The organism is Undibacterium sp. TJN25 (assembly GCF_049339885.1).
In the GTDB taxonomy this organism is placed as follows: domain Bacteria; phylum Pseudomonadota; class Gammaproteobacteria; order Burkholderiales; family Burkholderiaceae_D; genus Undibacterium.
Genome location: NZ_JBMPPM010000020.1, coordinates 1 through 52,870, shown reverse-complemented (window position 1 = coordinate 52,870; position 52,870 = coordinate 1). Strand labels below are relative to the sequence as shown.

General features: G+C 58.0%; 55 protein-coding genes, 3 tRNA genes and 1 riboswitch. Of the genes, 29 read left to right on the top strand and 29 right to left on the bottom strand.

Going from position 1 to position 52,870, the window contains the following annotated elements:
- The first annotated feature begins 289 nt into the window (after positions 1 to 289).
- From ACO0LO_RS28340 to ACO0LO_RS28330, 3 genes are all read left to right on the top strand, one after another.
- Entirely contained in the window at positions 290 to 493 is a 204-nt protein-coding gene (locus tag ACO0LO_RS28340; protein ID WP_422969785.1) for a hypothetical protein, read from the top strand.
- A gap of 3 nt (positions 494 to 496) precedes the next feature.
- Positions 497 to 799 (top strand): 3-hydroxyacyl-CoA dehydrogenase NAD-binding domain-containing protein, encoded by a 303-nt coding sequence (locus ACO0LO_RS28335; protein ID WP_422969784.1) that lies wholly within the window; start codon positions 497 to 499, stop codon positions 797 to 799.
- Between the two features lie 156 nt (positions 800 to 955).
- Positions 956 to 1,711, top strand: a complete 756-nt coding sequence (locus tag ACO0LO_RS28330) for an alpha/beta hydrolase (protein WP_422969782.1) — start codon at positions 956 to 958, stop codon at positions 1,709 to 1,711.
- A 276-nt stretch (positions 1,712 to 1,987) separates the two neighbouring features.
- Here ACO0LO_RS28330 and glmS read toward each other — a convergent pair whose 3' ends face one another.
- The gene (gene glmS, locus ACO0LO_RS28325) at positions 1,988 to 3,805 is read right to left on the bottom strand and encodes a glutamine--fructose-6-phosphate transaminase (isomerizing) (protein ID WP_422969780.1); all 1,818 of its coding nucleotides are present in this window, start codon (positions 3,803 to 3,805) and stop codon (positions 1,988 to 1,990) included.
- Positions 3,806 to 4,001: 196 nt separating this feature from the next.
- On the opposite strand from glmS, the gene ACO0LO_RS28320 reads away from it, so the two are divergent.
- On the top strand, positions 4,002 to 4,484 hold the full coding sequence (locus ACO0LO_RS28320) for an Lrp/AsnC family transcriptional regulator (RefSeq protein WP_422969778.1): 483 nt from the start codon (positions 4,002 to 4,004) through the stop codon (positions 4,482 to 4,484).
- Between the two features lie 15 nt (positions 4,485 to 4,499).
- Here the strand turns inward: ACO0LO_RS28320 and ACO0LO_RS28315 are convergent, their stop codons facing one another.
- Positions 4,500 to 5,195, bottom strand: a complete 696-nt coding sequence (locus tag ACO0LO_RS28315; RefSeq protein ID WP_422969776.1) for a Crp/Fnr family transcriptional regulator — start codon at positions 5,193 to 5,195, stop codon at positions 4,500 to 4,502.
- Positions 5,196 to 5,360: 165 nt separating this feature from the next.
- Between ACO0LO_RS28315 and ACO0LO_RS28310 the strand changes: the two genes are divergently transcribed.
- The 4 genes from ACO0LO_RS28310 to ACO0LO_RS28295 all read left to right on the top strand — a co-directional run bounded on the left by ACO0LO_RS28310 (position 5,361) and on the right by ACO0LO_RS28295 (position 8,642).
- Positions 5,361 to 5,939: an HD domain-containing protein gene (locus tag ACO0LO_RS28310; RefSeq protein WP_422969774.1), complete on the top strand. Its 579-nt coding sequence runs from the start codon at positions 5,361 to 5,363 to the stop codon at positions 5,937 to 5,939.
- 140 nt (positions 5,940 to 6,079) lie between these two features.
- Positions 6,080 to 6,835: a class II aldolase/adducin family protein gene (locus ACO0LO_RS28305; protein ID WP_422969773.1), complete on the top strand. Its 756-nt coding sequence runs from the start codon at positions 6,080 to 6,082 to the stop codon at positions 6,833 to 6,835.
- A gap of 100 nt (positions 6,836 to 6,935) precedes the next feature.
- A complete protein-coding gene (locus tag ACO0LO_RS28300) occupies positions 6,936 to 7,787 on the top strand; it encodes an SDR family NAD(P)-dependent oxidoreductase (RefSeq protein ID WP_422969771.1) in 852 nt (283 codons plus the stop codon).
- Between the two features lie 48 nt (positions 7,788 to 7,835).
- On the top strand, positions 7,836 to 8,642 hold the full coding sequence (locus ACO0LO_RS28295) for an SDR family oxidoreductase (protein WP_422969769.1): 807 nt from the start codon (positions 7,836 to 7,838) through the stop codon (positions 8,640 to 8,642).
- 85 nt (positions 8,643 to 8,727) lie between these two features.
- Here the strand turns inward: ACO0LO_RS28295 and ACO0LO_RS28290 are convergent, their stop codons facing one another.
- From ACO0LO_RS28290 to ACO0LO_RS28265, 6 genes are all read right to left on the bottom strand, one after another.
- Positions 8,728 to 9,021: a GYD domain-containing protein gene (locus tag ACO0LO_RS28290; RefSeq protein WP_422969767.1), complete on the bottom strand. Its 294-nt coding sequence runs from the start codon at positions 9,019 to 9,021 to the stop codon at positions 8,728 to 8,730.
- Between the two features lie 332 nt (positions 9,022 to 9,353).
- Entirely contained in the window at positions 9,354 to 9,677 is a 324-nt protein-coding gene (locus ACO0LO_RS28285) for an AzlD domain-containing protein (protein ID WP_422969765.1), read from the bottom strand.
- The gene (locus tag ACO0LO_RS28280; protein WP_422969763.1) at positions 9,674 to 10,417 is read right to left on the bottom strand and encodes an AzlC family ABC transporter permease; all 744 of its coding nucleotides are present in this window, start codon (positions 10,415 to 10,417) and stop codon (positions 9,674 to 9,676) included. The genes ACO0LO_RS28285 and ACO0LO_RS28280 overlap by 4 nt, the downstream gene beginning before the upstream one ends.
- Positions 10,418 to 10,555: 138 nt before the next feature.
- Positions 10,556 to 11,935, bottom strand: coding sequence for a bifunctional UDP-N-acetylglucosamine diphosphorylase/glucosamine-1-phosphate N-acetyltransferase GlmU (glmU, locus tag ACO0LO_RS28275; RefSeq protein WP_422969761.1), 1,380 nt, complete (start codon positions 11,933 to 11,935; stop codon positions 10,556 to 10,558).
- A 188-nt stretch (positions 11,936 to 12,123) separates the two neighbouring features.
- Positions 12,124 to 12,855, bottom strand: coding sequence for an anti-sigma factor (locus ACO0LO_RS28270; RefSeq protein ID WP_422969759.1), 732 nt, complete (start codon positions 12,853 to 12,855; stop codon positions 12,124 to 12,126).
- Positions 12,852 to 13,439: an RNA polymerase sigma factor gene (locus tag ACO0LO_RS28265; RefSeq protein WP_422969757.1), complete on the bottom strand. Its 588-nt coding sequence runs from the start codon at positions 13,437 to 13,439 to the stop codon at positions 12,852 to 12,854. Before ACO0LO_RS28265 ends, ACO0LO_RS28270 begins: the two co-directional genes overlap by 4 nt.
- Before the next feature lie 379 nt (positions 13,440 to 13,818).
- Here ACO0LO_RS28265 and ACO0LO_RS28260 point away from each other — a divergent pair, with 379 nt between their 5' ends.
- Positions 13,819 to 14,151: a DUF4148 domain-containing protein gene (locus ACO0LO_RS28260; RefSeq protein WP_422969755.1), complete on the top strand. Its 333-nt coding sequence runs from the start codon at positions 13,819 to 13,821 to the stop codon at positions 14,149 to 14,151.
- Positions 14,152 to 14,287: 136 nt separating this feature from the next.
- Here the strand turns inward: ACO0LO_RS28260 and ACO0LO_RS28255 are convergent, their stop codons facing one another.
- Entirely contained in the window at positions 14,288 to 16,447 is a 2,160-nt protein-coding gene (locus ACO0LO_RS28255; RefSeq protein ID WP_422969753.1) for a metallophosphoesterase, read from the bottom strand.
- 330 nt (positions 16,448 to 16,777) lie between these two features.
- Between ACO0LO_RS28255 and ACO0LO_RS28250 the strand changes: the two genes are divergently transcribed.
- The 9 genes from ACO0LO_RS28250 to ACO0LO_RS28210 all read left to right on the top strand — a co-directional run bounded on the left by ACO0LO_RS28250 (position 16,778) and on the right by ACO0LO_RS28210 (position 27,699).
- Positions 16,778 to 17,845, top strand: a complete 1,068-nt coding sequence (locus ACO0LO_RS28250) for a patatin-like phospholipase family protein (RefSeq protein WP_422969751.1) — start codon at positions 16,778 to 16,780, stop codon at positions 17,843 to 17,845.
- Positions 17,846 to 17,947: 102 nt separating this feature from the next.
- On the top strand, positions 17,948 to 19,198 hold the full coding sequence (locus tag ACO0LO_RS28245) for a 3-methyl-2-oxobutanoate dehydrogenase (2-methylpropanoyl-transferring) subunit alpha (RefSeq protein ID WP_422969749.1): 1,251 nt from the start codon (positions 17,948 to 17,950) through the stop codon (positions 19,196 to 19,198).
- 92 nt (positions 19,199 to 19,290) lie between these two features.
- Complete coding sequence (locus tag ACO0LO_RS28240; RefSeq protein ID WP_422969748.1) at positions 19,291 to 20,307, top strand: alpha-ketoacid dehydrogenase subunit beta; 1,017 nt, start codon at positions 19,291 to 19,293, stop codon at positions 20,305 to 20,307.
- On the top strand, positions 20,308 to 21,564 hold the full coding sequence (locus ACO0LO_RS28235) for a dihydrolipoamide acetyltransferase family protein (protein WP_422969746.1): 1,257 nt from the start codon (positions 20,308 to 20,310) through the stop codon (positions 21,562 to 21,564).
- A gap of 125 nt (positions 21,565 to 21,689) precedes the next feature.
- Complete coding sequence (locus tag ACO0LO_RS28230; RefSeq protein ID WP_422969744.1) at positions 21,690 to 22,508, top strand: nucleotidyltransferase domain-containing protein; 819 nt, start codon at positions 21,690 to 21,692, stop codon at positions 22,506 to 22,508.
- Positions 22,509 to 23,217: 709 nt separating this feature from the next.
- Positions 23,218 to 23,454: a hypothetical protein gene (locus ACO0LO_RS28225; RefSeq protein ID WP_422969742.1), complete on the top strand. Its 237-nt coding sequence runs from the start codon at positions 23,218 to 23,220 to the stop codon at positions 23,452 to 23,454.
- Between the two features lie 100 nt (positions 23,455 to 23,554).
- Positions 23,555 to 25,285, top strand: coding sequence for an outer membrane beta-barrel protein (locus ACO0LO_RS28220; RefSeq protein WP_422969740.1), 1,731 nt, complete (start codon positions 23,555 to 23,557; stop codon positions 25,283 to 25,285).
- Positions 25,286 to 25,361: 76 nt separating this feature from the next.
- Positions 25,362 to 25,715, top strand: a complete 354-nt coding sequence (locus ACO0LO_RS28215; protein WP_422969738.1) for a hypothetical protein — start codon at positions 25,362 to 25,364, stop codon at positions 25,713 to 25,715.
- Positions 25,716 to 25,899: 184 nt separating this feature from the next.
- Positions 25,900 to 27,699: a zinc ribbon domain-containing protein gene (locus ACO0LO_RS28210; protein WP_422969736.1), complete on the top strand. Its 1,800-nt coding sequence runs from the start codon at positions 25,900 to 25,902 to the stop codon at positions 27,697 to 27,699.
- Here ACO0LO_RS28210 and ACO0LO_RS28205 read toward each other — a convergent pair.
- From ACO0LO_RS28205 to ACO0LO_RS28180, 6 genes are all read right to left on the bottom strand, one after another.
- Complete coding sequence (locus tag ACO0LO_RS28205; RefSeq protein ID WP_422969734.1) at positions 27,680 to 28,381, bottom strand: haloacid dehalogenase type II; 702 nt, start codon at positions 28,379 to 28,381, stop codon at positions 27,680 to 27,682. The two genes, ACO0LO_RS28210 and ACO0LO_RS28205, sit on opposite strands and share 20 nt — an antisense overlap.
- A gap of 50 nt (positions 28,382 to 28,431) precedes the next feature.
- Positions 28,432 to 29,172 (bottom strand): aldolase, encoded by a 741-nt coding sequence (locus ACO0LO_RS28200; protein WP_422969732.1) that lies wholly within the window; start codon positions 29,170 to 29,172, stop codon positions 28,432 to 28,434.
- 246 nt (positions 29,173 to 29,418) lie between these two features.
- A complete protein-coding gene (locus tag ACO0LO_RS28195) occupies positions 29,419 to 30,126 on the bottom strand; it encodes a GntR family transcriptional regulator (protein ID WP_422969730.1) in 708 nt (235 codons plus the stop codon).
- Positions 30,127 to 30,191: 65 nt separating this feature from the next.
- Entirely contained in the window at positions 30,192 to 31,145 is a 954-nt protein-coding gene (gene ttcA, locus ACO0LO_RS28190; protein ID WP_422969787.1) for a tRNA 2-thiocytidine(32) synthetase TtcA, read from the bottom strand.
- Between the two features lie 7 nt (positions 31,146 to 31,152).
- Positions 31,153 to 31,551, bottom strand: a complete 399-nt coding sequence (locus ACO0LO_RS28185) for a dihydroneopterin aldolase (protein WP_422969728.1) — start codon at positions 31,549 to 31,551, stop codon at positions 31,153 to 31,155.
- A gap of 39 nt (positions 31,552 to 31,590) precedes the next feature.
- Positions 31,591 to 32,439, bottom strand: coding sequence for an SDR family oxidoreductase (locus tag ACO0LO_RS28180; RefSeq protein ID WP_422969726.1), 849 nt, complete (start codon positions 32,437 to 32,439; stop codon positions 31,591 to 31,593).
- Between the two features lie 86 nt (positions 32,440 to 32,525).
- On the opposite strand from ACO0LO_RS28180, the gene ACO0LO_RS28175 reads away from it, so the two are divergent.
- The 4 genes from ACO0LO_RS28175 (at position 32,526) to ACO0LO_RS28160 (ending at position 37,389) form a co-directional block, all read left to right on the top strand.
- Positions 32,526 to 33,713 carry a class I SAM-dependent methyltransferase gene (locus ACO0LO_RS28175; RefSeq protein ID WP_422969724.1) on the top strand — a complete coding sequence of 396 codons (1,188 nt, stop codon included), beginning with the start codon at positions 32,526 to 32,528 and terminating at the stop codon, positions 33,711 to 33,713.
- 117 nt (positions 33,714 to 33,830) lie between these two features.
- Positions 33,831 to 34,028, top strand: a complete 198-nt coding sequence (locus ACO0LO_RS28170; protein WP_422969722.1) for a DUF2905 domain-containing protein — start codon at positions 33,831 to 33,833, stop codon at positions 34,026 to 34,028.
- A gap of 97 nt (positions 34,029 to 34,125) precedes the next feature.
- Entirely contained in the window at positions 34,126 to 35,760 is a 1,635-nt protein-coding gene (locus tag ACO0LO_RS28165) for a tetratricopeptide repeat protein (protein WP_422969720.1), read from the top strand.
- Positions 35,761 to 35,829: 69 nt separating this feature from the next.
- Complete coding sequence (locus ACO0LO_RS28160; protein WP_422969718.1) at positions 35,830 to 37,389, top strand: HDOD domain-containing protein; 1,560 nt, start codon at positions 35,830 to 35,832, stop codon at positions 37,387 to 37,389.
- Positions 37,390 to 37,554: 165 nt separating this feature from the next.
- Here ACO0LO_RS28160 and ACO0LO_RS28155 read toward each other — a convergent pair whose 3' ends face one another.
- The 6 genes from ACO0LO_RS28155 to ACO0LO_RS28130 all read right to left on the bottom strand — a co-directional run bounded on the left by ACO0LO_RS28155 (position 37,555) and on the right by ACO0LO_RS28130 (position 43,135).
- Positions 37,555 to 38,376 (bottom strand): hypothetical protein, encoded by an 822-nt coding sequence (locus ACO0LO_RS28155; protein ID WP_422969716.1) that lies wholly within the window; start codon positions 38,374 to 38,376, stop codon positions 37,555 to 37,557.
- Complete coding sequence (gene arsC / locus ACO0LO_RS28150) at positions 38,373 to 38,780, bottom strand: arsenate reductase (glutaredoxin) (RefSeq protein WP_422969714.1); 408 nt, start codon at positions 38,778 to 38,780, stop codon at positions 38,373 to 38,375. The genes ACO0LO_RS28155 and arsC overlap by 4 nt, the downstream gene beginning before the upstream one ends.
- 52 nt (positions 38,781 to 38,832) lie before the next feature.
- On the bottom strand, positions 38,833 to 39,408 hold the full coding sequence (locus ACO0LO_RS28145) for a TMEM165/GDT1 family protein (RefSeq protein ID WP_422969712.1): 576 nt from the start codon (positions 39,406 to 39,408) through the stop codon (positions 38,833 to 38,835).
- Between the two features lie 92 nt (positions 39,409 to 39,500).
- A riboswitch (yybP-ykoY riboswitch) is annotated at positions 39,501 to 39,617 on the bottom strand.
- 72 nt (positions 39,618 to 39,689) lie between these two features.
- Positions 39,690 to 41,498, bottom strand: a complete 1,809-nt coding sequence (kefC, locus tag ACO0LO_RS28140) for a glutathione-regulated potassium-efflux system protein KefC (protein ID WP_422969709.1) — start codon at positions 41,496 to 41,498, stop codon at positions 39,690 to 39,692.
- Entirely contained in the window at positions 41,498 to 42,073 is a 576-nt protein-coding gene (locus ACO0LO_RS28135) for an NAD(P)H-dependent oxidoreductase (protein ID WP_422969707.1), read from the bottom strand. The genes kefC and ACO0LO_RS28135 overlap by 1 nt, the downstream gene beginning before the upstream one ends.
- 144 nt (positions 42,074 to 42,217) lie before the next feature.
- Positions 42,218 to 43,135 (bottom strand): LysR family transcriptional regulator, encoded by a 918-nt coding sequence (locus ACO0LO_RS28130; protein ID WP_422969705.1) that lies wholly within the window; start codon positions 43,133 to 43,135, stop codon positions 42,218 to 42,220.
- Between the two features lie 120 nt (positions 43,136 to 43,255).
- On the opposite strand from ACO0LO_RS28130, the gene ACO0LO_RS28125 reads away from it, so the two are divergent.
- The 3 genes from ACO0LO_RS28125 (at position 43,256) to ACO0LO_RS28115 (ending at position 45,745) form a co-directional block, all read left to right on the top strand.
- Positions 43,256 to 43,858 (top strand): short chain dehydrogenase, encoded by a 603-nt coding sequence (locus ACO0LO_RS28125; protein ID WP_422969703.1) that lies wholly within the window; start codon positions 43,256 to 43,258, stop codon positions 43,856 to 43,858.
- A gap of 228 nt (positions 43,859 to 44,086) precedes the next feature.
- On the top strand, positions 44,087 to 44,779 hold the full coding sequence (locus tag ACO0LO_RS28120; RefSeq protein WP_422969701.1) for a hypothetical protein: 693 nt from the start codon (positions 44,087 to 44,089) through the stop codon (positions 44,777 to 44,779).
- A 222-nt stretch (positions 44,780 to 45,001) separates the two neighbouring features.
- Entirely contained in the window at positions 45,002 to 45,745 is a 744-nt protein-coding gene (locus ACO0LO_RS28115) for an MgtC/SapB family protein (protein ID WP_422969699.1), read from the top strand.
- 3 nt (positions 45,746 to 45,748) lie between these two features.
- On the opposite strand, the gene ACO0LO_RS28110 is transcribed toward ACO0LO_RS28115, so the two are convergent.
- The 8 genes from ACO0LO_RS28110 to paaA all read right to left on the bottom strand — a co-directional run bounded on the left by ACO0LO_RS28110 (position 45,749) and on the right by paaA (position 52,054).
- Entirely contained in the window at positions 45,749 to 46,576 is an 828-nt protein-coding gene (locus tag ACO0LO_RS28110) for a c-type cytochrome (RefSeq protein ID WP_422969697.1), read from the bottom strand.
- Positions 46,577 to 46,588: 12 nt separating this feature from the next.
- On the bottom strand, positions 46,589 to 47,560 hold the full coding sequence (locus ACO0LO_RS28105) for an MBL fold metallo-hydrolase (RefSeq protein ID WP_422969695.1): 972 nt from the start codon (positions 47,558 to 47,560) through the stop codon (positions 46,589 to 46,591).
- 10 nt (positions 47,561 to 47,570) lie between these two features.
- Complete coding sequence (locus ACO0LO_RS28100; RefSeq protein ID WP_422969693.1) at positions 47,571 to 48,185, bottom strand: TetR/AcrR family transcriptional regulator; 615 nt, start codon at positions 48,183 to 48,185, stop codon at positions 47,571 to 47,573.
- A gap of 80 nt (positions 48,186 to 48,265) precedes the next feature.
- Entirely contained in the window at positions 48,266 to 49,357 is a 1,092-nt protein-coding gene (gene paaE / locus ACO0LO_RS28095) for a 1,2-phenylacetyl-CoA epoxidase subunit PaaE (protein ID WP_422969691.1), read from the bottom strand.
- An 11-nt stretch (positions 49,358 to 49,368) separates the two neighbouring features.
- Positions 49,369 to 49,893 (bottom strand): 1,2-phenylacetyl-CoA epoxidase subunit PaaD, encoded by a 525-nt coding sequence (gene paaD, locus ACO0LO_RS28090; protein WP_422969689.1) that lies wholly within the window; start codon positions 49,891 to 49,893, stop codon positions 49,369 to 49,371.
- A 17-nt stretch (positions 49,894 to 49,910) separates the two neighbouring features.
- Positions 49,911 to 50,723: a 1,2-phenylacetyl-CoA epoxidase subunit PaaC gene (gene paaC, locus ACO0LO_RS28085; RefSeq protein ID WP_422969687.1), complete on the bottom strand. Its 813-nt coding sequence runs from the start codon at positions 50,721 to 50,723 to the stop codon at positions 49,911 to 49,913.
- A 15-nt stretch (positions 50,724 to 50,738) separates the two neighbouring features.
- The gene (gene paaB, locus ACO0LO_RS28080; protein WP_422969685.1) at positions 50,739 to 51,026 is read right to left on the bottom strand and encodes a 1,2-phenylacetyl-CoA epoxidase subunit PaaB; all 288 of its coding nucleotides are present in this window, start codon (positions 51,024 to 51,026) and stop codon (positions 50,739 to 50,741) included.
- Entirely contained in the window at positions 51,023 to 52,054 is a 1,032-nt protein-coding gene (gene paaA / locus ACO0LO_RS28075; RefSeq protein WP_422969683.1) for a 1,2-phenylacetyl-CoA epoxidase subunit PaaA, read from the bottom strand. Before paaA ends, paaB begins: the two co-directional genes overlap by 4 nt.
- A 269-nt stretch (positions 52,055 to 52,323) precedes the next feature.
- Here paaA and ACO0LO_RS28070 point away from each other — a divergent pair.
- The 4 genes from ACO0LO_RS28070 to ACO0LO_RS28055 all read left to right on the top strand — a co-directional run.
- Positions 52,324 to 52,408 (top strand) — tRNA-Tyr (locus tag ACO0LO_RS28070).
- A 37-nt stretch (positions 52,409 to 52,445) separates the two neighbouring features.
- Positions 52,446 to 52,519, top strand: a tRNA-Gly gene (locus ACO0LO_RS28065).
- 57 nt (positions 52,520 to 52,576) lie between these two features.
- Positions 52,577 to 52,651: transfer RNA gene (locus ACO0LO_RS28060), tRNA-Thr, on the top strand.
- A 96-nt stretch (positions 52,652 to 52,747) separates the two neighbouring features.
- A partial coding sequence (locus ACO0LO_RS28055; RefSeq protein WP_017454492.1) for a GTP-binding protein occupies positions 52,748 to 52,870 on the top strand: 123 nt, incomplete at its 3' end.

Genomic DNA, 52,870 nt, shown 5'->3' with positions numbered 1-52,870 from the left:
TTATAACGAACGGCGAATGCATTCGGCGCTAGGCTATCAATCACCCAATAAATTCGAAGCACAACTCGCTCGGCAAGCGGCTTAAATCTGGAAACCCGATTGGTCCAGCCCAAGGGGTTCAGTCCACTAGTAAGTCTCTTTATTTCGTCTAGACTTTGGGTAGTCATAACTTTTGCACGTCTCGTCATCAATATGGGTAATTTAGTGGCGTGAGCCAAAATTTGTTGCATTGGAAAAAATTTCTTCGCTAGTGATGCCAACTTTTATTTGTCCGTCAAGGCAATATTTATTGGGAGTACTTTGGAATGAAGAAAATCGCAATTGTCGGCGCTGGAGTGATTGGTGCAAGCTGGACCGCGTACTACGTGGCAAAGGTATGGACGTAATCGTCACCGACCCCGGAGACGGTGCCGAAGAGGCACTGCGCAAGTACGTGGCGGATGCCTGGCCATTAATCACGCGCATGGGCATTACTGAGGAAGCCGTGCCTTGACGCTTGAAGTTCCCGTTCAGCTTGAGGGAAGCGGTTTCGGACGCGGACTTCGTGCAAGAAAATGACCCAGAGCGGCCGGATTTCAAGGCAGACCTGTTCCACGACATCGACAGTTTCACTCCTCCGAATGCTATCTCGGCGTCAAATTCATCTGGCTTGACGATGGGCGTCATTCAGGCCAAGTTCCAGCGCCCAGAGCGCTGCGTCATACTGACAGACCAGGTGAAGCTATCTAAGACGAATGGCAAATTCCAGACCGTGCTGGTGCCAAGAGGTTCGAGCAGGCCCGAGTGGCTCTCGAACTGAATCACGGGACGAACTGTTTGATTTGGAAGGCGCTGCTCTCGCCAAGGTTATCAAATACGTGAGTCAAGAAGCTGAAGAGCGCCGGGTTTGGTTCTAGTCAACTGGGTGCGATTCTAAGGAAGTTGTGTACGAAATCTACTCAGGAGAACTATTGTCATGAACATCATCAACAAAACTCTTGCCATATTCTTGCTGGCGCTGGCCGGCACTGGCGTTTCCACAGTAGCAAATGCGGAACCAATCAAGAACATCGTATTGGTTCACGGCGCCTGGGCTGATGGCTCCGGCTGGAAGGGTATCTACGACATCCTGAAGCGCGACGGTTACAACGTCAGCGTGGTCGCCAATCCTGATACTGGCCTGGCCGATGACATCGCTGCGACACAGCGCACTTTGGACCGCCAAAATGGCCCTGTCGTGTTGGTCGGCCATTCGTATGGCGGTGTCATTATCAGTCATGCTGGCGTGGACCCGAAGGTCAAGGCGCTGGTGTATATTGCTGCTTTCGCTCCTGATATCGGCGAGTCGGCTGCCCAGTTCCTGCCGAAAGGTCCCTTACCGGGAACGCCGACGAAAGATGGCATCCTGTTCATGGACCGACCCACTTACTTGGCTGCCTTCGCTCCGGACGTCCCCCAGGATGTAAAGGAATTCATGGCAGACTCTCAGGTCCCCATCCAACTTAGCGGCGTCACCGCGAAGGCCACGACTGCTGCCTGGAAGGATAAGCCCACCTGGTACCTGGTCTCCCAGAACGATTTGATTATCCCGCCTGACAACGAACGCATGTTCGCGAAGCGTATGAAGGCGACGACTGAGGAAGTTGCCGGGAGCCATGTCCAGTTTGTAGCTCACCCCCAAGAAGCTGCAAAGTTGATTGAAGCAGCTGCCTATGGCGCTGGCTCCAAGTAATACCTGAAACCCTGCGAAGACCTTTACCTTGCGACGCGCGGTGAGGCAATTTTCCGCTCGCCCAAGGCGAAGGTGTACGTCAATGACTGGGTTTTCCCTCGCAGACCTGGAGCTGATTCTGTGGCTTCCCGTGAGCCGATTTCCAAGAGCACGATATCTATCCAGACTACGCCGAGCAAATGCCGGTAGCCGCGACGAACGGAAGTCAAGTTTCATCGAGCCGACGAGCCAGCACATCTATTTCGTCATAACACAACATGCATGGCAAAAAATGGTTTACTCCACCGTCACCGACTTGGCCAAATTCCTCGGCTTATCCACATCCGTCCCCCTCGCCAGTGCGGTGTGATATGCCAGCAACTGTAAAGGCACGGTATGCAGAATCGGCGACAGCTGGCCGTAGTGTTCCGGCAGCCGTATCACATGCATGCCTTCGCTGGGCGTGATGCGGGAATCGGCGTCGGCGAAGACATACAGTTCGCCGCCGCGGGCGCGGACTTCCTGCATGTTGGATTTCAGCTTTTCTATCAGTGCGTCTTTTGGCGCCACTGTCACTACCGGCATTTCCTTGGTCACCAGCGCCAGCGGGCCGTGCTTCAGTTCGCCGGCGGGGTAGGCTTCGGCGTGAATGTAGGAAATTTCCTTGAGCTTCAGTGCGCCTTCCAGCGCGATGGGGTAGTGCAGGCCGCGGCCAAGGAAGAGGGCGTTTTCCTTGCGGGCGAACTCCTCTGCCCAGGCGATGATCTGCGGTTCCAGTGCCAGCACGGCGCTGATGGCGACGGGCAGGTGGCGCAGCGCTTTCATGTGCTCCGCTTCCTGCTCATCGCTGAGACGGCCTTTGGTTTGCGCGAGAGACAGCGCCAGCAGGAATAGCGCTGTCAGCTGGGTGGTGAAGGCCTTGGTGGAAGCGACACCCACTTCGACGCCGGCGCGGGTGATGTAGGCCAGTTCGCATTCGCGCACCATGGCGCTGGTGGAGACGTTGCAGATGGTCAGCGTGTGCGGCATTCCTTGCGCGCGCGCATGTTTCAGTGCGGCCAGCGTATCGGCGGTTTCGCCGCTTTGCGAGATGGTGACGACCAGGCTATTGGGGTTAGGTACGCTGTCGCGGTAGCGGTATTCGCTGGCGATCTCGACGTTGACGGCGATCTTGGCGATGGATTCTATCCAGTATTTTGCAGTCAGCCCGGCGTAGTAGCTGGTGCCGCAGGCCAGGATCAGCACGGAATCGACCTGCTTGAAAATGTTGTAGGCCTTGTCGCCGAACAGTTCCGGCATGATGCCGGTAACGCCTTCCAGCGTGTCGCCGATGGCGCGCGGCTGTTCGAAGATTTCTTTCTGCATGTAGTGGCGATAAGGACCGAGTTCGGCGGCGCCGGTGTGGGCGTGCACGGTGCGCACTTCGCGCTGTACTGATTTGCCGTTGACATCCACGATCCAGCAGCGTTGCAGCTGCAGGTCAACCACGTCGCCTTCTTCCAGGTAGATGATCTGGTCGGTGGTGCCGGCCAGCGCCATCGCGTCAGAGGCGAGGAAATTTTCTCCATTACCGGTGCCGACGATCAGCGGCGAGCCCTGGCGCGCGCCGACCACGCGGTGCGGTTCGTCGCGGCAGAATACGGCAATCGCATAGGCGCCGGTCAGGCGCTTGACGGCTTGCTGCACGGTTTCAAACAGGTCGCCGCTATACATGTGGTCCACCAGGTGGGCGATGACCTCGGTGTCGGTCTGGCTCTCAAACACATAACCGGCGGCTTGCAGTTCCGCGCGCAGTTCTTCATGGTTTTCAATAATGCCGTTATGGACCAGCGCAATGCGCTCGCGTGAGAAATGCGGGTGGGCGTTTGATGAAGAAGGTGCGCCATGCGTGGCCCAGCGGGTGTGTGCGATACCGGTAAAGCCGGCCAGCCCGGTTTGCTGGATCTGTGCTTCCAGCTCTGCCACGCGCGAGGTGCTGCGCGAGCGCTGCAGCTTGCCGTCTACGTGCAGCGCCACGCCGCAAGAATCATAACCGCGATATTCCAGCCGCTTCAGGCCCTCTACCAGGATGGGAGTGATATTGCGTTGTGCGACTGCGCCGACGATTCCACACATGAGAGAGCCCCTTGATTGTTGTACTGATTGCCGTATTGGTTGTTGTATTAGTTTGTTCGTGATGTCCAAACTGTTGCATCATGCTAATGGGTTTGCTATGAAATTATCTTGCAATATTTTTATAATTTTGAATTTTAATTACTTGAATGGATTTATATGTTTAAATATTCCAAATTAACTTAATATTTGAAATTAAATGCCATTAAAAGATGTTCCCACAGTCCTGGACGAGCTTGATAAGCGCATTTTGCAGCAGTTGCAGCAGGATGCGTCGCTCACTAACCACGAACTTGCCGCGCGCGTGCACGCCTCGCCGCCCACCTGCCTGCGCCGCGTGAAGCGCTTGGTGGAAGAGCAGGTTATCGCCAAACAGGTGGCCATCCTCACGCCCGAGAAGGTCGGAGTCAGCCTGACGGCCATCGTGGAGATTACGCTGGATCATCAGGCGACGGAAAAACAGCTGGAGTTTGAAGCGCTGGTGGCGAATGAAAGCGCGGTGCAGCAGTGCTACCGTGTGTCGCCAGGGCCGGATTTTGTGCTGGTGATCCTGGTGGCGGACATGCCGGCCTACCATGCGCTGGCGCATCGGTTGTTTGCGACGCAGGCCAATGTGCGCAATGTGCGCAGCTTCTTTTCCATCCTGCGCAGCAAGTTTGAAACCAGGGTACCGGTGGAGTAGGGCGCTGCTCCTATTTTACCTTGCGGATTCGCTGAAGGCTTTCAGCTTGCTTTCCGATACCACCTCTATGTACGCGTAGCCAAGGTGGATCGCATCCTGTTCCACCAGCAGCTTTAATTCTCTCGACAATGTCTGGCGGGTGATGCCCAGCATCATCGCCAGCGATTCCTGCGACACCGGCAGGCGCGGCCGCACCTGTGTGGACATCGTTGCATCTCCCCTTGCCAACAGCAGCAGGCGGCGTGCAATACGGGCGCGGGTGGAGCGCAGCGTGGCGTCTTCGACGATACCGTACAGCATACGTATGCGCGCCGCCAGCATGGAAGACACCGCCAGCGCAAACACATTGCTGCCCATCAGCGTATCGAACACCGGACGCGGCAAGGTCAGTATTTCCACGTCGCCCATGGCGGTGGCGTCATGCGTGCGGGGTTTGTTGTCGATCAGCGAAATCTCGCCGAACCAGGTGCCGGGTTCCAGCACCACCAGGATCGCTTCCTTGCCGTCTTTGCTCAAGGTGGACATCTTCATCACGCCGGACACCAGCGCATGCAGGTTGCCGGGAGCATCCCCCTGGCGGAACAGCATCTCGCCGGGGCGCAGGCGCAGCAGTTCGGATTCGGCCAGCATGATCTTGCGCTCGCGCAAGGGCAGTGAGCCGAACCAAGGGTTGGCGGAGAGTTGGGGCAGCAGATCCAGGTTGGAAGACACGTGCTTGGCCTTATTCGATCAATTGTAAAAAATTTGACAGTTAAGAGTGTAGCCTAGTTGTAAGGTAGGCACACAAACCGGGTAGTAAAAGCTTATTGCCCCTTATTACCCCTATAAGAGCCACAAGCCGTGAGCCCAACCATTCACCAGCAAGGAGAGAGACAAATGAATGCACGCGCCAATTTCACCCGCATGCAGGACAGCACCCAGCAAGACTGGCAATTGATAGGCGGCGAGTTCCGCGAGTTTTCCAAGGGTTTGCCGGACCGCGTCATCAAGCATCTGCAAATCCTGGACGGCGACTACGGTGGGTTTCCCATCGACCGCTACACCCATTCGTTGCAGACCGCCACCCGCGCGCTGCGCGACGGCAAGGATGAGGAATACGTCGTCTGCGCGCTGCTGCACGACATCGGCGACACGCTGGGTTCCTTCAACCACCCCGATATCGCCGCCGCTATACTGAAGCCGTTCGTCGCCGATGAAAACCTGTGGATGGTGCAGAACCATGGCATCTTCCAGGGTTACTACTTCTTCGATCACATAGGTCTGAACAAGAATATGCGCGACCAGTTCGCCGGCCATCCGTTTTTTGAACGCACGGCCGAGTTCTGCGAGCTGTATGACAATCCGGCCTTCGACGCCAAGGCAGAAACCCTGCCGATGAGCGAGTTCGAACCCATGGTGCGCCGCGTACTTTCCCGTCCGCGCAACACCATCTACAAGGCGGCGATGAGCGAATAGCGGGCAGCGGCAGGTTTGCTGCAGACTTGCCGCCCATGCACTACCATGTAACTACCCTATATTGCATGCCGTATCTTTGGATGCCGGCGCATTGCATAGAGTTTGGCATTTAATTCAAGAAAATTTTCAGGAGACAAAACATGAATATCCCTTCACTGAAGGAAGTCGTCAGCGCAGAAGAATGGCAAGTGCGCGTGGACCTGGCGGCCTGCTACCGCCTCGTAGCCGCTTACGGCTGGAGCGATCTGGTGTTTACCCATATCAGCGCGCGCGTTCCCGGCCCCGAACACCATTTCCTGATCAACCCTTACGGCCTGATGTTTGACGAGATCACCGCGTCTTCGCTGGTCAAGGTAGACCAGCAGTGCAACAAGGTCATTGATTCTCCTTTCCCGGTCAACCCTGCCGGCTTCGTCATTCACAGTGCCGTGCATGAAGCGCGCCCGGATGTGCAATGCGTATTGCACACGCATACCCGCGCCGGCGTTGCCGTCAGCGCGCAAAAGGCCGGCATCTTGCCGATTTCGCAGCAGTCCACCTTCGTGCTGGCGTCGCTGGCCTACCATGAATATGAAGGCGTTGCTTTCCGCGATGAAGAAAAACCGCGCCTGCAAGCCGACATGGGCCGCGCCAATTTCCTGATGCTGCGCAACCATGGCTTGCTGACTGCAGGCAAGTCCATCGCCGACGCTTTCCTGTCGATGTACACATTTGAATCCACCTGCCAGATTCAGCTGGGCGCACAGGCCGGCGGCGAGCTGACGCACGTCAATCCGGAAATCGTCAAGGGCGTGTCGGAAGCAATGCGCGTGCAGACCGGCGGCCTGGGCGGCGCTTTCGTATGGCCTTCGCTGATCCGCAAGCTGGAACGCATGGACCAGAGCTATAAAACCTGAGTTTCCTGCAACAAATACTGAAAGCCCCAGGAGTATCTCCCGGGGCTTTTTCCATCATGCCGGCCTGGGCCGGACCACATAATTGATCAAAGGAATAAACATGTCTTTCGAAGGCAAGGTTGTCTGGGTGACCGGTGCATCATCAGGAATTGGCGAAGCGCTGGCCAATGCATTTTTCAAGCAGGGCGCATATCTGATTTTGTCGGGCCGCAGGGTCGCGGAGCTGGAACGCGTTGCGGCTGCCGCGCCGGAGCGTGCGCTGGTATTGCCGTTTGAAACCACGGATTACGATGCGTTGCCCCAATATGTAGAACAAGCCTGGGGCTGGCGCGGCAAGATCGACGTGCTGATCAACAATGCCGGCGTCAGCCAGCGCAGCCTGGCGCTGGATACAAAGCTGGACGTGTATCGCCAGCTGATTGAGGTCGATTACCTGGCGCCGCTGGCGCTGACGCAGCTGGTGTTGCCGCGTATGGTGGAGCAGCGCTCCGGCCACGTTGCCGTCATCAGCTCGGTGGCCGGCAAGGTCGGCACGCCTTTGCGCACGGGTTATTGCGGCGCCAAGCATGCGGTAATCGGCTATTTCGACGGTCTGCGCGCCGAAGTGGAAGCGGCTTACGGCATCAAGGTCAGTGTGATATTACCGGGTTCAGTGCAGACTTCGGTTGCCGTCAATGCGCTGGTCGGCGACGGCTCTTCACGCGGCCGCTCGGATGCCAACATCGACAACGGGATGCCGGTAGAAACCGCGGCGCAGATCATCGTGTCCGGCATGGCCGAGGGCAAGCGCGAGATTCCCGTGGCCGAAGGCAAGGAGCTGGCAGCGTTGAATTTCCGCACGCAAGACCCGGAACGCCTGTTCGACATGCTGGCCAAGGAAGGCGCGCGCCTGGCCGGCTTGCGCGAAGCCGGCGGATCGACAGACCCCAGCGACATTCGCTCCGAACGCTGATGCCGGCGCTGCCGGCTGATTAAAACATCTTTGACAAGAAAGAAAATAATGAGAGTAGTGATCATTACCGGCAGTTCCGACGGCATAGGCGCCGAGATGGCGCGCCAGCTGGCGAAAGCAGAGGGCAGCAAGCTGGCGCTGGTGCTGGCTGCGCGCAATGAAGACATGCTGAACCAGGTGGCAGCCGAATGCGCACAGTTTGGCGCACAGACGCTGGTCGTCAGGACCGACGTATCGGTACAGGAGCAGTGCAGGCACCTGATTGCCGCCACGGTGGAAAAGTTCGGCCGCATTGATGCGCTGGTCAATAATGCCGGGCGTTCGGCACACGCCTTATTTGAGGATGTGCTGGACCTCGCCTGGTATGAGGAGCTGATGCGTATCAACCTGTGGGGCAGCGTATGGTGTACCCATGCCGCGCTGCCTTACCTGAAACAGTCCAAGGGCAGCATCGTCGCGGTGTCGTCATTGGCAGGCCTGATCGGCGTGCCGGGCCGTACTGCCTACAATGCTACCAAGTTTGCAATGGCCGGTTTTTTTGAAGGGCTGCGGGCAGAATTAAAAGCCGCAGGCGTCAGCGTGACGACTGCCTATCCCGGCGTGGTCGCTACGCAGATACGCTACCGCGGTTATAACGCCGCCGGCGGCGCACTGGGCAGCAGCAGCCTGAAGGAAGACAAGGCGATGTCAGTGGAGGAATGCGCCGGCCTGATCGTGGACGGCATGAACCGCCGCAAGCGCGAGGTGGTGATGTCCTTCAAGGGCAAGCTGGGCCGCTTCATGAAACTGATTGTGCCCGGCCTGGTGGAAAACATGGCGCTGGCTGCCTTGAAGGAAGACGTCAGGCCGCACTAAGCGGCCCCGTTTTTTCGCGAGGTGCGAGGTCACGCGCTAATGCTCCTTGCACTTGTCTCCCGCCTGTTCTCTTGCCTGTTTCTGTCTACGGAAGTTTGCTGAGGATGGTATCCATTTCTTCCCTGGAAAACGCTTTCAGTGCCTGCAGCCGGACATTGCCGTTGGCGCTGATGGCGTAGCCGAAGGCGGCAATGGATGCGTCGTCGTTTGCCTCGGAGACCGACACCATGTCGTACTCGCCTGCGGTCCAGTACATGCCGGTTATTTTTACCCCGAATTTCCCTGCCAGCTCCCTGACCATGTCCGCTCGTTTCACTGAGTCCTTGACGGTGCGGATTCCCTGATCGGTAAATTTTGCGAGAGATATATAGGTCACCATGTCGATTCTCCAAAGTAGGATTGAGGCTCCGCATTGAAGTGAAGATGACGCCCGGCCTTTTGGATAAAAGGCAGCCCGGCAAGCGATATGCGGAGAAATCATTGCCGGAGATTCAGATTTCCCGGAGATAAGCGGATTGGAGCTTAATCACTGTTGGGCCGGAAAACTATTCCATGCGAGGAAAAGTGTGCCGGCCTGGTGGGAGAAATGCCTGATCAGTCGCTTAGAATGTAGACCATCCTGAGCGAATTGCAAGCATAGACTGCGGATAATGAGCCGTGATTTCTTGATGCAAGAATACGCGTATGTATCAGGTTTTTGGCAGCAATGTTTCATGCACCCACCCAGAATTGCCATGCAAAAAATACTGCCAGCCCGGCAATGATCGTCAGCATCTGCTTGCGGCTGGCGATACAGACTGCAATGGCGGCGACGGCGCCCATCAGCTGCGGGTTGCGCCAGTTCAGTTCCAGCCCGGCACCATGCGGCGCCAGTATCATCGGCACGATGATCGCCGTCAGCACCGTCACCGGCACAAAACTCAAGGCCAGGTTCAGCAGCGGCGGAAAGGCGATACGGTCGCCCAGGATGAACATGATGGCTTTCACAAACACCGTCACCACGGCCATGCCCAATATCATCAGCGTGTAATTCATGCGCCTTCTCCTTTCGGCATGGTTTTGCCTGTGCGCGTCAGCGCGATGCCCACTGCCACGCCGATGAATACTGCTGACAGCAGGCCCAGTTTGTACGGTAGCCCCTGCAGCAGATAAGCGAAGGTGCCCGCGGCCAGCGCGGCGCCGAACTGCGGCAACCGGTTCAGCTGCGGCACGATGATGGCGATGAAGGTCGCCACCATCGCAAAATCCAGGCCCAGGGTTTGCAGCTGCGGGAAGATGGCGCCGAACAGTAGTCCCACCAGCGTCCAAAGCTGCCAGTTGCCGTACATCGCCAGGCCGGAGCCGAGGAAGTACCAGTGGCCATTCGGCGGGTCCTTGCGCTGATAGTAACCCGCCATGACGGCAAAGGTTTCATCAGTCAGCAAGAATCCCAGCAGCCAGCGCCAGCGCGCCGGCAGGTGCGCCACATGCGGCAGCAGCGTGGCCGCATACAGCATGTGCCGCATGTTGACGATCAGTGTGGTAAACCAGATCACCAGCATGCCGGTATGGCTGGCCACCAGGCCTGCGGCGATAAACTGGCTGGAGCCGGCATACACGCTGAGCGACATCAGCTGTCCATGCCACGGCGCCATCGGGCTGGCCGCGACCAGCGTGCCGAAGATGATGCCGAAAGGCGCCGCGCCCACCAGCATGGGCAGGGTATCGCGCGCGCCGGCGGCGAGGTTGTTCAGCGGTGTGGGTTCTGTGTGCATGGGTGGACTGCTTATGCTCATTGCCGTTCTCCTGTAGCGCAGGATGATACGGCCTGGGATGCCGGCTGGCTTGTACCGGATTGCTGCTAAAGACAGAGATTCGATGCTGGCCGCATGGCGGGCAGGTTTGCTCCTTCACCCGCCATGCAGCCGCATTTTTTATTTTTTGATTTTAACCGGACGCTGCCAGTTTTCTATCGTTACCTGCCTGGCGCGGGATACCGTCAGCTTGCCTTCCGGGGCATCCTTGGTCAGCGTGGTGCCGGCGCCCAGGGTGGCGCCTTTGCCTACGCGCACCGGCGCCACCAGTTGTGAATCGCTGCCGATGAAGGCATCGTCCTCGATGATGGTGCGCGATTTGTTGACGCCGTCGTAGTTGCAGGTGATCGTGCCGGCGCCGATGTTGACGCGCGAGCCTATCGTGGCGTCGCCGATATAGGCCAGGTGGTTGGCCTTGCTGTGGGCGGCGACCTGGCTGTTCTTGACCTCGACAAAATTCCCGATGTGCACATCTTCCGCCAGTGTGGTGCCGGGGCGCAGCCGCGCATACGGGCCGATCTGCGATGCGGCGCCGACGGTGGCGTCTTCGATATGGCAGAAGGGCTTGATCACCGCGCCGGCGGCGATGTGCGCATTGGTGATCACGCAGTGGGCGCTGATCTTCACGCCGTCTTCCAGCGTGACCTTGCCTTCAAATATGCAGCCCACATCTATCGTCACGTCGCGGCCGCACACCAGGCTGCCGCGCACGTCGATGCGTGCCGGGTCCATCAGCGTAACGCCCTGTTCCAGCAGCGCCCTGGCGATATTGGACTGGTGGATGCGTTCCAGCTCGGCCAATTGCACCTTGCTGTTGACGCCCAGCGTTTCCCATACCGCATCCGGCTGTGCCGACACCACGGCAACGCCGTCGGCAACGGCGCTGGCGACGATGTCGGTCAGATAGTATTCGCCCTGTGCGTTGTTGTTGGACAGTTTTGCCAGCCATTGTTTCAGCTTCGCGGTCGGCGCTATCAGGATGCCGGTGTTGACTTCGGTGATGGCGCGCTCTGCTTCATTGGCATCTTTCTGTTCGACGATGCGCACAATCTTGCCGCCTTCCCTGACCATGCGGCCCAGGCCCGTCGGGTCCTGCATTTCAGCGGTGAGGATCGCCAGTTTGTCGGTGCCCGCAGCGGCAATCAGCCTTTGCAGGCTGGTGCCGGTGGTCAGCGGTACATCGCCGTACAGCACCAGGGTTGGCATCGCATCGTCCAGCACGGGGCCGGCCTGCGCGACTGCATGGCCGGTGCCGAGCTGCGGTTCCTGTTTTGCAAAACGCAGGTCATCCGCGGCGATAGCTGTAGGTACCTGCTCGCCGCCGTGCCCGTAAATGACGCAGATATTGGCTGCGCGGCCGCCATCTGTACCGGATTTCAGGCTGCGCGCCGTATCCACGACATGGGAGAGCAGCGGTTTGCCCGCCAGGGGATGCAAAACTTTTGGCAACGCGGACTGCATGCGTTTGCCCATGCCGGCTGCAAGGATGACGACGTTCATGGATTTTCCGTGATGAAGAGACAATGCTGAAATTTTAACATGGGGCTACTGCTGTATTGCGAGCTTTGGGACGCCGGCGGGTTTTGCCGCCACATTCATGGCGAATAAATTGGCAAAAAAAGGGACGCAATAGTGCGTCCCTTCTGTATGGCTTTTATGGCTTTATATCGCCGGGGCGGCTGACTGGCTCAAGTCTGCAGCCAGTTGCCCTTGAAGACGATAGGCCCGGTAGGTTTGTCGGGGTTGCCCGAGCCGCCTTTGGGTTCCAATGTCACCGCCAGCAAAGGCGTTGCCTGTTCGTTCATGTATTCAGGCATAGGCAAGGTGACGGTACCTTGGGCCGGCACCAGGCCCAGCGACCTGACCTTGCCATCCTTGTACACCGCCCACAGTTCCAGGCTCTTGTCGGCGCCGATGTTTTGTGCGGCAACCATGCGCACTGTCAGCTGGCGGCGTTTGGTGTCGCCGCTGATGACGGCAATCGGCTGCGCTTTGTCATCCGACAAGGTCGCGACATAGCCGGTAGCCGGCGGCGTGGTATCCACTTGCTGTTTGCTCAGCAGCAGCGATACCAGCACCAGTGCAGCCGCAGTGGAGGCCATGCCGAGGCCGCGCCAGAAGCTGAGGTCTTCCCTCAGGTTGCGCCAGAAGGCCCTGCGGTCTTCGACGCCGGCATTTTGAGCACCGTGCAGGTTCAGGCGTTTTTCCACTGCCTGCCAGACGCTGCCTGAAGGCTGCGCGCTTTTGGCAAATTCCGCCATCGGTAGCAGATTGCCCTGCCATTGCCTGACGGCCTGCTGCAAGGCATTGTCACTGCGCAGCCAGGTTTCAAAGCGGCGGCGCGCGCCGCCACGCAAGGTGCCCAGCACATATTCTGAAGCCAGCTTTTGCTGCAAGTCCGGCTTGTTGGCGATATTCATGCGGCCTCCAGTTTGGACAGGCAGGTGCGCAGCTTGTCCAGCCCGCGCCGTATCCAGGTCTTGACCGTGCCCATCGGCAGCTTCATCTGTTCCGCGACTTCGCTGTGCGACAGGTCATGGTAGAAGGCCAGCGCCATCGCCTGCCTGTGCAAGCCTTCCAGCTTGGAGAAGCAGCGCGCCAGTGCCTTGGCGTCCTGGGTCAGCTCCAGCGACTCGATCGGTGTCGGGTCGCCGGCTTCCAGCGCATTCATTACTTCCATATCAAAGTTGTCCGCATCGATTTCCACGTCGTGGTCCAGTCTGCGCAACAAGTCAAAGGCGCGGTTGCGCACAATGGTTGTCATCCAGGTCATGGGCGCGGCCAGGCTGGCCTGATAGCTGCCGGCGTTGTTCCAAATGTTGACAAAAGCTTCTTGCAACACCTCTTCCGCAAGCTCGCGCTTATTTAATATACGCAACGCGAAGCCAAACAGTTTCGGCGAACTTGCGTCATACAGGGATCGGAATGCATTTGCATCCTTGTTTGCCACTGCCGCGAGCCAGATATGCAGCTGGCCGGAGTCTATTTTGGGAGGTATCGACAATTTTGAATCCGTTTCAGAAAAAGTGACGTATCAGACAACAAACAGGCATCATCGCATTCTACGTCGAGACGTAAGGTTTACAACTTCATTGATACGTAATGCGTTGCTCTTTGGATTTATTTTTGAGAATTTTTGTTAAATCTGGCCTAAACTACGTACTTTCCTCGCTTTTCTCTTCCGCCTGTTCTAAGACTGTTGCTGAATCTGGAATAATATATTGCGGATTGTCGCCTTTATTGATATCTCCAAAGCCTATAGACTTCGCTCCATCGATGAGCACCACACCACGCAAGTGGAGATAGTGCGCGACTCACCGAGGCCGTTTGCGGAATGTTCCGCGCTCTGCCTGGAGTCCTCAACCTGATTTTGGAGAATTAACATGAACGCGAAACAATTATTTGCAGCTGTCGCCCTGATCGCAACCGGTTCTGCTTTTGCAGGCAACTATCAGGTTGGCGGCGAAGCGTATGCCAGCTTCCCTATCCCTTCAATGATCAAAACTACAACAGAAGCCAAAGCTGCTCCAACGACAGTTGCTGCTGCCGGCATCAGCACTTCCACTACCGGCAAAACACGCGCCGAAGTGATCGCTGAACTGGCCCAGGCCCGTGCTGAAGGCAATACGGTTGGCGGCGAAGAGTATGTTGCTTCCAACCCAGCGACACCTGCTCGCGTTGCTCCAGAAACTGTCAAAACTGCAACCAGCAAATAATTTGCCTGTATGTCCTAGTGTGGCGGCCATCATAGCTGCTGCCAAAAAAAAACGCCGCTAAAAGCGGCGTTTGTCTTTTCCGGCATTAAAACCGGGACGCAACATCCCTTAACTTGCCGTCAAGGTATGTACGGTATCAATTAAAGCTCAGTCCGCCGGCGTTGGCATTGGCCAGCGATTTCGTCTTCAGGTTGATCGTGAAGTGGTCGCTGGGCTTAGCCGACCCCAGGCCCTTGAAGATGGTGAACACCTGCTTGAACTGGTTCTGGAACAGCACGTGCACCGCATTCTGGTCGGAAGGCAGGTCGCCTATCTTCACAATCGCGTCCGGCGTTGCCGGGAATGCCGCCATCAGCACCTTGTACTGGCTGACGCGTTCTGCCCCCATGTCGCGCAATGCCAGTTCGCCGGCATACACGGTGCGGTGGAAATCGCCGTAGAACTCATATGCGGTGATTTTGGCAAAATCGTCGAGTTTCAGGCCGGCAGCCGTGGCCAGCTTGTCGGCCTTTGCCGTGGCGTCGGTCCAGTCTGCGGCCAGATGGCTGGCGGCTACCGGCGTAACACCCGGCGTGCCCTTCGCAGCGCAAGTTGCAGTGATAGGAACGATACCCGATGCATCTTTCAGCTGTGCCAGCGTGACGGCGGTTTTCAGCTGCGACAGGATCAGCATCTGCTTTGCGTTCAGCGACATCGCGGCTTCCTTCATCTCGCATGGCCAGTAGTCATCCATGAAGCGCAGGCGTGACAGCTCGCCGAAATAGTAGCGCGTGAACTCACCGTAGGACTTGGTATTGAGGACGGTGTTGTCCCAGCGTTTCTTGATGTCTGCATCTGCGGTGCTGCCTTGCAGGTAGCCGTATTCCGTCTGGTACAGCGGGAACAGTTCGTTGTAGCGTGCGACCGTATTCAGGCCCACGGTCTGCACGTCGACCGTATCCTTATCCTTGTACGACACAATCTTGTACGCTGCGCCGAATACGGCGAGCGAAGGCGACTGCACGTTGGCGAGGTAGTTGCCGGCGGCATCCTGATAATCATTGGTGCCATTGAAATGCATGTGTCCGCCGATATGCAGTTGCAGGCCGCTTGCAGCAACCGCCGCGGTCGTGGCCGCTTCCGGCACGCGAGTAACCTGGAATGCGCCCGGTTTGAATACGGCCTTCATCGCATTGGTCTGGTTGGCATAGAAGTCCATCGTCGGATAATGCGAGAACGCCATCAGCTGCTTGCCTTGTGCCTTGGCACGGGCGGTGACGGTTTTGATCCAGTCCATCAGATGTTTTTTATGCGTCTGTACTTTATTCCAGCCTGCATCGCCGGCGCCGGTGTAGCCTTTGAAGCTCTTGGGGTTGGCCGGGTCGAAATTGGCATTCGGTACATAGACGTTGGCGTCAATGGACAGCAGCCACAGGCCTTTGACCGGTTCCACCAGATAGCTGGCGTCGGTCAGCGTGCCGCATTTGGTATAGGGTTTGCCCAGCGCCTGTTCGCCGGCGGCTTTATAGCTGCCGCCTTCGCCTTCGGCGCAGATTTCGAACTGGCGGTTCTTCAGGTCGCCGTTGATGACGGCAGCATCGTAAGTATAGTTGCCGCCGCTGTAGCTGCTGAACGGCGTTTCCCAGTACAGGTCGTTCTTGTTGGGCATGAAGCCGAATTCGCCCAGCTTGGCGATCAGGCTTTCATAACCCAGCTCTTTCAGCTGGTCGGTGCAGACTACGGTCGGGTCGGCGGCCTTGCAGGCGGCATTGCCGGTCGCATAGACCTTCTGTTCCTTGCCGTCCTTGGTCAGGAAATCGTTCTTGCCGGCTTCGTTGTCGTCAAACGGCTCATTCGGGTCATGGTTGCCGGGCGCAATAAAGAAGCGCATGCCTTTGGCCTGGTATTCCTTGAGGATGTCTGCAATGCCGTCGATATTGATGGGCTGCGCATCATCGGAATAGTCGCCTGGCAAGGCCACCATGCGTATCCCCTTGCCGAAAGCGTCATCCAGTGCGGCGCGGAAGGCGAAATAGTTTTCGTTGAACAGGCGCGTCGATGTCAGCTGCGCATACATGGTACGTATTGTGGCGTTCTTGCCGTCCTTGGTAGGAATGCCGGCAAACTGCGTGCTTTTGAAATCGCCATAGACATTTTCAAAATGCACGTCGGTCATGAAGGCGACGCTGGGTGCCGGATCGGGGGTGACGGTAACCGGCGGCGTCGCCGGCGTGTCGTTGCTGCTGCCGCAGCCTGCTATCAGCAAGGTGATCAACGCCGCGGCTGCATAGGCCGGGCGTCCAGGGATTTTCTTCATCTTCAGCTCCAGGAGGCCGGCAAAATGATCCGCCGGCAGGTTATTGTCTGTGTGGAGTGAATATTTTTACATCTCAATATGACATCATTGTTACTTAATAGAAATAGTAAGTTACTTAATGATATATATTGACGGAAACATTTGTCGTATCTGGCTGCATGAGAGCGATGGCAAATCTTGATAAAAATATTACTGTGAATACGTTTGACAATAGAATGCTGATGAATCCGGTGCCCGGCGCCACTCAAAAAAAGGACAAGGTTTGACGCTTTACGCAAGATGTACAGAAATCCAGGTAAGGCGCCCAGTGGCGGCACCGGTGGTGCTGGCATGATCCAGGCGCAAAAGTACCAGCGTTGCATGGTGATGGCCGGCGGTGGATTCCGCTTCGGCTATTATCTTGGCATCCATGCTGCCATGCGCGAACTCGGCAAGACACCGGATTTGCTGCTGGCCAGTTGCGGCGGCGCGATAGCGGCAGCCGTCATCCAGGCGCTGCCGGATGACAGCCAGCGCAAGGCCTGGCTGAGCTCGCCCGATATGTACCGCTTCTGGCTCAGCCTGGGGCCGAACCGCAATGCCGGCATAGGGCGTTCGCTGATAGGCGCGCTGAACCGCAAATTCTTTGTCAGTGGCGCCCACCGTATCCCCGACCTGTTTCATGACTACCTGTTTGAAGTGCCTGCCGAACTGCCGTTGCCCGCACTACGCCCGCAACAAACGCAACAAACGCAGCAGGATAGCGGCCCCGATATTGCCATCATCGCGGGCAAATTGCTGTATCAGGAAAATGAAGCCGGACAGCCCAGGCTGGATCGCAAGCTCTTCGCTGAGACCGTGTTTTGCCCGCAGCGCGTCGCCGCACTGCTGCAAGGCATGCAATCGCCATTGAGCGAGGGGAGCGAGGGCGATGGCGGCGGCAATGCGATTGCAGCGGACATCATTGCCAACACCGGCATGCCGGTCGGCGCTGCCGTGCGTGCCTCGATTTCCGACATGTTCTATTTCCGCTGCCATACCTACCAGGGCGCGGACTATATCGGCGGCGTCATCGACCTGTTTCCCATCGAAGTGGCGTCGCGGCTGGCTGAAAAGGTCGTCATGGAGCTGAAGGGGCCTTACGACAATGCGTTTTCCATCCCGGCACTGAGAGCTGTTTTGGGCATACACGGCAATCGCAGGCTGAGGCATGTGCTGCAGCAACCCGCTGAATTGTGGGTCGATACATCGGACATGCAGACTGCGCTGACGGAGCAGCAGGTGCAAAAAAAGCTCTCGTGGCGCCGCAACAAGGTGGAACTGGTCATGCCTGCGAGCCACGCCGATTACGTGCAGATGATAGAAGCGCAGTGGCAATTCGGCTACCGGCGCGGCATGGCGGCCCACGCCCGCCCTTAAGCCGCGCGTCTGTTCTTAGCGAACGTACTTAACGTACTGGAAAGCGAAGTGCAATCTCTGTTAAGCTTGTGTGGCACACCACCACACAAAGGGGGAAGCAACATGAGCCAGGACACCACTCTGACGCTGCATGTACCGGAGCCTACCGGCAGACCGGGACACGAAACGGATTTTTCTTTTCTTCATCTGGCGCCTGCCGGGGCGGTACGGCGGCCTGCAGTGGATGCGGCGCCGATCGACACCAGCGATCTAGCCTATACGCTGATCCGCGTGCTGGACAATGACGGCAATGCCGTGGGCCCATGGGCGCCGCAGATCAGTGCGGAGTTGCTGCGCGAGGGCATGCTCGCGATGCTGAAGACAAGAGTATTCGATACCCGCATGGTCATTGCCCAGCGCCAGAAAAAAATGTCCTTCTACATGCAAAGCCTGGGCGAGGAAGCCATAGGCTCAGCCCACGCGCTGGCGTTGCGCGACGGCGACATGTGTTTCCCTACGTACCGGCAGCAAAGCATACTGATGGCGCGCAAGGTGGCGCTGGTAGACCTGATCTGCCAGCTGCTGTCCAATGAGCGCGACCCGCTGAAGGGACGTCAATTACCAGTGCTGTATTCGGTGCGCGATGCCGGCTTTTTCACCATCTCCGGCAACCTGGCGACGCAGTTCGTGCAGGCGGTCGGCTGGGCGATGGCGTCCGCGATCAAGGGCGACAGCAAGATCGCATCCGGCTGGATAGGCGACGGCTCCACCGCCGAATCCGATTTCAATACCGCACTGACCTTTGCCCATGTGTATCGTGCACCGGTAGTGCTGAACGTCGTCAACAACCAGTGGGCGATTTCCACCTTCCAGTCCTTCGCCGGCGGCGAGAGCACGACCTTCGCTGCGCGCGGTGTCGGCAGCGGCATCGCATCACTGCGGGTGGATGGCAACGATTTCCTGGCCGTGTATGCGGCGTCGCAATGGGCGGCCGAAAGGGCGCGTTGCAACCTGGGGCCGACGCTGATCGAATGGGTGACCTATCGCGCCGGGCCGCATTCCACTTCCGACGACCCTTCGCGCTACCGGCCTGCCGACGACTGGGCGCATTACCCGCTGGGCGACCCGATTGCGCGAATGAAGCAGCATCTGATCGCGCTTGGCATCTGGTCGGAACAGGAGCATGAAGATACGCGCAAGGCGCTGGAAGCCGAAGTCATCGCCGCGCAGAAGGAGGCAGAGCGCTATGGCACGCTGTCCAACGGCCACATCCCCAGCGCGGACTCCATGTTTGAGGATGTCTACAAGGAGATGCCGGCCCATCTGCGCGACCAGTTGCAGCAAGTGAACGAGCTGAAAAAATTGCAGGCCTGATCAATACCATAAGGAGCTGTCGCAAATCAGGCTGGCAAGGAGCAGCAACAACGCCGGCGTAATTGCAGCAGCTTCCAAGACAGGAGACCAAGATGGCGACATCTATGACAATGATACAGGCGCTGCGCTCGGCCATGGACGTGATGCTGGAGCGGGACAATAACGTGGTGATCTACGGCCAGGATGTAGGTTACTTCGGCGGCGTGTTCCGCTGTACCGAAGGCTTACAGGCAAAGTATGGAAAATCGCGCGTGTTCGACGCGCCGATTTCGGAGGGGGGCATCGTCGGCACTGCCGTGGGCATGGCGGCCTACGGGCTAAGGCCGGTGGTGGAGATACAGTTTGCCGACTATTTCTATCCCGCATCGGACCAGATCGTTTCAGAAGCTGCGCGGCTGCGCTACCGATCCGCCGGCCAGTTCACCGCATCGATGACGATACGCATGCCCTGCGGTGGCGGCATTTATGGCGGACAGACACATAGCCAGAGCCCGGAGGCGCTGTTTACGCATGTATGCGGCTTGCGTACCGTGATGCCGTCCAATCCGTATGACGCAAAAGGCTTGCTGATTGCTGCGATAGAGAATGACGATCCCGTGATCTTCCTGGAACCCAAGCGCCTGTACAACGGCCCTTTCGACGGCCATCACGACCGGCCTGTCGTACCTTGGACCGGCCACAGGCTGAGCCAGGTACCAGAAGGATACTACTCGGTGCCGCTGGAATCGGCGTCGGTATTCCGCCGCGGCGAAGACCTGACAGTGATCACCTACGGCACCATGGTCTATGTGTCGGAAGCCGCTGCGCAGGAGACCGGCATCGACGCTGAAATCATCGACCTGCGGAGTATCTGGCCGCTGGACCTGGATACCATCGTTTACTCCGTCAAGAAAACCGGGCGTTGCGTCGTCGTGCACGAGGCCACGCGTACCAGCGGCTTCGGTGCAGAACTGACGTCGCTGGTGCAGGAGCATTGTTTCTACCACCTGGAAGCGCCTATAGAAAGGGTGGCCGGATGGGATACGCCGTATCCGCATGCGCAGGAGTGGGCGTATTTCCCCGGTCCGGACCGGGTCGGCGCCGCATTCAAACGCGCAATGGAGGCCTAGATGAGCATACATGTGATCAAGGTGCCGGATATCGGCGAGGGCATCGCGGAAGTGGAACTGGTCGCCTGGCATGTGCAGCCCGGCGACGTCGTTGCCGAAGACCAGGCACTGGCCGATGTGATGACCGACAAGGCCAACGTGGAAATCCCGTCGCCGGTGTCTGGCAAGGTGATTGCGCTGGGCGGCAAGCTGGGCGAACTGATATCGGTCGGCGCCGAACTGATCCGTATAGATACGGGGGACGTAGCCGGTCATGCAGCCGGCGCGGCCGTCGAGGAAAGAACACCGCCAGCGGCAGCGGTGCCTGCGCCCATAGCCGCTCCCACGCCGCCTGCACCCTTGAAAATGCCTGCTCCCGCGGCAAGTGCAGCCGTCGCGGAGGCAGTGGAAAAGCCGCTGGCTTCACCTGCGGTGCGCCACCGTGCCCGCGAACTCGGCATTGACCTGCAGCATGTCAAAACGACGGACGGGCGCATTACGCACCAGCACCTGGATGCACTGCTGACAGGAAAATCAGCCGGCGCCGCCCAAGGCAAGCGCAGCTTGTATGAGCAAAGGGATGATGAGCAGATCGTGCCCGTCATTGGCTTGCGCCGCAAGATCGCACAGAAGATGCAGGAATCCAAACGCCGCATCCCGCATTTCACCTATGTGGAAGAGGTGGATGTCACCGAAATCGAGGCGTTGCGCGCGGAACTGAATACGCGCTGGGGCGCGCAGCGCGGACGGCTGACGCTGTTGCCGCTGCTGATGCGAGCATTAGTGCTGGGTGTGCAACGTTATCCGCAGGTCAACGCGCTGTTTGATGATGAAGCCGGCAAGCTGATCCGTTATGGCGCCACGCACATAGGTATCGCCACGCAAACCGATAATGGCCTGGTCGTGCCGGTGGTGCGTCACGCAGAAGCGCGCGACCTGTGGTCCAGTGCCGCCGAAGTTGCGCGCCTGGCACAGGCCGCGCGCAATGGTCACGCCACCAGGGAAGAGCTGTCCGGCTCCACGATTACCATCACCAGCCTGGGGGCGCTGGGAGGCATCGTCTCAACGCCCGTCATTAACCACCCCGAAGTGGCGATCGTCGGCGTCAACCGCATCGTGCTGCGGCCCATGATCATCGGCGGCGCCGTGGTGCCGCGCAAGATGATGAACCTGTCTTCATCGTTCGACCACCGGGTGGTGGACGGCTCCTATGCAGCGGAGTTCATCCAGGCGGTGCGCGGCTATCTGGAGCATCCGGCAACCTTGTTTGTGGAGTGATTGCTGTTGACTAGACCGGCTTGCGTCGGCAATACTCTTTAAGGACAGGAGTTCGTGGCAGTGCGGCTGAATGCCGGAAGAACGTACTCCATATGAGTGACATAGATGATGGAAGAATTCTTGTAATGGACGACAGCACGTCAGACTTTGAAAATATCGAGCATCCCATAGATCCGCAAATACGCCTGGAAATCGAGGCAACCCTGGCGAGGGTGGAGCGAGAAAATTCCGTAAAGATTCTGTTCGCCTGCGAGTCGGGCAGCCGCGGGTGGGGATTTGCCTCGCCTGACAGCGATTACGATGTGCGCTTTATCTACGTCAATCCGCTCGATTGGTATTTGACGGTTTTTCCCGAGCGCGATGTAATCGAGTTGCCCGTCAACGACGTATATGATGTCAGCGGATGGGATTTGCGCAAGGCGCTGGGTCTGCTCAAGAACGGTAATGCTACTCTGGTGGAATGGCTGTCTTCGCCTGTCGTATATTTGGCGGATGAAAGTTTTCTGGCTGATGTTCGGGCGGCGTCGCAACAGGTCCACCGGCCTGAGCGTTCGTTTTATCATTACCTGCACATGGCGCGAAAAAATTATCGTGAATACCTGCGCGGAGAGGTGGTGCGTCTGAAGAAATACCTATACGTGCTGAGACCCTTGATGGCTTGTCTGTGGATAGAACAGCAGCGAGGGCCGGTGCCAATGCGCTTCCAGGACCTGGTCGACGCCATCGTTACCGATATCGGCCTCAAAGCGGCTATTGCTGAACTGCTGATCATCAAGCGCCGGGCTTCAGAATCCGAACACGGGCTGGCCATGCCTGAGATCAACCGTTTCCTTGAATTCCACTTGGAGCGGCTGTCAGACGTCACTGCTCCTGAAAAGGAAGAAGGGTTGGAATTCTCGGTACTAGACCGTTTGTTGAAAGACACAGTGCTTCGCAGTAGGTAGCTTATTCCTAGTAAGAAAAATTTGTAACATGCATGATGCGCTTGGCTTGAGGCAGGAAGCAGGTCACCTGTTCAGCCAAAAAGATATCCGCGCAAAGCCCGCAGCAGCACACTGAACTGGATACGCGACCCACCCCGGCGGTGGGTACAGTATTTACATTCGCCGCCCGCATGCCGGCATAGCCCGCCGCGCGGGCGCATCATGTGTATGTGTGCCCTGAAACCGTGCTGCCTCATCTGATCCTCCGCCTGTTCTGCCCGCATTCGATCCCGCGTCGATCTGCACCGGGCTTGTCTTGTCCGGCCTATACCGTATGGCCTTCAGCTTAGCTTTCTCATCATAAAAAAATTACAAAAAGACGGACGCCAGCCGTAAAGAATCCGTAAAAAATCGCCGCGCGCATTGCCCGCGCAATCGATGACGAGTGTCGTGCCTGGCTTGCCGGTTTTCAAAAGACGCGGCGTAGACCACCCTTTATAGCGTCGCCATTTTTACGAAAAATTTACAAGCGTTGCCTTCTTTTATGCAAAGTTTTTATGCCCTCGTTGATACGATGCTGTTCACTCTGTCGAGTCGGCCGGAGGTGGTGTGGGGAGACACAATTTTTCCGCACGATGTTTTTGGCCAGCGCGTGCTGCAGTCATCCTGTGCTACGCGAACATTTCTGAACCCCGCTTTACCAAAGCGAAATTAAGCAAGGCGCGTTGATATGAATATCTCAAAAAAAACCATCCTTTTTGTCCTGGCCGGCCTGATGGCGGGATCCGCTGCGGCGGGGCCGGACTTTGTCATGCTGCAGCAAGCCCGCAAGAATCAGCTGATACGCGAGCAGAAAGCCAGGCAGGCATCCCAGAAACCGGAAGAGCACAAGAAACAGGCGGCTGGAAACACCGGCAGCGCCAACGAACCGGCTTTACAGCCGGCAGCTCCCGGTACGGATAAATAAGCAGGGCCGATGTCCGCGGAACGGTGGACATCTGTCGCAGGGAATAGGCTGCGGCTCGAAAACTCGATTTTCTTAAAAAATAAAAGAAGGAAGTATCAGCATGACTATGATGAGCAATATGCGCACCCGCGCCGTCCTGGCATCGGCCGGACTGGGCCTGCTTGCAATGACGGCTGCCGGCGCTGCGAGTGCGCAGGAAGCGGCAGGGACAAGCAGCGCAATGACAAATCCTGCAACTCCTGCAAATCCCGCAGCTTCCAATGGCGCCGTCGCAGGCTGTGCGGCGGGATCAGATAAATTATCGCTGTCGGACAGGTTCGTCAGCAGCTACAAGGATGCGCTGGGCTGGAACGGCGACCCTGCCGGAGACCCGAGCTGGCGCCAGGGTTACCAGCCGCCGCAGCAGTCGACTCCGCCGATGCCATTCACCGGATGGCCTATCGGCGGCACGGAAATTATCGGCTATGACAATTCCTACAGCGGTGCGCTGATGGATGCCATCTATTGCGGCCCCAACGGGCAGGCATGGAAAGACAGCAGGGTTACGATCTATGGCTGGATCAATCCGGGCATGAACCTGAGCTCCTCGCACACACGCTACAACACCAAGAACGGCACAGGCGGTAATTTTCCTGCGGCGTATAACTATGCACCGAATACCGCGCAGATGGACCAGGTTGCGCTGTATGCGGAACGTACGCCGGACGTGGTGCAGAAAGACCACTTTGACTGGGGTTTCCGTCTCGCCGGCGTATGGGGCACCGATGCCAAATACACGATCTCTCGCGGCTTGTTCAGCAACAGGCTGTCGAACGGAAACGGTGATGTCGTCAAGAACAGCTACGACATCCCCATGGCATATCTCGAAGGCTATTTCCCCAATGTGGCAGATGGCATGAACGTCAGGGTGGGTCGTTATATTTCAGTGCCTGACATTGAAGCCCAACTGGCGCCGAACAACTACACCTACAGCCACTCATTGCTGTACACCTACGATCCCTTTACCCACGAAGGTGTAGTGGCAACGGTCAAGCTGAACAAGAACTGGACTGTCCAGGGCGAACTTCATCTCGGCAATGACGTCGCCGCATGGTATAGCGACAAGGTGCCCGCTACTTTCGTCAATGCCGCAGGCAATACCGTCGCCAACCCGAATGCGGGCCAGAAACTGGGTGCCCAGATCACACCTGGCGTTTGCGTGCAGTGGTTGTCCGATTCAGGCGACGACGCGCTCTATCCTTGCATCAACGGCATCGGTATCGGCAACAAGAACAACTTCGGCTGGAACAATATGCAGCAGGACGTCCTGACCTGGTACCACAAGTTCAACGACAAATGGCACATGTCCACGGAAGCCTGGTATATGTCGCAGAAGAACACGCCTAACATGTCGAATACGGATGGCCCTGCCCTGTGGAATTCGATGTTCGGAACGACGAATTCCGTCGGCGGCCCCTTTGGCGCAACGGGTGGTCGCGGTTGCGGCCCTAATGACGGCATTACCTGCACGTCCAAGGAATGGGCTGTCGTTAACTACATCATATATCAGCCTGGTCCACGCGATTTCTTCGCCTTGCGCACCGATATCCTGAATGACATCAATGGTCAGCGCACAGGGTTTGCAACGAAATACACGGAAATGACGCTGAGCTGGAACCACTGGCTGGGCAAGGCGATCACGCTGCGTCCTGAAATACGCTATGAACATGCCGGCGTTGCTGCGTATAACAATCCTTGCCCTGCTGCGGGTACCGCAGGCTGTGGCGCTACCGTGACAGCGGGCGCCAGGCATCAGACGACGTTTGCAATGGATGCCATTGTCCATTTCTGAATGGCCTGGCCGGCAGCACGCTGTCGCAGCATAGAGGCAATTGAGGGGGAAGCGAGATTGGACGATGGGCACAGGAATGCATAAATTTTTCGGCTTTGTTTTAAGTTCCCTGGTGTTGAATTCATTTTTCGCTTCCTCCGCAACTGCCGAGACGGCAACTCCGGTGAAGGCGGGCTGGATAGTGCAGGTATATGGCACTACCTATCCCGCAAAAGAATTGCCGGAATGCCTGAAGGACATTTCTTCCGCCGGCAGCGTGCAGCGGCACTATGCCAAGGTGCAGTTCAGATATGTGCGCAGGATGCTGGTGACGCTGGCTGAATATGAAGAAATAGATGGGCTGAAGCCGGGGGACAGGGTGGAAATTGTTCCGGCGGATTGCGCTGCCGGGACTTTGTCGCGGATAGCAAAAGTAGTGGAGCATGATTAACAAGCCTGCTGGGTGGACAGATACCCAGACTGCTGGCCTCGAATTGCCACATGTTGCTAGGAATTAGGCTCGTCACCCCGCTGGGTGGGCACTTACCCAGACGCTATCATCTTTCAGGGCCCTGTTGCCGCTGGCCGAATAGCTTATTGCAATACTGTATCAGGATGGATTGATTTTCAAGACAATGATTAGAGCCGCGAAATTCGGTCTGCTGGATCCGGTCTCGGGATTTGATGCAGCGGCGCAGGAACATCTTTTCCTGCGCAATAAACTGTGGAACAACCTGGTTGAGCTGGAGCGTGAACACAAGGCAAGGTATCGCGCCCTGTTCCCGGAATCGGATGCGGAGCTGGAACTGGTGCAAAACAGGCTGGACAGCATAGAACGCGCCAAGGCTGATCTGCTGAGCCGGAAAAAACAGTTGCGGGCGAAAGAGCGCAGTAAAAAGGCCGATACGGCCGCGCTGGATGTAGAAATCGGTGTGCTGATTGCAGAGAGGAAATCGCTCGGCGCCCGTGCGCGCGAATTGCGGGTGCTGGCCAGGCAGACGCTGGCGCCACGCATTGCAGAGCTGGAACAGGCTCGCTACGACAAAGTCAAACAGCTGGTCGCCGCCAGCGGGCTATGGTGGGGCAATTCCGAAACCGTGGTCGCCGCCTACGATACGGCGCGCGTGAAAGCGATGAAAGACAATGCCGAGCTGCGCTTCAAGTCCTTCGATGGCACAGGCAAGTTCGCGGTCAGGCAGGCCGGCGGTTTTCTGCTGGAAGAGCTGATGCAAGGCACGCTGAGTTTTGCACGTATCCGCGCGCTTCCGGACGAACAGTTTTCCCACTTGTCTGCGCGCGGCATGCGCTCAAAAGCCCGCCATGAACTGACGATGACGGTCTTCACTACCCGCGATGAATCCAGCAGGCAGCTGCTACGCCATGAAGTGACCTGGCCCATCGTCTTGCACCAGCCTGTGCCTGTGAGGCTGATCAAGCAGCTACATGTGCAGCGCAGACGTGTCGGCAGCGAATTCCACTGGAGCTGCTCCGTCGTCGTGCAGACCGATGCCCAGCCGCCTGCGCTGCTAGATCACCCGTCACGTCTGGCGTGTGGTATCGATCTGGGTTTCCGGCTTGTGAAGGAGGGCTTGCGTGTCGCCGTGATCGCCGGCTCGGACGGCACAGCCGAGCATGTGGTGCTGCCGGCGCGCTGGCTGAAGAGGATGGACCATGTCGAACGTCTGCAGGCAGTGCTGGCCGAAATGGCCAATGCTGCATGGGTAGACCTGCGCCGGACGCTGGCGCACACGGACGGGCTTCCGGATACACTGCGGGAGCGAGCTTCCCGGCTGCTGCGCGCGGGCGACAAGGTGCCCATCAATGGCATGCGCGCCTTGCGCAATGCCTTGCTTGCCGCCCCCGGGCTGCTGCCATCTGCCTTGCAGATACTGGATGGCTGGCAGCAGGCAATCCTGCGTGTATCGCATGAGATGCACAACCTGAGGGATAAGCTGATCGCACAGCGCAACGATATCTACCGCAATCTCGCCCACAGCATAGCGCAACGTTATTCGCTGGTGCGCATAGAAGACATGAAATTAAAAAGCATCGCGGTTGTCAACACGGAAGACGGCAGCGATAACCCCTTGCCGGCTGCGGTCCGCAACAACCGGCAACGGGCAGCCTTGTTCGAACTGGCGCTCTATATCAGCCAGGCCTGCGTAAAGAGCGGTGCGGAATTCGAGAAAATGGATGCCGCCTATAGTTCGATTACCTGCAGCAGCTGCGGGCAGGGAAATGCCGGCGTTGAAGACATTTTTTTTACTTGCCGCCATTGCGGTGCGCTGCATGACCAGGATGAAAATTCTGCGAGGAACTTCTTGCTCGGCGCGGAATTCTACCGGCGTAGCAGGCCGGTGGCAACAGCAGCAGCCAAGGGGCTGCTGCCGGCTTTGCTGCATCAGGAAGAGTGCTTTACCAGCCCAGCTGCTTGAATAGCACTGGTGCGCGATCCAGCCGCGACAGGATCGCATCCGGTGTGTAGTCCGGCAGGGGGATGCGCGCAGTGCCGCGGTCTATCCATACGCAGCGAAAGCCGATGTCGCGCGCTGCCTGCAAATCCAGGTGCGGGCTGGCGCAGATATGCACCACGTCTTCCTTGCCGACACCCAGCGCCTTGTGTGCATGCTCGAAAATCGCCCGCGTCGGCTTATAGGCTTGTGCCTGCTGCGCCGAGATCACGCGGTCGATGTGCCCGCCCATCTGCGCTACATTGCCGGCAATGATGTCGTCGTCGGTATTGGAGACGATGCACAGCTTGAATCCCATTTTCTTCAACTGTGCCAGTGCCGGCACCACTTCCTGGAATGGCGGCATGGCAGAGATGCTGGACGTCAGTATTTCTATGTCATCCGGCTGGTAGTCCAGGCCCAGTTCCTTCATCGCCATTTCCAGCGCGGTTCCAGCAACGTCGCGGAATGAACGGTGCGGCTTCTGGGCCTCCAGTTCATGTTCGTAGGCGTCGTACACGCGGATCAGCTTTTCTACGGATACCGGCGTGCCGTTATGCCGGTTGAGGATGCGTTCCACTGCCTTGACCAGCCCTTCGTCCCACTGTATCAGCGTGCCGTAGCAGTCGAAGGTCAGCCATTCCGGCTTGGTTCCAAAATTGTTCATGATGTTGTCCATTATCTGAAATAGAAGTAAATCCGGGTGCCGCCTTTGCATCAGGCAAGGGTGCGGCGCAACGCGGAAAAGAAAAGTTCGGATTGCAGGCGCTCGCCCTGCGTCTGGGCGGCGACCCTTTGTGCCAGGGCATCATCCACCGGCAGCAGCTTGCGGCCGGTGGACATGGCTAGCACCTGTACCTGGCACGCGCGCTCCAGGTAATACAGGTCGTCATAAGCATGGTCGACCCTGTCCCCGCAAACGATCACACCGTGGTTGCCCATGAAAACCACATCGGCTCCCTGCATGGCGTTGGCAATGCGCTCGCCTTCGCCCATGTCCAGCGCCAGGCCGTTGTACTGGGCATCGATGGCGATACGCCCGGCATAGCGCATTGCATTTTGCGACAATGCCGTGTGCAGGCCGCGCTCTTCGGTCAACGTCAGTGCGGTGGCATAGGGCATGTGGGTATGCAGCACGCATTTCTTGCGGGCGATGCGGTGTACCGCGGCGTGGATGAACATCGCAGTAGGTTCCACCTCATGGATGCCGGCCAGCTTGCACCCGTCTGCATCGATCAGCACGATATCGTCCGCCTGCACTTCCCCCCACATCAGGCCGCGCGGATTCAGCAGGAACAGGTCATCATGTTCCGGCAGCAGCACGCTGAAGTGGTTGCAGACGCCTTCCGCCAGACCGTGATGGGCAGCAGCACGCAAGGCCAGCGCGAGGTCGGCGCGTAGTGCTGCGACTGCGGGGGAGCCGTAGCAGGCTTCAATGAAGGCAGGGGAATAGTCCATGGCAAATCCTTACGATGTGTGAACACTGTCGGCGTCTGTCAGGCGAAGTAGCCGAAGGCGATCAAACGGAGTCGATGAATTTCATTATAATGCAAAATTGCTGATTGTCGACAATCAGCAAAATGAAAAAAATTCACCAATTCTGTTTTGCAATATCGTTTTACGTTTCTTGCCAGGTGGAAGGGTGGGCGGTGGAATAAGGCTGTGGGCCAGGCTGCAGGCTGGCGGCCTCATTCCGGAGAGGTGCTAAAGCCCGTTGCCGAAGCTGAGTTCCAGCGATGCTTCGGCAGGGTGGATGTGCTTAAAATGGTCGACCAGAGCCTGGCCTTCAATCAGGTTGTGGGCTGCGGCAATGGCTGCGGCTTTCTCCGGGTCGCGCGCCAGGATGGCGGCGACCAGCGGCGCATGCTGGCTGACAACTTCGTCCGCCGATTTCAGCAAGGCATCCGACGGTGCGATATACATGCGGATCTGATGCTCCAGCGCCTGGTACTGCTGCTTCAGGCGCGTGTGGCCGGAAATGCTGATGATCTCCTTGTGCAGCGCAAAGTCGGCATCGGCCACGGTATCGAGCTTGCCCGTGCCGGCGGCAGCCTCCAGTTTTTGTAACGCGGCTTCCAGCCTGCTGCCATCTTCGTCTTTCAGATTGGCCGCCGCCAGCCGCGCCGCCAGTGTTTCCAGCGAACTGCGCAGGGTGTAAAGCTCCCACGCGCCACGCGCCGTCAGCGCCACCACGCTCCAGCCGGAGTAGGGTGTCTGTTCGACCAGGCCTTCGCCGACCAGCCGTGTCAATGCCGAGCGTATCGTGCCGCGCGACAAATTCATCTCTTCGGACAGACGGATTTCGGTAATGCGTGAGCCCGCGGCCATGTCGCCGGAGATGATGCGGCTGCGGATGGCATCTGCTGCCTGCACTTCGAGGCTGCGTTTTTCTATATGGTGCGAGGCGTCCATCAATCGTCCATCAATCGCTTATCAATCGTCCGTCAATTCGTAAACCAATCCCTGGGATGCCGGCATCAGTCTTCATCGCGCAGGTGCAGCTTGATGACGCTGCCGCCTTCTACGGGAGTGGCGCAGGGTTCATCGTCAAATGCGATGTCGCCGTTGGCATTGGCAACGCCGTCTGCCTTCAGGCCGGCGAAGCCGAACAGGTCGGTGTCCATCAGGTGCGAAGGCACGACGGTGGACAATGATGAGAAAATACTTTCCACGCGGCCGGGAAATTTCTTCTCCCATTCACGCATCAGGCCCTTGATCTGCTTGCGCTGCAGGTTCTCCTGCGAGCCGCACAAGTCACAGGGGATGATCGGAAATTTCTTGACCTGCGCATAACGCTCGGAATCGGCTTCCTTCACATAGGCCATCGGGCGGATCACGATATGTTTGCCGTCGTCGGATTGCAGCTTGGGAGGCATGCCCTTCAGCTTACCGCCGAAGAACATGTTCAGGAAAAAGGTCTCCAGGATGTCGTCGCGATGGTGGCCCAGCGCGATCTTGGTGGCGCCCAGTTCATCGGCCACGCGGTAAAGGATGCCGCGCCGCAGCCGCGAGCACAGCGAGCACGTGGTCTTGCCTTCCGGGATCAGGCGCTTGACAATGCTGTAGGTGTCCTGATTCTCGATATGGAAAGGGATATCCAGCTTGCTCAGGTAGGCCGGCAGGATGTCGGCTGGGAAGTTGGGCTGCTTCTGATCCAGATTGACGGCGACGATATCGAAATTGATCGGCGCGCGCTGGCGCAGCGTCATCAAAATGTCCAGTAGCGCGTAGCTGTCCTTGCCGCCGGACAGGCAGACCATGACCTTGTCGCCTTCTTCTATCATATTGAAGTCGCCGATGGCCTGGCCGACCTGGCGGCACAGGCGCTTGTGCAGCTTGTTGTTTTCGTAGGTGATCTTTTCCTGGGACTTCAGGCTGGCTACTTCCGGCGCCGGGACTTCGGTAACCAGGGATTCGTGCAAGGCTTGCATGTTCATATTATTTCTCTGCTTTGATCTGGAACACTTCCACGCCGACGCCTTCGCAATCGGGATAGACATCAGGCTTCATCGTGGACACGGACACTGCCCTGACCCGCGGATGCGCCAGCATGATGCGGGCGACGTCGTCGCACAGCGTCTCTTGCAGGTGTACATGGCCCTGGGCCATGCGCTGGGCGATGGTCTCGCGCATGAAATCATAGTCCACCACCTCATTCAGCTGGTCGGCGGTCGGTGTCGACAGCGCCAGCGGGACATACAGGTCGACGTTGATCAGCACCCTTTGCTCGCCCTTCTTTTCAAATTCATGCACGCCTATATTGATGCGCACTTCGTAATTGCGCAAGAATAGGCGGCGGCAATCGCTGAGCTGGGGATGGAGCAGGGCAGATAACATGATGGGCTCTTTATTTCTGTAAAAAGTAATGCGGGGAATTCAATGGGGCGATGCGGCATCAGAGGTGGCCGCCGCACTGGCAGTTGCCACAAACATCACGTCGCGCTGTAGCGGGATCAGATGCTGGCCGCCGTCCACCAGCAGGGTAGTGCCCGTCATTGCCGGCGATTCTGCGACGAAGCATACTGTATTTGCGATGTCCTCAGGCGTGCTGGAGCGGCCCAGCGGCGTTACCTGGTGCGCCTGGGCGAAATCGGCCTCGCTCTGGTGTCCAGACACCATCGTGATGCCGGGGGCGATGCCGACCACTCTTACCGTGGGCGCCAGCGCTTGCGCCAGCGTCGTGGTCGCGCATTGCAGCGCCGCCTTGGACAGCGTATAAGACAGAAAATCCGGGTTCAGGTTGTACAGCTTCTGGTCCAGCAGGTTGATCACACAGGCTTGCCGGCCGGCTGGCGTGGCAGCGTGCAGCGCCTGCGCCAGCAGCACCGGCGCCGCCAGGTTGGCGCGCATGTGCCTGTCCATTAACTGCTGGCCGAAGCTGCGGACATTGTCCTCTTCAAACAGCGATGCATTATTGACCACGCAACTGACCGGGCCCAGCGCCGCCATCGCGCGCGGCAGCAATTGACGTGTTGCCGTTTCGTCCAGCAAGTCGCAGTGAAGGGCGACGGCGCGCCTTCCCATGGCGGTGATTTCGGCAACCAGGCTGTCGGCTTCCGCCGCCGAGCGGCCGTAGTGCACGGCGATGTCCCAGCCGCGGCGCGCCATTGCCAGTGCAATGCTGCGCCCTATGCGGCGTGCGGCGCCGGTAACGAGTGCCACGCGGTTCTCCGGCATTGCGGCCGATGGGGTATCTGTTTTGATAATATTGTCTTGCTTGCTCATGGGGCCAATAATGGAAATGTTTTCTACTGCCGTTTTCTAATGCTGTTTTTACTGCTTTATGCAGGTCTTTTCTCTACAATGCCGGTATGCAACTACCTTTATCCCTACCTGTGCCAGCCCCGGATGCGATGGCGGCTTCCCAGGCCCTGCAGCAACTGATTATCAACGACATCAATGCGCATGGCGGCTGGATTTCGTTCGCCCGCTATATGGAATTGGCTTTATATGCGCCTGCACTCGGTTATTACAGTGGCGGTGCGGCAAAATTAGGCAAAGACGGTGATTTTACAACCGCGCCGGAAATCACGCCGCTTTTTGGCACTACGCTGGCGCATGCCGCAGCGAAGTTGTTTGCGCAAACCGGTGCGCAGATCATGGAATTCGGTGCCGGTACCGGCAAACTGGCTTACGACATCTTGTCGGAGTACGAGGCCCAGGGCATCGTCCTGGACCGCTATTTTATCGTGGAATTGTCCGGCGAACTGCGTGCCAGGCAGGAAGAATTACTGAAACCCTTCCCGCAAGTGCAATGGCTGCAACAAATGCCACGGTCATTGTCCGGTGTGGTGCTGGGCAACGAGGTGCTGGACGCCATGCCAGTGCAGATAGTCATCAAGACCGACCTGGGCTGGAAAGAGTGCGGAGTCAGCGTGGTGGACCAGGATTCGCCACTGCAGCAGCCGCGCTTTATCTACAGGGAGCGGGATTGCGACGCCGGGCTGACCGCGCAAATTCCCGACGCAGATGCCTTGCCCAGCGGCTATATGACCGAGGTGCATCCCATAGGCGCGGGTTTCATGCGCAGCCTGGCGCAGATGCTGGCAGAGGGCCACCGCGACAGCGGGCAAGGCGCTGTCGCCATATTGATCGACTACGGCTTCCCGGCAGCGGAGTATTATCTGGAACAACGCATGCAGGGTACGCTGATGTGCCATTACCGGCACCATTCCCATCCCGATCCTTTTTACCTGCCGGGTTTGCAGGATATTACGGCGCACGTGGACTTTACGGCAATGGCGCTGGCGGCGCAGGCAGCGGGACTGGATCTGCTGGGATATACGAGCCAGGCAGGCTTCCTGCTGGAAGCAGGCATAGGGGATTTGCTGATGCGGACGCCGGCGGAAGATCCGCTGAAGTATCTGCCGCAGGCAAATGCCTTGCAAAAACTGATTTCCCCGGCAGAGATGGGTGAGCTGTTCAAGGTACTGGTAGTGGGGAAGGGTGTGGATCTGGATGCCCGGCTGTTGCGGCATGACCGCAGCCATCGCCTGTAGCAATGCTTGCAACAAACTGAAAATACGCTGAATACGATAGTCGGACGGTACTGCGCATTTCGGCATCCTGGCCTCTCGGCCTCTAGATGCGCCAGTGCCAAAACAGGAAGAATTCGCATGATACGCTGGGTCATCACCATATTTGTCGCACTGATCGTCTTTTCCGCCTTGCTGCCCTGGCTGGAAAAGCTGGGCGTAGGGCGCTTGCCGGGCGACCTGCGATTCAAGCTGTTCGGCCGGGTTTTCTCGCTGCCGTTTGCATCGACGATCCTGTTGTCGCTGCTGGTGCTGCTGATAGCACGGTTCCTGAAATGAATGCTGCAGCTTCCGCCGGGAATGCAGCCGCCGCAGGCGTGCGTGCGATTGCCATACCGGCCATGCATAACGAATAAATAATAGGCTGAAGATTTTCATGAGCGATCTGGCGGATATACGGGCTTTGCTCATTGAACCGCATGCGGGTATGCGGGTCAGTTTGCATAACATGCTGAATTTATGCGGCATTTCAAAAATCGAGCATTCCCAGACGGCGGGCATGGCTGTGCGTACGATACAGTCCAAGCCTTTCGACCTGGTCATGTGCGAATACGATCTTGGCGTCGGCCAGGACGGCCAGCAATTGCTGGAAGATATACGCCACCACAAGCTGACGCCGCTGTCCACGATCTTCATCATGGTGACTGCCGAGCGTTCCTACGCCAAGGTCGTCAGCGCCGCTGAACTGGCGCCGTCCGACTACCTGCTGAAACCCTTTACTGCCGACATGCTGCTGGAAAGAGTCATGAAGGCGATCGACAAGCGCAAGGCCTTTGTCGAAGTTCATGCACTGATGGACAGGGGCGACCTCGCGGCCGCGGTGGCTGCCTGCCGCGAAGGCGGTGATGCCCATCCCAAATATGCGGTTGATTTCATGCGCCTGAGGGCGGAGCTGCATGTGACGCTGGGCGAAGCGGTGGAAGCCGAGGAAATCTACACTAAGCAGTTTGAACTGCGTGCCGTCGCCTGGGCCCGGCTGGGGCTGGCCAAGACGCTGTTCATGCAGGGCCGCTACGAAGAAGCGGAGAGCCTGCTGAAAAGCCTGGTGGCCGAGAACGATAAATTCATGGACGCCTACGACTGGCTGGCCAAGACCCATGAAATCGTCGGCCAGTTGCCGGAAGCAAAAGCTGTGCTGGACACCGCCGTCAGCATTTCGCCGCACGCCGTGCGCCGCTTGCGCAAGCTGGGTGATATCGCGCTGGAAACCGGGGATATCGACACTGCGGAAAGCATATTCAAGAGGGTCGTCAGCAAGGCCAAGTATTCCGATTTCCGTGATCCGGAAGACCATGCGAAGCTGGTGGATGCACTGGTGCAGAAGGGCGATACCGAACAGGCAAAGTCGGTGATACGCGATCTGGAAAAGAGTATGTCCGGCATGAAGAAAACCGAGGCCTGCCGCGCAATTTCGGCAGCGCGCGTACACGCAAAGACGGGCGATGCGCGGCTGCTGGAAGAGCTGGGCGCGGCCGTCACCGCCAGCCAGGAAGATATAGGGTTGTCTGCCGCCACCAAGCTGGGGCTGGCGCGCAACTGCCTGGAAAACGGGCAGGAGGAGCAGGCTACGCAGGTGGTGCTGGACGTGATGCGCAATGCCAGCAGCCCGCAGATGATGTCACGCGCGATGGGGGTGTTTGAAAATGCGGGGAAAAACGATATCGCCCGGCACCTCGCGCAGCAAAGCCGCCAGGAAGTGATGGCGCTGGTGTCCAACGGCGTGCAGAAAGCCAGGGATGGCGATTTCAAAGGATCGGTCGAGGTAATGACGGCGGCCGCCCGCAAATCGCCGGACAATCCGCAGGTGGTGATGAATGCTGCGCTGGCGACGCTAAAATATCTCGAAAATTTGGGATGGGAAGGTTCCGTCGCCGCGCAGGCGAGGATGCTGATAGAATCCGCGCGGCGGCTCGATCCGATGAATCCGCGCTTGCGTGCAATCAGCGGCCTTTATGATGCATTGCAAAAAAAGTACGGCATTAACTCAAACTCAAATAGAAAAGTTAAATAATGTTGCAATTGGTGTTGGATTTAACACTGGTATGCCAAGCGAACCTGCAGGCACTGCTACACTGAGTTCATGACAAGCGATCCCTCTGCATTCCTGCAACACGACGCGCCAGAAATGCCGCGCGACAGGATATTAAAAAAAATCGGTGAAGACCTGAGCCTGCCCACGCTAGGCGTGGCGGTGTCCAAAGTCGTTGAAATTACCTCGTCCGGTGAAGACCCGGTCGCCAAGCTGGCGCATTTTGTCTTGTCGGATGTCGGGCTGACGCAAAAAATATTACGGCTTTCCAACACCATCCAGTACCGGAATGCCTCGGGCATTCCGGTGACGACGATCTCGCGCGCGATTTTCCTGCTGGGTTTCAATACGGTGAAGACCAGTGCGCTGGCGATGCTGCTGGTGGATTGCTTCCAGGACAAAAAGCATGCGCAAAGCGTGCGCAAGGAGCTGATCCATGCGCTGTGCGCGAGCATCGTCGGCCGCGAGATGGCGCAGCGCAGCATCTATCATGATGCCGAAGAAGCTGCGGTTGCGGCATTGTTCAAAAACATGGGCAGGGTGCTGGTTGCCTCCTTCGACCATCAGCTGCATGGCCGCATACAGTCGATGATAGACACAGGCAAAGCGACGCCCGCGGAAGCATCCGACCTGCTGCTGGGTTGCGCCTACGAACGCTTCGGCGAGCTGGCCTTGCAGGACTGGAAGATTCCCGACACCATCGTGCAGTCGCTGGGGCGCCTTCCCGGCGGCACGCTGAAGCGGGCAAGCAACCGCAATGACTGGCTCAAGCAGGTGGCCACTTTCAGCGACGAGGTCGCCGACCAGATACTGGCGCCCGGCACCAATTCGCTGCCGGACCGCTGCAAGGGCATCTTGCTCAAATTCGGCAATGTGCTGGATCTGGACAAGGACCGCCTGGCCAGCCTGCTGGCGCGCGTGGAGCTGGAAACCCGCGAGCTGGCGAAAAGCATGGACATCGCGATGCCGCCTGTGGGCACTGCCGCGGATGAACTGTCGGATAGCCGGGAAGTGCCGAGCGAGTTCTTGCTGAAAGCCTTCGATTCAGAGCAAATGCAGGAAAAGTCGGAACGCTATGCCAGCGGCAAACCGGTCAATGCGCGCGACCTGCTGCTGGCCGGCGTGCAGGATGTGACGCAGATGCTGGCCTCCGACCAGTGCAAGCTGAACGACCTGGTGCTGCTGGTGCTGGAGACGCTGTACAGCAGCATGGGTTTCCGTTTTGCGACGGCCTGCCTGCGCGACGTGCAGTCTTCGCGCTTCGTCGCAAGGATCGCGGTCGGTGAAAAATATGCGGAGCGGCAGAAGGCATTTGCTTTTCCTTCCAAGATTGAAAGCGACATCTTCAGCTTGGCGATGAGCAACAACGCCGACCTGATGATTTCGGATGCGATGGCGCCCAAGATACAAAGCATGCTGCCCGCCTGGCATAAGGCGCTGCTGCCGGATGCACGCAGTTTCATCGTACTGCCTCTGGTGATACAGAAGAAACCGCTGGGTTTGTTCTATGCTGACAGGGCAGTGGTGGCGGAAGAGGGTGTGCCGCCGGACGAGACGGCCTTGATCAAGACCCTGAAGAGCCAGCTGCTGGCGGCAATGATGCGGGGGTGATACTACCAGCCAGTGCATTATTGCCCGAACATTCGGGCGTCTGTCTGTGCATTGAGAGCGGTAAGCCAAATGGAGTGAAACGACCTCCGTTATGCCTACCTGAGCTGCCAAATATTTCGCTTCTGCGTTATTCGCCTGAATCCGTCTCCGGCCGCCTGCGCACTGTTATGCCAGCGGAATTCCCTGTTTCTTCGCCAGCGCATCAATATCCTGCCATATCGTCATCTGGTTCAAGAGCCGTGTGGCCGGGTCCAGCATCGCGTTCAGGTTGAAGAAGCGTTCCAGCGCGGTGTCGTCGAAGCTGCTGCTTTGCGAGAAGTTAGTGCGACCGTATTGTTTGCGGAAGGCGCTGAGCAGGTCGGCCGGGAAGTCCTTGTGCCAGGATTGCATCAGGCCGCCTACCATCAGTGCACAGTCCGTTGTCTGTTCCAGCGTGCGGGGGCTGCGCGAGCCTGCATCGCGGTAATCCAGCAGGCGCGGGAAATGGAATTTTTTGATCCAGTTGGCAGGGATGCCGCCCTCGCGCACGATGACGCCGCAACGCCAGTTACCCCAGCTTTTTTCAGCCTTGCTGCTTAAGACGCTTTCTTCCACGACGGCGGCTTCGTGTTTGCTGGTGCCCTCAATGAAATTTTCATTGGCCCAGACGGTGCAGGCTTCACCCAGTTCTATGTCCAGCACGACGGGCATGCCGGCTTGTACGGCGATATCTTCGAGTTCCGGCATCGCCGGTTTCTGCCCGTGGGCGTCCTGCAGTGCCTTGACAAACACATCCATGACAGCCTCGTTGTCGCGGTGCAGTTCGCCGGTGGCGTCGCAAAATGCAGTGCAGGCGGAGAAATATGCCATCAACTCGCCGACGTAGATGCCGTTGGCGATGGCGGATGCCGCCGCAGGCTGTATGCCGTTGCGCAGCATTGGATACAGCTGCGTGGAGACGGTGCCGTATTTAACGATGGTTCCCGCCGGCAGTGTGAAATCGCTCATGATGCTGCTTTCTGCTGAGAGTGTTGATGCTGAGTGCTGTCGAACAGGGCCAGCACGTGTTCCGGCGGACGCCCTATCGCAGCCTTGCCGCGATAGCTGACGATAGGTCTCTGCAACAGCTTGGGGTGTGCTGCCAAGGCAGCCAGCAACAGGCTGTCGGCTGCCTTGGCCAGGTCCAGCGCCGCGTATTCATCTTCATTATCGCGCAGCATGTCGTGGACGCTGGTGCCCAGCTGCATGTGCAGCGCTTCCAGTTCCGCCAGCGAGGGCGGGGTTTTCTGGTAGTCGATGACGTTCAGCTCCAGGCTTTCGCGCTGGGCGATGTCCTGCACCAGTGCCAGTGTTTCGCGCGATTTGCTGCAGCGGGGATTGTGGTAAATGCTGATTGCCTTGTTCTGTTCCATGTTTGCTCCGTACTTGCTTCATCAGCAGGCAGGAGCGACCCTGCCTGAGAAATTAAAATAAACCGCTGCCCATGCCCAGCAGCACCGCCGCGCCGATCAGCAAGAAGATGGTTGCCGCGATATAGCGCACCAGCTTGAAAGGGAAGTTCGGCGATGCGATCTTGCCCAGGAAAACCGCGGGCACATCGGCCACCATCATGCCGACGGTGGAGCCTGCAACGACCCAGCCTATGCTGGAATATTTCGCGGCCAGCGCGACTGTTGCCAGTTGCGTCTTGTCGCCTATTTCCGCGAGAAAGAAGGCAATGCACGTCACCATGAAGACGCCATAGCGGCTGTGGCTGACGGAACTGTTTTCTTCCATCTCATCCGGTTTCAGCGTCCACGCAGCAATCGCGATAAATGACAGGCCGAGCGCCCAGCGCAGCACACCGGCGGACACATGGGCGGCTACCCATTGGCCCAGCAGGGCTGCCAGCGCGTGGTTGGCCAAGGTGGCGCACAATATTCCCAAGACAATAGGAAGCGGTTTTTTATAGCGGGCGGCCAGCAGCAGCGCCAGTAATTGGGTTTTATCGCCGATTTCACCTACGGCGATGGCTAAGGCAGAGACGAGGAAAGCTTCCATGGATGTGTGCGGATCGGGCGAATTGGCCAATGATACATACGCCTGCCGCCCAATCCCTGGTCGTTGCAAGCGCATATATCAAAGGTCTTGCCAAACCTGCCAGCCGCTGTAAGCGCTTTCAGGCCAAACGCACCATGACGATCGTCAAGTATGTTGATGCGTTTTCTTCAGTCTGGGACCAAAGAAGACTACTCCCCAATGAATATGTGAGCAGGATTATACAGCATGGCGGAGCGCAGGGAGCGGCGGCCCTGCAAATTTATGTTGCACATGGCCGCTGCTCAGGGGGCGTCCCAGCCATCGGTTTGCTGCTTGTCGCGGGCTTCGCGGTCACGTGCAAACATCTCTTCCAGTTCATCCTTGGCCTGTTTTGCCAAAGAGACCAGCTGCTGCTGGTCCTTGTAGTGCGGATAGACCGCGTGCATGGTCTTGATATTGTGCGCCCGGAATTTCATCGCAGTCTGCCTGGCCTGATAGGCGCCGAAGCCCAGGTCTTCCAGCACGCGTCGCCCCAGCTGCAGCGAGCCCTCAAAGGTTTCGCGCTCGAACACGGTGACGCCCCTGTCCATCAGCTGATAGCAATGGGTGATATTGCGCGCGCGCGCCATGATGTGCAGATGCGGGAAGCGTTGCCGGGCAACGTCCACCAGCTTCAGGCTGGCTTCCAGGTTGTTGATGGCCACGACCAGTATTTTGGCCTTGTCGGCGCCGGCGGATTGCAGCAGGTCGGCGCGGGTAGCATCGCCATAAAAAATCTTGAAGCCGAATTTGCGCAGCAGGTCGATCTGGTCAGGATCGTGATCCAGCACGGTGGCATAGATGCGGTTTGCATACAGCAGCCGGCCGATGATCTGGCCGAAGCGGCCGAAGCCGGCAATGATCACCGGACTGTCCTGCGGCGTAATGTCATCGTCGGGCCGCTGGTCCAGGTTGCGCAGGCGCGGTTCCAGCCATTTGTCGTACAGCACCAGCAGCAGCGGCGTGACGACCATCGACAATGCAACGACGACCACCAGCAATGCCGACGTGTCAGGCGAGAAGACCTTGGCCGAAGTGGCCGTGCTGAATACGACAAAGGCAAACTCGCCGCCCTGTGCCAGCAGGAAGGTGAACAGGCTTTGCTGCGTGCGCGGCAGCTTGAAGCATTTGCTGAGGAGATACAGCACGCCCATTTTCGCCGTCAGGAAGATGGCAACCAGGCCGAGGATATGCCAGGGCTTGGTCAGGAACAGGCCAAAGTCCACCGACATGCCCACGGCGATAAAGAACAGCCCCAGCAGCAGGCCCTTGAACGGTTCCAGATCGCTTTCCAGTGCATGCCTGTATTCCGATTCCGCCAGCAGTACGCCGGCCAGGAAGGTGCCTAGCGCCATCGACATATTGACCGATTCCATCAGCAGCGCGATCGAGATGACCAGCAGCAAAGCGAACGCGGTGAAAATCTCACGCATGCCGGTCTTGGCAATCACGCGCAAGATGGGCCGTATCAGGTAGCGGCCGCCGACGATCAAAGCGGCGATCACGCCGACCACTTTCAGGCCGTCCAGCCAGCCTTCGGTCTCGCCCTGGGTTTCTGCCACGCCCAGCAGCGGGATTAGCGCAATCATCGGAATTGCCGCTATGTCCTGGAACAGCAAGATCGAAAACCCGGCACTGCCTGCCGGTGTCGCCATCAGGTTGCGCTCTTCCAGCGTTGCCAGCGCAATTGCCGTCGAAGACAGGGAAAGCCCGAGCGCGGCGATCAGCGCAGTCCGCCAGTCTGCCCCCAGCGCCAGCCCCGCGGTAAACAGTGCGGCGCTGCAGCCCAGCACCTGGGCTCCACCCCAGCCGAAGATGGGTCGGCGCAGCGACCACAGGCGCTTGGAGTCAAGCTCCAGACCGATGACGAACAGCAGCAGTACGACGCCGAATTCCGAAAAGTGCAGGATGATCTGCACGTCTTCTATCAGGCGCAGGCCCCATGGGCCTATCGCCATGCCGGCGATCAGATAACCTAATACGGCGCCCAGGCCCAGGCGCTTGGCGACCGGCACCGCGACGACGGCGGCCAGCAGGTAGATCAGTGCATTAAACAGCAGATTGTTTTCCATTACACTTCCTCGTCTGCGAGAGTGGCCGGTGCCTTGGGCCATTCCGGATAGCTGGACAGCAGGTCCTGAAAATGCAGGCAGTGCTGCTGCACAGTGGCTTCGCTGGCCTGATAGGCGCCGTACAGCACGTAGGGCGGTACCCAGTGCATACCGCACAGGCGCGCCGTCTGCAGGAAAGGAGTCAGGAAGACATCCAGCGGATAGCCGTGCTGGCCGCTGTCTTGATATTCACTGATGGTACCGCCGGTGCTGAGCACCAGCCAGCAATCCTTGCCCTGCAATTCATTGCCATCGCTGCCATGCGCCCAGCCATGTTCCAGCACGACGTCTATCCATTCCTTGAGCAGCGAGGGCATGCCGTACCATTGCACAGGGTGCTGGAAGATGACCAGATCGGCGGTCTTCAGCAGCGCCTGTTCACGTTCCACGTCGATATGGAAATCGGGATAGGTCTCATACAGGTCGTTGACCTGCACATTCGGAATGGCGTGCGCCACGTCGATGAGGCGGTGGTTGACGCGCGAGCGCTGGCTGGCGGGATGGGCGTAGATCAGTAATATATTTGCTGGTTGCATGGTTCTATCGGTGATCTGGGCTACGGGCAGCGAGGGCGTTCCGTGATTGTTCTCAAAAGATGCTTGTCAGAGAGGGCTGGCATGCCAGTATAAGGAATATCTCATTTGGCAAAGTATGAAATATTGCACTTGCGACTCCAGCCGCTATCGTGGCGGTTTCTCCTGGGGAGGCGCGCCGAAGCGTTCCAGCATGAAATCGATGAAGCTGGTGAGCTTGGGTGTTGCTTGACGGTTGCGTGGATAGACGATTTGCACGGGTCTGGAGGCGGGCGTGTAATCCTCCAGGATGGAGACCAGGCGGCCGGCGGCAATGTCTTCATTCAGCAGCACTTCCGATTGCAGCACGATGCCGAAGCCTTGCAAAGCCGCCATGCGCAGCGCCTGGCCGTTGTTGGAGCGGAAACGGCTGGCCGGTATCAGCGATTCGGTATCCGGTTCGCCGGGCAGGTTTCTCAGTTTCCAGCGCACGTGCTTGTTCCAGTGCATGAAGTCCAGGCACTGGTGGGCGCTGAGCTCTGCGGGAGTGTGTGGCGTGCCTTTGCGCGCCAGGTAGTCCGGCGACGCGCAGATCCGCATTCGGTACGGGAACAGCGGGCGCGCCACCAGGCCCGAGTCTTCCAGTACGCCTATGCGGACGGCGGCGTCATAACCCTCGTCCACCAGATCAACGACCCTGTCATTCAGGTTGAGGTCCAGGCTGATTTCCGGATAGCGCCCAAGGAAATCGGCCATTGCCGGCGCCAGCCACTGTGAACCGAACGACACCGGTGCGTTCAACTTCAGGACGCCGCGCGGCGTAGCCTGCATCGCTTCGGCGCCGGTCTCCGCGGAGCGTATTTCTGCAAGGATGACGCGGCAGCGTTCACAGTACTGGTGGCCGATCTCGGTCAGGCTTTGCCGCCGCGTTGTCCTTGTCAGCAGCCGGGCACCCAGCTTCTGCTCCAGGAAGCGGATGTGTTTGCCGACCATTACCGGTGAAATATCGTAGGCCTCGGAAGCGGCGGTAAAGCTGCCCGCATCCACGACGCTGACAAAAATTTCCATGCTGAGCAGTTTGTCCAATGATTTTCCCAAAGCCCGCAATTGCGAACCCACAGTTTTTAATGTTGTTCATGGTAGCGTATTTATTCACAAATTGATTGAATGAATAATGACAGCTCAGTCAATGCATGGAGCGAAATCATGAAGAAAATCCTCGTAATCGGCGCTGGAGGCGCGATAGGCAAAGCGGTAGTGTCCCAGCTGGAACAAAGGCATCAGGTAATCAAGGTGGGTAAAAACCGTGGCGAGCATCAGGCAGACATTACCGACATGGACAGCGTAAGGACTTTGCTTGAAAAAGTCGGCAAGGTGGACGGCATAGTGCTGACCGCCGGCCAACTGCACTTCGGTCCGTTGCAGGAAATGACGCCGGAATTATTCGCGGTAGGCTTGCAGGACAAGCTGATGGGGCAGGTAAACGTCGTGCTGGCAGGACAGGACTATCTGAGCGATGGCGGTTCGTTCACGCTGACCAGCGGCATAGTCGGCAATGAGCCCATCCTTTATGGCGCCAATGCGACCACGGTGAACGCGGCAATCGAAGGTTTTGCACGTGCGGCCGCCATAGAGCTGAAGCGCGGTCTGCGCATCAATGTGGTCAATCCTTCGGTGCTGCAGGAGTCGCTGGACAGCTACGACCCTTATTTTTATGGTTTTGAGGCGGTGCCGGCCGGCAGGGTAGCGCTGGCGTATAGCCGCAGTGTGGAGGGTGCGCAAACGGGGCAAGTTTACCGGGTCTGGTAATATCTCTGAAGGTGCCCCCGACAGGGACATCCGACTGTGTGGACAAATATTTAACATTGCCTTGCAACATCTTTCTTTTCAGCAGGCTTGAGTTTTCCGGTTTTATGCCGATGTTATAAGAATGGGCAATTCTTTCGCTTTGCGAGGTTTGCTAATTTGTAATTTGTCTGGTGTGGCGACTGATTCCGTTTGACTCCGATTCGTTGCGCCTATATGGAAGGAAACATCATGCGCGTCGCCAATACCACCAATATTCAGCAACCCATCAGCCTTGCTCCTGCGAAAACCCGTGATGCCACACAGACCGACGCGGCTAGCGGCGCCACCGGGGCTGCCGCAGCACAGGATACCGTGACATTAAGTGGCGGAGCGTCCAATAATGTCAGCAATGCAACCTATTCCAATCCTAGCCTGAACAAGACAGCGCAAGCGCCCGACCTGGCATCAATGCTGGAAGAGTCCAACCGCAAGGCGCAGCAGATCATCGACCTGATACGTCCGCTGGTCGAGCAGCAGGGCTTGAAATTGGCCGACGTGGCCAGCGGCAGCCAGCAATTGAGCGCCGACCCCGCCGCGATTGCCAAAGCCAAGGACGATATCAGTGAAGACGGCGATTTCGGCGTCAAAAAGACTGCAGAACGGATATTGAGCTTCGCCAAGGCCAGCATAGGTGACGATCCCGCGAAGCTGGATGCAGTGCGCGCTGCCGTTGAGAAAGGTTTTGCCGAAGCGCAGCAAGCGCTGGGAGGCAAGCTGCCCGACATCAGCAACGATACGTTGAAAGCCATTGAAGACACCTTCGACAGCTGGAAAGCCAATGGCATTCCTTCCGGCAATGCCACCATCGTGACGCCGCCTGCCGATTCTTCGTCCGGCACCGCGGCAACAGGCAGCACCACCAAAACAGCGGCAACCTCCTAGCGCGCCGCGGGTTTGGCTTCGGCGGACTGTCTGACGCACGCGTGAGCGTAATGGAGCCAGTCGCCGTAGTCACCCGCCGCCATGTGGCATTGTAAAATTGCAACGCCGGGGCACGTCATAAAAAAAAGCCTGCGTTTATTCGGGTATGCTGAGCAAGTTTTTAGAACTCATCTCAGACATGCGTTCTAGTTTGCCCGATTAAAACGACAAAAAAGCCCGGCCATGACCATCGTTGAATCCTTCCTGCCTTTCTGGACCCATTCGGAACTGGCTACCAATCTCATTATTTTCCTGAACCTGTTCGGCGCCTTGCTGCTCGGCTTCATGGTGGGTTACGAACGTACCTACCATGGCCGCGCCGCAGGCATGCGTACATATGGCCTCGTATGCATGGCCTCCGCCGCGCTGGTGGTGATTACCGGCTACCCCGAGTACTGGTTCGGCGCACGCGGCAATCCGCCGCTGAACCTGGATCCCACACGCACCATACAGGGCATAGTGACCGGCATAGGCTTCCTCGGAGCAGGGGTCATCATGCGCGAGGGTTTCAATATCAGCGGGCTCACGACTGCCGCATCGCTATGGGCATCGTCGGTCATCGGCATCATGGTCGGCGTCGGTTTTTACTGGGCGGCGATCGCGTTGGCCTTGCTGTCGGCGATGTGCATGGTGTGGATTTCCAAACTCGAAGCGCGTTTACCGACCCGGGCCGCAGTGGCTATCACGCTCAGTTTCCGGCAAGGGTTTGTGCCGCGCGAGGATGTGTTGCGGCGGGTCGCTCTGGAGCGCGGGTACGAGATTGCCGGTGGCACGCTGGCAATCTCGGTCAGGGAAGGCAAGGCCGAATGGCGCTTTGTCGCAGTGGCGCTCAACAAACATCTGGCGTGGACCATCAGCGCCTTATCCAATGAGCTGGCGACCTTTGCCGGTGTGGATTTTTTTCAGATGACGCATGCCAGGAACTGAAGCTTAGCGCTGCTTTGCCATTTGCTTCAGGTAGGCGATCAGGTCGTTCAGGTCGGTTTCCGGGAGTATGCGCTCGCTGAAGCCCGGCATTGCCGACTGTTTCCAGCTTCTGACCGAGGCGGGCTCGCGTACCAGCTTGCGCAGGTAAGCTTCCTGAAAATATTCGGTGGGATTGTAGGGCTTGTTCAGGTCGGGACCGATCGCTGCGTCGCCGCCGCCGTTGATCTGGTGGCATACCGCGCAATTGGTCACGAAGACTTTCAGGCCTCGGTATTCGGCGCTGTCTGCCGGAGACTTGGGCAACAACTGGGTATGGCGGCTTTCCAGCGGTTGCGATTCAGCGATTTTGGCAATCTGATAAGGCCACTGTTCATTGGATACACCGGCTTTTTCCGGTGTCAGCCAGATCAGGTAAAAAGGCCCTGCGCTGGCTGGATCGCCCGGCTTGACGGCGGGCCATTGATGGTCAGCCGGCTCTATCGCCAGCCAGGCCTGTGCATTGCTGGCCAGCAGCGGACCCGGGATATTGGCGACAAAACCATCCAATGCGGTAAACTGCACCGAACTCATCTTCTGAACCTGCGGCAGCAATGCCGCTACCGGGATGGCCTGGTATTTCATCGCGCGGTGATAGGTCGCATCGTTGGTAATGTCTACGCTGCGCAGTCCGGGCTGGCTTAGCAGTTCGCTGCGCGTGAATTTCTGTACCTGGCTCCCGCTCGTCACTTCCAGCACGGCTTCCGCGGACCATGCATAGCCGCCGACACCTGCAGTAGCGATGACGATAGCGAGCAAGGCCAGCTGCTTCAGCTTTTTTTTGATAGCGCTCATTCTTTTCCTTTTTTAGTCAGCCTGCAGGCCGTGCCACATTTCCTGGTCGCGCTCTGCGGTCCAGATGCGCGGGTGCTTGATGCCCTGCGCCTCATCTACTGCGCGGGTGACGTCGAAGGGCAGGCAGTGTTCATAGATAAAAACGTGGCCGAACAGCGGATCCATGGTCTTGCGCGTATGCGCCATCGCCTGCTTCAGGTTCATGCCGGCGGCAACGGCTTCTTTCGCGCTTTGCAGCAGGCTGGTGACGAAATCACGGGTATAGTCCAGCCCCCGGTTGACCTGCTCAGGGGTGAGCAGCGCAGGTCCTCGGCCCGGCACCAGTTTGTCGGCCTGCATTGCGCGCAGTGCTTCCAGCGTGGCAGGCCATTCTTCCAGCTGGGCGTCGCCGGTGTAAGCGGCTGCGTCGTACTCCACGAGGTCGCCTGAGAAACAGATTTTTTGCGAAGGTATCCAGGCTATGGTGTCGCCCTTGGTATGGCCCATGCCTATATGCTGCAGCTTTACTTCCAGCTTGCCCATGAAGACCGTCAGTTCTTTTTCAAAGACCATCGTGGGCCAGGTCAGGCCGGGTACCGATTCCACGCCGGAGAACAGGCGTGGAAAGCGCTCTATTTCGGACTGCATATCCTGCGCGCCGCGTTCGGCGATCATTTCATAGGTGCCGCGCGACGCAATAATCTGTTCCGCGCCTTCATCGAAATAGGCGGAGGCGCCCAGCACTCGCACTGCATGGTAATGCGACAGCACCACATATTTGATCGGCTTGTCGGTCACACCGCGGATGCGCCGTATCAGGTCCTTTGCCATCAGTGGCGTTGCCGTAGTGTCGATAACCATCACGCTATCGTCGCCGATGATGACGCCGGAATTCGGGTCGCCTTCGGCGGTGTAGGCATAGGCATTGGCCGACAATTTGATGAAACTGATCTTCTTGGCTTCCAGGTCCGCCTGCGAGGCGAATTGCTTTGTATTCGTATTCATCGTCTTGTCCTTATTCCGGTGAGCCGGATTGTCCAGCTTTGTCCGCTGACAGGCTGTCCATGCCGTGCATGAAAACACCGGTCACCAGTTTTGCAAAATCCTTGTACGACATCTTTCCAGATGCATCCTGGTCCGGCTTCAGCCAGGTGAAAGTCCAGTTGATCATGCCGAACAGCAGCATGGTGACCGCGCTGCGGTTCTTTTCTGTTGTGCTGCCAGGATAGGCTCGCTGTATCGCCTGTGTAAACAGGTCCACCACTTGCCTTTGCGCGTCCAGAATGCGCCTGCGCTGCGGCTCCTCCAGGAATTTTACATCGTTCAGCAAGGCGATGTGCCGGGTTTGCGAATGCTCGTATTCCACCAGGAAGGCTTCAATCAGAGCGGGCAGGCCGGCATGGGTTTGCGCAATGCTGATCAGCACGCCCGTGTATCTGTCCAGCAGGTCAAACAGGATTGCATCCTTGCTGGGGTAGTAGTGGTATAGCCTGGCCTTGGACGTGCCGCAGGCGCTGGCAAGATCGTTCATCGACGTGCCTGGGTAGCTGTTGGCGGCAAATGCCTGTGCAGCGCGCTCCAGGATTTCATCGCGCTGCAACTGGTGGTCGGGTGATTGGGTGCGCGCCATATTATTGATTTTCTGTGACTGGTTATTCGTTGCTGAGGGGATGCTGCGACCGGTCCGCCTGAGAGAGCTGTGTCAGCGGCTTACCGCTCGTCAAAAGATACCACGACCTGCTCGGTAAGCGGGTGAGACTGGCATGTTAATACAAAACCCTGCGCCACTTCCCAGTCTTCCAGCGTGTAATTTTTGGCCATGGCAACTTCGCCCTCCAGTAGTTTGGCGCGGCAGGTGCAGCACACACCGCCTTTGCAGGCATACGGCAAATCCAGCCCTGCCTGCAGGGCGACATCCAGCACGCTGGCGCCTTGCCGTGGCAGGCGTAGCGCGTGGCGCTTGCCGTCCAGCAGCACCGTAAGTGCCACCGTGTCTGCATCTGCGTGTTCTACGTTTGCAACGACGGCGCCAGCGGACCCGGTTGCGGTCTCCGGCGTGCCGAAGCGTTCCGTATGCACCTGCTGCCTGGACATGCCCGCTGCCAGCAGGCTGGTTTCCACGCAATCTATCATGTCGTTGGGGCCGCAGATGAAGGCATGGTCGATGCCGGCGGCGGGAATCAGCTGCAGCAGCGCGGCCATTTTTTCTGCATCTATGCGCCCATGATGCAGGGCGATCTCATTGGGTGCGCGTGACAGGATATGGTGCAACGACAGGCGTTCCAGGTAGCGGTCCTTCAGGTCTTCCAGTTCTTCGCAAAACAGGATGGTGTCGGCGCTGCGGTTGCCGTAGATGAGTGTAAAGCGGCTCAGCGGTTCGCGGGCCAGCGTGGTTTTGATGATGGAAAGCACCGGTGTGATGCCGCTGCCTGCCACGAAAGCGGCGTAATGCCTGGCGCGCGCAGGTTCCAGCGCAATAAAGAAGCGGCCATCCGGCGGCATGACGTCGATGCGGTCGCCGGTGTTGAGCTTTTGGGCGGACTGCGAGAACTGGCCGCCTTCGACGTGCTTGATTGCTACGCGCAACGTACCATATTGCTGGTACTCGTCCACGCTGCTGCAGATTGAGTAGGCGCGCCGAAGCTCTCGCCCATCCACGTGAGTGCGCAGCGTCAGGAACTGTCCTTGTGTATACAAGTAGTGTTCCCGCAGTTCTTCAGGGACGGTAAAACTCAGGGAAACGGCATCCTGGGTCTCTTGCCTGGCTTCGCGTATGTGCAACGTGTGGAAATGGGGACTCATGTTCGGCAGCGTCAATAGGGTTTGAAATAGTCGAAGGGCTCTCTGCATGCGGTGCAGCGGTACAGCGCTTTGCAGGAGGTGGAACCGAATTCGGACAGCAGTTCAGTATCTCTGCTACCGCAGTGGGGACAATCAGGCGCACTGGCCCTGGCGGCAGGCATGCGTATAAAGCGCAGCACCTGGCTGGAAGAGGGCAGGGCGGGTTGCGGCGGCGCGATACCGTAGGCACGCAGCTTGTCCCTGCCTGCCTGCGTAATCCAGTCGCTGCTCCAGGCGGGTGATAACACGGTGCGCACGCTCACTCGCGCGATGCCGCCGGCGCGCAGTGCGCTGCAGATGTCTTCTTCGATTGCCTGCATCGCAGGGCAGCCCGAGTAGGTCGGCGTGATGACAACCTCTACTGTGTCATCCAAGATATGGACATCGCGCAGTATGCCCAGTTCTTCAATGGACACAACCGGTATCTCCGGATCCGGCACTGTTTGCAGTAACGCCATGACGGCTTCTCTGCTGACACCCTGTATTGTGGCGGCCATGATATTTACTGTGTCGCCTACCAGTTGGCGCCGGGATGGGCGCGCGCCAGCGACTGCATCTCCGCTAGCAGGAAACCGAAATGCTCGGAATGCTGGCCAGTCTTGCCGCTGCTGCGGAACTGTGAACTGTTCCAGGAGGGCGGCCATGCGAGAGTGGCGTCCTGTATCACGCCCTGTACCAGCTGCTCCCAATCGGGTTTCAGGCTGGAGCCTGGAATCGCAATGTCCTCGGCGGCTGCCTGCTGCTCTGTCTGGTCGGCAGAGAAAAATTCCTGTGCATACGGGAGCAGCGCGTTTAATGCATCTTGCGCGCGGCGATGAGATTCCGCAGTGCCGTCGCCGAAGCGCAGCATCCAGTCGCTGGAGTGGCGCAGATGATAGCGCGCTTCTTTTGCCGATTTGGCGGCGATGGCGGCCAGCTGGCGGTCGGCTGACTCCGCCAGCGCCTGCCATAGCAGCACTGCGTATGCAGAGAACAGGAAATTGCGGCAGATCGTAAACGCGTAGTCGCGCTGCTGCTGGCCTTTTTCCAGGCCGGAGTTCGGCAATTCCAGCATCGTGAAATTGCGAAAGCCGAACTGTTCGCGGAAATAAGCCAACTGGTCTTCACTTTGCGGCGGCTGCATCAGCGAGCCTGCGTGGCTCAGCAGCAGGCGCGACTGGCCTATCAGGTCCAGTGCGATATTGCCGAGCGCGATGTCTTCCTCCAGCACCGGGCCGTGGCCGCACCATTCGGCCAGACGCTGGCCGAGGACCAGCGTGCTATCGCCAAGGCGCAGCAGATAGTCGATGTGGGATGAAAGGGCCGGCAGGGAGTTAATATTATCCATATTGCTTATACACCGTCACATGTGTTTGACTTCTTCCGGCAACTCATAAAAGCTTGGATGGCGGTAGATCTTGTCTGTCGCGGGCTCGAACAGTTCATCCTTGTCTTCGGGCGCGCTGGCAGTGATCGCATTGGACGGCACGACCCAGATTGATACGCCTTCCTGGCGCCGAGTGTAGACATCGCGCGCCATTTGCAGCGCTTGCCGTGCGTCGCTGGCATGCAGGGAGCCGCAATGCTTGTGCTCCAGCCCTTGTTTGCTGCGGATAAAAATTTCCCACAGCGGCCATTCTGTTGTGTTCATCGCTGGTCTCCCTGCTTGTCGCCGTTACCGCCGCCATGTTTATTGGCATACGCCAGCGCCGCCTCGCGCACCCAGGCGCCGTCTTCGTGGGCCTTGACACGGGTGCCCAGCCTTTCCTTGTTGCAGGGGCCGTCCCCAGCCAGCACGCGCATGAATTCGGACCAGTCGATCTCGCCGAAGTCATAATGGCCGCGCTCTTCATTCCATTTCAATGCCGGGTCGGGGATGCTCAGGCCCAGCAGTTCCGCTTGCGGCACCGTCGCATCAATGAATTTCTGGCGTAATGCATCATTGGAAATGCGCTTGATGCCCCATTCCATCGATTGTTTAGAATTCGGAGAACTGTCATCGTTCGGGCCGAACATCATTACGGTCGGCCACCACCAGCGGTTCAGCGCATCCTGTGCCATCGCTTTTTGTGCAGCGGTGCCGCGGCTCAGACTGAGCATGATGTCGAAACCCTGGCGCTGGTGGAACGATTCTTCCTTGCAGATACGTATCATTGCCCGCGCATAGGGGCCGTAGCTACAGCGGCATAGCGGCACCTGGTTCATGATCGCTGCGCCGTCGACCAGCCAGCCTATGGCGCCCATGTCGGCCCAGGTCAGCGTAGGGTAGTTGAAGATGGATGAATATTTGGCGCGGCCCGCATGCAGCGCATCCAGCATTTGCTCGCGCGACGTGCCCAAGGTTTCCGCTGCTGCGTACAGGTACAGGCCGTGGCCGCCTTCGTCCTGCACTTTGGCCAGCAGGATCGCTTTACGTTTCAGGCTGGGTGCGCGGGTAATCCAGTTGCCCTCCGGCAGCATGCCTATGATTTCCGAATGTGCGTGCTGGCTGATCTGGCGCACCAGCGTCTTGCGGTAAGCGTCCGGCATCCAGTCCTGCGCCTCTATTTTTTGTTCTCTGGCCAAGGCGGAATCGAATCTTGCGTGGCGGACAGCGGCAAGCTGCGCCTGGGCCTCGTCTAATGCAGGCGCGGATTCCGGCAAATCCCTGGCAGGCAGGTCTAGGGCTTGGGTGTACATGGCTAACGCTCCAGGTAAATAGATGGCATTACGCAGGGCACCACGTAGTTGGCGGGTACGCTAAAGAAGGCTTTCGCGGTGCTGTTTGAGTATATATTAAATAAACCGACTGGTCGGACTATTTATTATTCATGTCAATTTGATATGCTATCCAGGCAACTTTGATGCTTTATTGAGCAAGGCAGCGCAATCAATGCAAATTTTTAGTATCATTCGCAAATAGGTATTGACAGGTGTTTCAGACATCTTCATAATCCGGGGTTCCCTACGGAGGGGTGGCCGAGTGGTTAAAGGCGACAGACTGTAAATCTGTTCTCTCTGAGTACGCTGGTTCGAATCCAGCCCCCTCCACCATAGGTAAAAAATTTTTGCGGCTGAAGTGGTAGCCCCTGCGGGTGTAGCTCAATGGTAGAGCTGAAGCCTTCCAAGCTTATGACGAGGGTTCGATTCCCTTCACCCGCTCCAGTTTAAGTGCTTGTGATGTAGTGGAGTGTATCTGCCCCATTGCGCGCGAGCCGTGCTGCCCTTGTAGCTCAGTGGTAGAGCACTCCCTTGGTAAGGGAGAGGCCACGTGTTCAATCCACGTCAAGGGCACCATTAGTATTGCAGAGTGTCTCGCAGTTTCTGGTTTTAAATCTTAAGGTTGTCGGGCGTGTGCCTGAGCATTCTCATCAAAATCGTTAGGAGTCTAAAATGGCAAAAGGTAAGTTCGAACGCACCAAGCCGCACGTGAACGTGGGCACAATTGGTCACGTAGATCACGGTAAAACCACATTGACGGCAGCGATAGCGACAGTATTGTCCAAGAAATTTGGC

Excerpts from the sequence above, each read along its gene's own strand:
- ACO0LO_RS28330 (WP_422969782.1), top strand. The coding sequence starts at position 956 with ATGAACATCATCAACAAAACTCTTGCCATATTCTTGCTGGCGCTGGCC.
- glmS (WP_422969780.1), bottom strand. The coding sequence starts at position 3,805 with ATGTGTGGAATCGTCGGCGCAGTCGCACAACGCAATATCACTCCCATC.
- ACO0LO_RS28320 (WP_422969778.1), top strand. The coding sequence starts at position 4,002 with ATGCCATTAAAAGATGTTCCCACAGTCCTGGACGAGCTTGATAAGCGC.
- ACO0LO_RS28310 (WP_422969774.1), top strand. The coding sequence starts at position 5,361 with ATGAATGCACGCGCCAATTTCACCCGCATGCAGGACAGCACCCAGCAA.
- ACO0LO_RS28305 (WP_422969773.1), top strand. The coding sequence starts at position 6,080 with ATGAATATCCCTTCACTGAAGGAAGTCGTCAGCGCAGAAGAATGGCAA.
- ACO0LO_RS28300 (WP_422969771.1), top strand. The coding sequence starts at position 6,936 with ATGTCTTTCGAAGGCAAGGTTGTCTGGGTGACCGGTGCATCATCAGGA.
- ACO0LO_RS28295 (WP_422969769.1), top strand. The coding sequence starts at position 7,836 with ATGAGAGTAGTGATCATTACCGGCAGTTCCGACGGCATAGGCGCCGAG.
- ACO0LO_RS28290 (WP_422969767.1), bottom strand. The coding sequence starts at position 9,021 with ATGGTGACCTATATATCTCTCGCAAAATTTACCGATCAGGGAATCCGC.
- ACO0LO_RS28285 (WP_422969765.1), bottom strand. The coding sequence starts at position 9,677 with ATGAATTACACGCTGATGATATTGGGCATGGCCGTGGTGACGGTGTTT.
- ACO0LO_RS28280 (WP_422969763.1), bottom strand. The coding sequence starts at position 10,417 with ATGAGCATAAGCAGTCCACCCATGCACACAGAACCCACACCGCTGAAC.
- glmU (WP_422969761.1), bottom strand. The coding sequence starts at position 11,935 with ATGAACGTCGTCATCCTTGCAGCCGGCATGGGCAAACGCATGCAGTCC.
- ACO0LO_RS28270 (WP_422969759.1), bottom strand. The coding sequence starts at position 12,855 with ATGAATATCGCCAACAAGCCGGACTTGCAGCAAAAGCTGGCTTCAGAA.
- ACO0LO_RS28260 (WP_422969755.1), top strand. The coding sequence starts at position 13,819 with ATGAACGCGAAACAATTATTTGCAGCTGTCGCCCTGATCGCAACCGGT.
- ACO0LO_RS28255 (WP_422969753.1), bottom strand. The coding sequence starts at position 16,447 with ATGAAGAAAATCCCTGGACGCCCGGCCTATGCAGCCGCGGCGTTGATC.
- ACO0LO_RS28250 (WP_422969751.1), top strand. The coding sequence starts at position 16,778 with ATGATCCAGGCGCAAAAGTACCAGCGTTGCATGGTGATGGCCGGCGGT.
- ACO0LO_RS28245 (WP_422969749.1), top strand. The coding sequence starts at position 17,948 with ATGAGCCAGGACACCACTCTGACGCTGCATGTACCGGAGCCTACCGGC.
- ACO0LO_RS28240 (WP_422969748.1), top strand. The coding sequence starts at position 19,291 with ATGGCGACATCTATGACAATGATACAGGCGCTGCGCTCGGCCATGGAC.
- ACO0LO_RS28235 (WP_422969746.1), top strand. The coding sequence starts at position 20,308 with ATGAGCATACATGTGATCAAGGTGCCGGATATCGGCGAGGGCATCGCG.
- ACO0LO_RS28230 (WP_422969744.1), top strand. The coding sequence starts at position 21,690 with ATGGACGACAGCACGTCAGACTTTGAAAATATCGAGCATCCCATAGAT.
- ACO0LO_RS28225 (WP_422969742.1), top strand. The coding sequence starts at position 23,218 with ATGAATATCTCAAAAAAAACCATCCTTTTTGTCCTGGCCGGCCTGATG.
- ACO0LO_RS28220 (WP_422969740.1), top strand. The coding sequence starts at position 23,555 with ATGACTATGATGAGCAATATGCGCACCCGCGCCGTCCTGGCATCGGCC.
- ACO0LO_RS28215 (WP_422969738.1), top strand. The coding sequence starts at position 25,362 with ATGCATAAATTTTTCGGCTTTGTTTTAAGTTCCCTGGTGTTGAATTCA.
- ACO0LO_RS28210 (WP_422969736.1), top strand. The coding sequence starts at position 25,900 with ATGATTAGAGCCGCGAAATTCGGTCTGCTGGATCCGGTCTCGGGATTT.
- ACO0LO_RS28205 (WP_422969734.1), bottom strand. The coding sequence starts at position 28,381 with ATGAACAATTTTGGAACCAAGCCGGAATGGCTGACCTTCGACTGCTAC.
- ACO0LO_RS28200 (WP_422969732.1), bottom strand. The coding sequence starts at position 29,172 with ATGGACTATTCCCCTGCCTTCATTGAAGCCTGCTACGGCTCCCCCGCA.
- ACO0LO_RS28195 (WP_422969730.1), bottom strand. The coding sequence starts at position 30,126 with ATGGACGCCTCGCACCATATAGAAAAACGCAGCCTCGAAGTGCAGGCA.
- ttcA (WP_422969787.1), bottom strand. The coding sequence starts at position 31,145 with ATGCAAGCCTTGCACGAATCCCTGGTTACCGAAGTCCCGGCGCCGGAA.
- ACO0LO_RS28185 (WP_422969728.1), bottom strand. The coding sequence starts at position 31,551 with ATGTTATCTGCCCTGCTCCATCCCCAGCTCAGCGATTGCCGCCGCCTA.
- ACO0LO_RS28180 (WP_422969726.1), bottom strand. The coding sequence starts at position 32,439 with ATGAGCAAGCAAGACAATATTATCAAAACAGATACCCCATCGGCCGCA.
- ACO0LO_RS28175 (WP_422969724.1), top strand. The coding sequence starts at position 32,526 with ATGCAACTACCTTTATCCCTACCTGTGCCAGCCCCGGATGCGATGGCG.
- ACO0LO_RS28170 (WP_422969722.1), top strand. The coding sequence starts at position 33,831 with ATGATACGCTGGGTCATCACCATATTTGTCGCACTGATCGTCTTTTCC.
- ACO0LO_RS28165 (WP_422969720.1), top strand. The coding sequence starts at position 34,126 with ATGAGCGATCTGGCGGATATACGGGCTTTGCTCATTGAACCGCATGCG.
- ACO0LO_RS28160 (WP_422969718.1), top strand. The coding sequence starts at position 35,830 with ATGACAAGCGATCCCTCTGCATTCCTGCAACACGACGCGCCAGAAATG.
- ACO0LO_RS28155 (WP_422969716.1), bottom strand. The coding sequence starts at position 38,376 with ATGAGCGATTTCACACTGCCGGCGGGAACCATCGTTAAATACGGCACC.
- arsC (WP_422969714.1), bottom strand. The coding sequence starts at position 38,780 with ATGGAACAGAACAAGGCAATCAGCATTTACCACAATCCCCGCTGCAGC.
- ACO0LO_RS28145 (WP_422969712.1), bottom strand. The coding sequence starts at position 39,408 with ATGGAAGCTTTCCTCGTCTCTGCCTTAGCCATCGCCGTAGGTGAAATC.
- kefC (WP_422969709.1), bottom strand. The coding sequence starts at position 41,498 with ATGGAAAACAATCTGCTGTTTAATGCACTGATCTACCTGCTGGCCGCC.
- ACO0LO_RS28135 (WP_422969707.1), bottom strand. The coding sequence starts at position 42,073 with ATGCAACCAGCAAATATATTACTGATCTACGCCCATCCCGCCAGCCAG.
- ACO0LO_RS28125 (WP_422969703.1), top strand. The coding sequence starts at position 43,256 with ATGAAGAAAATCCTCGTAATCGGCGCTGGAGGCGCGATAGGCAAAGCG.
- ACO0LO_RS28120 (WP_422969701.1), top strand. The coding sequence starts at position 44,087 with ATGCGCGTCGCCAATACCACCAATATTCAGCAACCCATCAGCCTTGCT.
- ACO0LO_RS28115 (WP_422969699.1), top strand. The coding sequence starts at position 45,002 with ATGACCATCGTTGAATCCTTCCTGCCTTTCTGGACCCATTCGGAACTG.
- ACO0LO_RS28110 (WP_422969697.1), bottom strand. The coding sequence starts at position 46,576 with ATGAGCGCTATCAAAAAAAAGCTGAAGCAGCTGGCCTTGCTCGCTATC.
- ACO0LO_RS28105 (WP_422969695.1), bottom strand. The coding sequence starts at position 47,560 with ATGAATACGAATACAAAGCAATTCGCCTCGCAGGCGGACCTGGAAGCC.
- ACO0LO_RS28100 (WP_422969693.1), bottom strand. The coding sequence starts at position 48,185 with ATGGCGCGCACCCAATCACCCGACCACCAGTTGCAGCGCGATGAAATC.
- paaE (WP_422969691.1), bottom strand. The coding sequence starts at position 49,357 with ATGAGTCCCCATTTCCACACGTTGCACATACGCGAAGCCAGGCAAGAG.
- paaD (WP_422969689.1), bottom strand. The coding sequence starts at position 49,893 with ATGGCCGCCACAATACAGGGTGTCAGCAGAGAAGCCGTCATGGCGTTA.
- paaC (WP_422969687.1), bottom strand. The coding sequence starts at position 50,723 with ATGGATAATATTAACTCCCTGCCGGCCCTTTCATCCCACATCGACTAT.
- paaB (WP_422969685.1), bottom strand. The coding sequence starts at position 51,026 with ATGAACACAACAGAATGGCCGCTGTGGGAAATTTTTATCCGCAGCAAA.
- paaA (WP_422969683.1), bottom strand. The coding sequence starts at position 52,054 with ATGTACACCCAAGCCCTAGACCTGCCTGCCAGGGATTTGCCGGAATCC.